The sequence below is a fragment of the Candidatus Pantoea multigeneris genome, from assembly GCF_011752615.1.
In the GTDB taxonomy this organism is placed as follows: Bacteria; Pseudomonadota; Gammaproteobacteria; order Enterobacterales; family Enterobacteriaceae; genus Pantoea; species Pantoea multigeneris.
Genome location: NZ_VWXF01000002.1, coordinates 1 through 57,671 on the forward strand (window position 1 = coordinate 1; position 57,671 = coordinate 57,671).

Sequence of the window (57,671 nt, forward strand, 5' to 3'; positions counted from 1 at the left end):
TCTGTAAAACGTCATAATGAATTTCATTATGTGTTCACTCGTGAGACTTGATATTTTTTACGTCCGGAGACGTTGATATCAATCCTGCGAGTGCCCACACAGATTGTCTGATAAATTGTTAAAGAGCAGTGCAATCAGCGCGTTAGCTTGCTGTTGCGAGGTGGCGTATATTACGCTTTCCTCCTTCAGAGTCAAACACTTTTTTCAGTATTTTTCTCTGGCGGGATGAATCACTTCACTCCCTGCTGAGTCGTTTGCGTTTCCGCTTTGCCGTCTCAGTGGTGGCGCATTATAGGGAGTTTATTCAGTCTGACAAGGGCTAATTGCAACTTTTTTCTCGTTCGCTGCAATTTTGAGCTAACCCGCCTGTTTTAACCCTTTTTAATGCGCTCAGGCAGGTCTGCCAGGCTATTTAACACCCAATCCGCTGCTTTTTCGCCCTCTTCCGTCACGGGTTTGCCGCTGCGGACTAAAACTTTCATTCCTACACCCGCTGCCTGCGCAGCCAGCATATCTTCAACTTTATCGCCTACCATATAAGAAGCCGCCATATCGATGTTCAGATGCTGCTGTGCAGTAAGGAACATACCCGGCTGTGGCTTACGGCAGTCACAGACCTGGCGATACTCTTCTATTACTGCTTCAGGATGGTGTGGGCAAAAGTAGATGCCATCGAGATCAACATCACGGTCGGCCAGTGACCAGTCCATCCATTCTGTCAGGTACATGAACTGGTCTTCTGTAAACATGCCACGCGCAATACCGGACTGGTTAGTCACCAGCACCAGCGCATAGCCCATTTTTTTCAGTTCCTGTAGTGCTTCTATAGTACCGTCGATAAACTGGAAATCGTCGATCTGACTAACATAACCATGATCGACATTTAGCGTGCCATCACGATCAAGAAAAATAGCTTTGACGTTGTTCGCCACGTAGTAACTCCTGCTGCAAAATAGGCACGCATTATCGCATGATTGCGTAGGATGAGAGAATCACAGTTTAAGCAGCCAAGATTGATTTGGACGTCTGGATGCCTTAACATCCATCACATACTATCGCCGGAACCCGGCTTTAGCAGCACCATCCACGGCTAAAATCACACGAAAAAAAATAACGTAATGATAAAACTCGAAAATATCAGCAAAGTGTTCCAGCAAGGTTCACGCACTATTCAAGCGCTATCTAACGTTAGCCTGCATGTCCCCGCCGGACAGATATTCGGCGTCATCGGCGCTTCCGGTGCAGGTAAAAGTACCTTGATTCGCTGCGTGAATCTGCTTGAGCGCCCAACATCCGGACGCGTTCTGGTTGATGGCACAGACCTGACCGCCCTCAATGAACGTCAGTTAACACAGTCACGCCGCCAGATTGGCATGATTTTCCAGCACTTCAACCTGATGACGTCACGTACCGTATTCGGCAACGTCGCGCTGCCGCTGGAGCTGGGCAATAACTCCAAAGAGGCTATCAAGCGTCGTGTCACTGAGTTGCTGGAGCTGGTAGGTCTGGCAGATAAACATGATGCATGGCCAGCTAACCTCTCCGGTGGGCAGAAGCAGCGCGTAGCCATTGCGCGTGCATTGGCCAGCGATCCCAAAGTCCTGCTGTGTGATGAAGCCACCAGCGCACTGGACCCGGCAACCACCCGTTCTATCCTTGAACTACTGAAAGACATTAACCGTCGCCTTGGTCTGACAATCCTTCTTATTACTCACGAGATGGATGTAGTGAAGCGCATCTGCGATCAGGTTGCGGTGATCAGCAACGGTGAACTGATTGAGCAAGATAGCGTAAGTGAAGTGTTTTCCCATCCGAAAACCCCACTGGCCCAGCAATTCATTCAGGCAACCCTGCATCTGGATATCCCGGAGGATTACCAGCAGCGCATGAGCCAGGAAGCGAAGCCGGGCAGCGTTCCTTTATTACGTCTGGAATTCACGGGTAAATCCGTTGATGCCCCTTTGCTGTCTGAAGCTGCACGCCGCTTTAATGTGAACAACAACATTATCAGTGCGCAGATGGATTACGCTGGTGGCGTCAAGTTCGGCATCATGCTGGCTGAAATGGGCGGGTCAGATAGCGATGCGCGAGCCGCTATTAGTTGGTTGCAGGAAAATCATGTGAAGGTTGAGGTGCTGGGTTATGTCTGAAGCGATGATGTGGTTAATGGGACGCGGCATCTGGGAAACCCTGATGATGACGTTTGTCTCCGGCTTTTTCGGTTTTGTCCTCGGTCTGCCCGTCGGCGTGATGTTATACGTCACCCGTCCAGGCCAGATTCTGGCTAACCAGGCGCTGTATCGTTTTACCTCAGCAGCGGTCAACATCTTCCGTTCGATTCCGTTCATCATCTTACTGGTGTGGATGATTCCATTTACACGCGCAATTGTCGGTACATCTATTGGCCTGCAGGCAGCGATTGTTCCTTTAACTGTCGGTGCTGCACCCTTTATTGCCCGTATGGTAGAAAACGCCCTGCTGGAACTGCCTACCGGTTTAATTGAGGCCTCCCGCGCAATGGGCGCAACGCCAATGCAGATCATCCGCAAAGTGCTGCTGCCAGAAGCGATGCCAGGGCTGATAAACGCCGCTACAATTACCTTGATTACCTTAGTGGGTTACTCCGCCATGGGCGGTGCCGTAGGTGCTGGTGGTCTGGGTCAGATTGGCTATCAGTACGGTTATATCGGTTATAACGCCACAGTCATGAATACGGTATTAGTGTTACTGGTGGTTCTGGTGTATTTAATTCAACTCGGTGGCGACCGCATTGTGCGTGCAGTGTCCCACAAATAAGCAACAGCCTTTATTTCCTTTAAGGATAAATTATGTCTTTCAATTTTAAAAAGTTTGCCGCTGTGGGTGCACTGATTGGCGTTGTGGCGCTGGCAGGTTGCGATCAAAAACAAAAAGATCAAAACCACATTAAAGTGGGTGTGATTGTGGGTGCGGAACAGCAGGTTGCTGAAGCAGCACAGAAAGTGGCTAAAGAGAAGTATGGTCTGGATGTAGAGCTGGTGACCTTCAGCGATTACGTCCTGCCAAACGAAGCGCTGAGCAAAGGCGATATCGATGTGAATGCTTTCCAGCACAAACCATACCTGGATCAGCAGATCAAAGATCGTGGCTATAAACTGGTGCCAGTCGGCAACACTTTCGTTTATCCAATTGCCGGTTACTCGAAAAAAATCAAATCACTGGATGAGCTGCAAGACGGCGCACAGATCGCTATCCCGAACGATCCAACTAACCTCGGTCGTTCACTGCTGCTGCTGGAAAAAGTGGGCCTGATCAAGCTGAAAGATGGCGTAGGCCTTCTGCCAACCTCACTGGACATCACTGATAACCCTAAACACCTGAAAATCGTTGAGCTGGAAGCGCCACAGCTGCCACGTTCACTGGACGATCAGCAAATTGCCCTGGCGGTTATCAACACCACCTACGCCAGCCAGATTGGTCTGACACCAGCGAAAGACGGTATCTTTGTCGAAGGTAAAGACTCACCTTACGTGAACCTGATCGTCGCGCGTGAAGATAACAAAGACGCAGAGAACGTGAAGAAATTCGTTGAGGCCTATCAGTCTGACGAAGTTGCCGAAGCCGCGAACAAAATCTTCAACGGCGGTGCAGTAAAAGGCTGGTAATCCCCCTGCTTTTGCTGGTTCTTCCCAGGGCGGTGTTTACCGCCCTTTCTTTTATATGCGTGTCCCCTTCACTTGTTATTTTTCCTACTCCTTGGTTCAATACCCGCACTTTTAAAAACTGAGGAAGTCGCCATGCGTTTTATCCCGCTCTGCTTGTTAGCGTTATTGCTGACAGGGTGTGTTCATGAATATCACCCCATAAGCAGCGCCACTCCTGCCACACAACACGGCAGTGAGCCTGCACGCAAACCCGCACCTCGCCCTGCCCCGGTGAAGATCTACACCGATGCCACCGATCTGGTCAGTAAGCCATTCCGCGATCTGGGTGAAGTCTCCGGTGACGATTGCCAGTCCAGCACCCAGGATTCCCCACCGAATATTGCGACAGCACGTAAACGTATGCAGATTAAAGCCTCTAATCTGAAAGCCAATGCGGTGCTGCTGCACAAGTGCGAAATTGTCACGACCACAGCGGGTTGTTATCGCGCTGCCGTATGTCAGGGTTCGGCGCTGCAAGTTACCGATCAATGAGTGAATTTAGCTTTGCCCCGATTGGCACCATTCACTCACCGTGGAAAGAAAAATTTGCCGTACCGCGTCAGCCGGGTCTGATTCAGGATGGAGGCGGCGAGTTGCACTTGCTGCCGCCTTATAACCAGCCGGAAGCGGTTCGCGGCCTGGAAGGCTTTAGTCATCTGTGGGTGCTGTTTGTCTTTCATCAAACCATGGAAGGCGGATGGCGACCCACGGTGCGCCCACCACGCCTTGGCGGTAATGCGCGCATGGGGGTATTTGCTACCCGTTCCACTTTCCGTCCCAATCCGATTGGTATGTCGCTGGTGGAACTTAAAGGCATTCGCTGTGATAAGCAGCAGGTGATTCTGGAGTTAGGCAGCCTCGATCTGGTCGATGGCACCCCAGTGGTGGATATCAAACCCTATCTGCCGTTTGCCGAATCCGTACCCAATGCGCAGGCAGGCTTCGCGCAACATGCACCAGAAGCCAGTATGGCGGTCAGGTTTAGCCCCGAAGCACAGCAGCAGTTGGCGCAACAGCAGCAGCGCTATCCCCATCTTGAACGCTTTATTGCTCAGGTTCTGGCACAGGACCCGCGCCCCGCTTATCGCAAAGCAGAGAGTGAAAGCCGGGAATATGCCGTCTGGCTACTGGATTTCAACGTCCGCTGGCGTGTCGATAGCTATGGCACTGAAGTGATTGCACTGGACCCACGTTAAAAACCCGCTTTTGGGTGCGTGAGGTCGCTGGTACACTAGCCGCCAGCAAAATTTTATCGTGCGGACTTTCCGTTTATCTGGAATCTTAATCAATGCGTACTACTCAATATCTGCTCTCTACCTTAAAAGAGACGCCGTCCGATGCCGAAGTGACCAGCCATCAGCTGATGCTGCGCGCCGGGATGATCCGTAAACTTGCCTCAGGTCTTTATACCTGGCTGCCAACCGGCTTGCGCGTACTGAAAAAAGTCGAAAACATTGTGCGCGAAGAGATGGACAATGCCGGCGCGATTGAGATCTCCATGCCTGTGGTGCAACCCGCCGATCTGTGGCAGGAAAGTGGCCGCTGGGAGCAGTATGGCCCTGAGCTGCTGCGTATTACCGACCGTCACGATCGCCCGTTTGTTCTCGGCCCAACTCATGAAGAAGTGGTCACCGACCTGATTCGTAATGAGCTGAGCTCATACAAACAGCTGCCGTTGAACGTCTATCAGATTCAGACCAAGTTCCGTGACGAAATCCGCCCGCGTTTCGGCGTGATGCGTTCACGTGAATTCATCATGAAAGATGCTTACTCGTTCCATACCTCGCAGGAATCACTGCAGGAAACCTATGATGCGATGTACCGCGCCTACAGCCAGGCCTTTACCCGTATGGGCCTCGATTTCCGTGCCGTACAGGCGGATACCGGTTCAATTGGCGGTAGCGGCTCACATGAATTCCAGGTGCTGGCACAGAGCGGTGAAGATGATGTGATCTTCTCCAGCGAATCGGATTACGCGGCCAACATCGAAAAAGCAGAAGCGCTGGCACCTGCTGGTGAACGTCCGGCAGCGACACAGCCGATGACCCAGTTCGCCACGCCAAACGCAAAAACCATCGCTGAGCTGGTTGAACAGCATCAGGTACCGATCGAGAAAACGGTAAAAACCCTGATTGTGAAAGGTGCCGCAGAGAGCGGTCATGCGCTGGTGGCACTGCTGGTACGTGGCGATCACGAACTCAACGAAATCAAAGCTGAACATCTGGATCTGGTCGCGGCACCATTAGAGATGGGCGGCGAAGCGGAAATCCGTGCTGCTGTGGGCGCAGGCTTTGGCTCGATCGGCCCGGTTGGCTTGAACATGCCAGTGATTGCTGACCGTACCGTAGCAAAAATGAGCGACTTCTCTGCCGGTGCCAACATTGATGGTCAGCACTTCGCTGGCATCAACTGGGCACGTGATTTACCAGAAGCCCGCGTTGAAGATATTCGTAACGTGGTGGAAGGTGATCCAAGCCCAGATGGCAAAGGCACGCTGCAAATCAAACGTGGCATCGAAGTGGGCCACATTTTCCAGCTTGGCACCAAATACTCCGAAGCGATGAAAGCCGCCGTTCAGGGTGAAGAAGGTCGTAATCAGATCATGACCATGGGCTGCTACGGTATCGGTATTACCCGTGTCGTTGCCGCAGCCATCGAGCAGAACAACGACGAGCGTGGCATCATCTGGCCTGCTGCATTAGCGCCATTTGAAGTTGCGATTCTGCCGATGAACATGCAGAAATCTTTCCGCGTGAAAGAAGTCGCGGAAGAGCTGTATAACGCGCTGCGTGCTCGTGGTATTGACGTCATTCTGGATGACCGCAAAGAGCGTCCAGGTGTGATGTTCGCTGATATGGAACTGATTGGCGTACCGCATACCATCGTGATTGGCGATCGTAACCTCGACAATGACGACATTGAGTACAAGTCTCGTCGCGCCAGCGAAAAAGAGATGATCAAACGCGATCAGGTGGTTGAGTTCCTCGCTACCGCACTGAACAAGTAATGATCTCGCCCCTGCCAACGCAGGGGCTTTTTTTATCGCACTTTGCCGCGTAGCGATTTGGTCTGGCTACGTTGCGCCTTCCCTTCTAACCGGCGTTCTTTTGACGCTCTGGTTGGCCGCGTGGCCCGCCGCACTTTCTCTACCACCGTCAATTCACGAATCAAATTCAGCAAGCGTTGCACCGCAGCTTCGCGGTTCATCTCCTGGCTGCGGTACTCCTGCGCTTTAATAATCACAATACCGTCTGGTGTGATTAAGTGATGGCTGGCTGCCAGCAACCTTTCTTTATAAAACTGCGGTAGCGATGACGCGGCAATATCGAAGCGCAAATGAATGGCGGTACTGGTTTTATTGACGTGTTGTCCACCGGCACCCTGTGCGCGAATGGCGGTCAGTTCTATTTCCTGGTCGGGCAGTGATACCTGACGTGATACTACTAACATATTGTCTCCACTTGGCCCTGGTTTCAGCACGCCTGACTTAACGTTGCGTGCGGGGCAGAAATTTCAGTAACTGCGTGAAATCTGTCACTTTCCCGGATTTTAGCCACCCGAATCCCTCCAGGACAGGCTGATTATTCGCATATCCCTGTGATATAGTCGCAAATCAACCAGAGTAATGACACTCTGCTGAGGAGGTGCATGTGCAAACACAGACTCATCATGACAGGTTTGGCAGCGATCAGAATCTGCCATGCCAAATCTCTGGGGCGCGTACAGCGAAACGGATGATCCAGCGGCAAATTCTGCGCTAAACTCATTTTTCAGGGAACCCGCACTGCAAACTTATAGGTGAGCGACTATGTTGACGAATGAAGCTTATAAACCCATCAACTGCGACGATTATGACAATCTGGAACTCGCCTGCACAAAACACTGGACGATAGCGCTGAAACTGAAAGATGGTGAAGCGTTAAGCGCGAAGGCTAAGGATATCCTCTCACGTAAAAACGTAGAGTATCTCGCTATCGAGCTTTCCGGTGAAATCCGCGAGTTACGCCTCGATCACATTGCCAGCTTCAGCCATCCTGAGTTAGGCACCGTTATTGTCAGCGAAGAATAATCCTCTCCCTACGGATGGTAGCCTGGCTGCCATCCGCCTCCTACGGCGTTAACCCTGCATAGTAAGCCGCCAGATCAGCCCTGTCGCTGTCGCTTAATCCCGCAACAAAGGCTTTCATCACCTCCGCTTGCCCGCCACTGCGTTCACCTTTCTGATAGGCCAATATCGCGCGATCAAGATATGCGGCATTCTGCCCCGCCAGGTTCGGGTAAAGGGGTTGTGCGCTTTTTCCCTTCGCACCATGGCAAGCCTGACAGGTTGCTGATTTTTGCGCGCCCGCGTCTGCGTCACCTGCTGCAAAAGCCGGTAACGTCACAGCCAGTAAACCGGCTGCTAACCACTGTTTCATCATTGCTCTCCAGCGAAAACATCCCCTGAGGGGAAAATAGTTATTATTTTTTCCAGATAGCCTGCCACCCCGAGGGCGCATTTGCCGCGCCTTCACGCGTGACAAACAACCCCGGCGCACAAATCAGCGTCTGGTTATAATAAATTAATGGCACTCTCTCACGTTGCCATGGCGGAATATTCATCTCCTGCCACAGCTTTTTCATTTCTCGCCCACCGGATCGCCCAAGCAGATGAAAATGCCCCTGAGCCTGAAACCGCACGCTCACCTCTTCATCTGACTCTGGCCGCCGAATTTCAGGCTGCTGGCCAGTGACTAAACAGCCCAGCCCGGATGGCAGAACCATAGCCGTGCGTTGATCCGGCCAGAACAGCACTTCATCACGTAAAGAAGGCTGTAATGGAAGCCACCACAGTTGCTGACGAAAACGGCGGATTTCATAACGTCCCAGCTGCAAACGCGGCTGCGCATCTTCACGGCTCAGCATCACTTCATGCGTAATGCGCGACAATGCCGCCCGCGAGGGCATTTCTCCGCCCTGGCTGGCCACCCAGCGGCGTAATAATGCGTTGCGCCGTGCCTCGCTCATCGTCAGCAACGAGGTAAACACCAGGCTGCCATCGGGCTGGATTAAAGCAGCCAGTTGCTCTGTGAGTAGCTCATCCAGCAGTTGTTCCTGTTCACCGCATAACGCGGCTGAACGAGAGACAGTTGCAGCAAACTGCGGCCAGCGCTGTTGTAGCTGTGGCAGGATGCACTGACGCAGGAAATTACGGTCATAGCGCGTGTCCTGGTTGCTTTCATCTTCAATCCAGCACAGTTGCCACTGTTCCGCATAGGCTTCCAGCTGTTGACGCGAGCAGTCCAGCAACGGTCGCACTAACGGGTGCCCTGCCAGCAGCATACGCTGTGGCATCGCCGCCAGCCCTGCCGGGCCGCTACCGCGTTTCAGCGCCAGCAGCAGGGTTTCACACTGGTCATCCTGATGCTGTGCCGTCAGCAAAATTTCATCGGGATTCAGTGCCGCAATCATGGCGGCATAACGCGCCTGACGAGCAGCAGCTTCAATGCCCTGCGCGCGACCATCCACCTCAACCTTTAGCACTTCACCTGTAATCTGCCACTGCTGGCACAGTGATAAGCAGTGTTGCGCCCAACTGTCCGCATTAGCGCTCAAACCATGATGAACATGTAACGCACGGAGTGAAGCCTGTGGATGCTGCTGTCGCCACTGCACCATCAGGTGCAGTAGCACGGTGGAATCCAGCCCACCACTCAACGCCACCACTAATTTGGCATCAGGGGTAAACAGGTCTTGAGGCACAGCTTGCAACATAATGGATTCCACGGCGACAGGATAATGCGGCGCTATTTTACGCCTGATACAGCTCCAGCGGCAAACCGTCCGGATCGGCAAAGAAGGTACAGGCTTTACCCGTTAGCGCATCAATTCGGATCGGCTCACAGACCACCCCTTTCTCTGCCAACTGCTGCATGGCTTGCTCAACGTCGGGCACACTAAACGCCAGATGGCGTAAGCCACAGGCTTCAGGTTGGCTCACGCGAGCGGGAGGATTGGGAAAAGAGAACAATTCAATAATGTACTCGCCTTGCAAACCTAAATCGCCCTTCCATGAGTTGCGCTCAGCGCGGAAATGCTCATTCAGTAACGTGAAGCCAAGCACATCGCAATAGAAGGCTTTGCTCCGGGCATAGTCAGAAGCGATGATGGCAATGTGATGCACATGGGTTAACTGCAGCATAAATTCTCCCTGACAGGTTATTGTGTGCCTTACCCTACGAGGTAAGGCACAGTGCCGCAACCGGCGAAAATCCGGAAATTAAAGCTTCAACACTCGCACCTGATACTCTCCCTCTTCGGTCAGGGTCGCACCGTGAATATCGGTTTCAAACCCTGGATAGTGGCGACCAATGGTGCAGAGCATCAGCAGGAAATCGAGCACCGGTCGGCTCTGCTCGGTGAGCATTTCCCCCGGCATCACCAAAGGAACACCTGGCGGATACGGCAGAATCATATTGGCTGAAATGCGCCCCACCAGTTGCGAAATATCCACGGTTTCCACATTGCCACGCACCTGGTGCTGGAACGCCTTGTGCGGCGTCATTTTCATTTCCGGCAAGACATCAAACGCCTGCAACATCAACCGAGGCAGATCGTGTTTGCGGATCAGCTGATGTATCCCCTGCGCCAGCGACTGAATGCGCATATTGCGGTAAAAATCGGGATCTTCCGCATAGAGATCCGGCAGCATATTCTTTACGCGCAGGTTGAGATCATAACCGCGTTTGAACTCCGTCAGCCCACGCAGCACGCTCATCGCACGGGTTTTATCAATGCCAATACTGAACAGGAATAGCAAATTATACGGGCCGGTTTTCTCCACCACGATGCCACGCTGATCGAGGTACTTGGCGACCAGCGCCGCCGGAATCCCCTCATCCGCCATAACCCCCAATTCACTCATGCCTGGCGTCAGAATCGTCACCTTAATCGGATCCAGGTACATATGGTCACGATCGGCATGGGTAAAGCCGTGCCACGTTTCTTCACCCGGCTGAATTGGCCAGCACTCCGCTTGATCAACCTTTTCCGGCTGCCAGATATCAAAGAACCAACTGTCAGACTCCTCACGCAGACGTTGAATCTCACGACGGAAATGCAGCGCACGTTCCACCGAACGGTTAATCAGCCGCTTACCCGGATTCCCGCGCAACATCGCCGCCGCCGTTTCAATGGAGGCCACAATCGCATAGTTAGGCGATGTGGTGGTGTGCATCATGTAGGCTTCGTTAAAGGTCTGCTCATCGTAGTCCCCTTTAATGTGGATCATCGAAGCCTGCGACAGTGCGGCCAACAGCTTGTGAGTGGATTGTGTTTCGTAGATCACCTTGCCAGGAACGCGATCGCCACTCATGCCGCTTTTGCCTTCATAGATCGGGTGGAAGCGGGTGTAAGGCACCCATGCGGAGTCGAAATGGATCGACGGGACATCCAGCGTCTCTTTGATGTACTGCGTGTTGTAGAGCAGGCCATCGTAAGTGGAGTTAGTAATCACGGCGTGTACAGGCCAGCCAGCACCGGCCGTCGTCGCGATTTTTTGCGCGATGCTGTCACGGGTAAATTCGTATTTTGGAATGCCGCCTAAAATGCCCAGCGCATTACGTGTCGGCTTAAGCCACAGCGGCGTGATGTCACTCATCATCAGTAAATGCGTCAGTGACTTATGGCAGTTCCGGTCAATCAGGACTGTGCTGCCCGCCGCTGCGGCATACATCCCGACGATCTTATTTGCCGTTGAAGTGCCGTTGGTCACCATATAGCTCTGCTCAGCACCAAAGGTACGAGCAACATACTCTTCTGCCTCCAGATGTGGGCCGGTGTGGTCCAGCAGTGAACCCAGTTCAGTCACTGAGATTGAGATATCTGCTTTCAGCGTATTCGCGCCAAAGAAGTCGTAGAACAGGCAGCCGACCGGGCTTTTTTGGAATGCCGTGCCGCCCATATGGCCTGGCGTGCAGAAGGTATATTTCCCCTCTTTCACATAGGTAAACAACGCTTTGGTCAAAGGAGGGGTAATGTGGTCGAGGTAATCGTCCGTGTACTGACGGATATGCAGCGCAATATCGTCGGCTGCGTTCAGCGCATACTCAAAGAAATGCAGCGCCATGCGCATTTCATTCAGGCTGACATCCATTTGTGAATGGGTGTTGATAAAGGCATACAGTGGCAGGTGTTCGTTGAGTTCGTTGACGGCACTGCATAAAAGCAGGCTGTCGTGCGCATCCCAGTCAAATATCACGCCGCAAATACGCGGGTTATGCTCAATCAGTTTGAGTAAGTCGTCGCTGTTTTTCGGGTAGATCAGCTGAAAGCCTTGCACTTCCAGCGCTGCGCCCAGTTCACGCAGCGGCTCGTCTTTGTAAAACACGCCATGCGCGCCCATGATCGCCAGAATATTCAATGCCTGCTTCCTCCGTTTATGGCTTACCGGACAAGCATAGCGAATCTGATACAGAAATGCGGACATAAAAAAAGCGGGCATCAGCCCGCTCTTTCACTGTCTGAAAAAGGAATCAGGCGTAACCGTAGCTCATCAGACGCTGATAACGACGATCCAGCAGCTCTTCTGTGCTCAGTTTATCCAACTCAGCCAGATCGGCCAGCAGCTGCTGTTTCAGATTCACAGCCATATCCACAGGATGGCGATGTGCGCCGCCCAGGGGTTCTGGAATAACGGAATCGATCAGCTTCAGCTCTTTCAGACGGTTGGCCGTGATGCCCATCGCCTCTGCGGCCAGCGGAGCTTTATCCGCGCTTTTCCACAGAATTGAGGCACAGCCTTCCGGTGAAATCACCGAGTAGGTGCTGAACTGCAGCATGTTAACTTTATCGCCAACGCCAATGGCCAGTGCACCACCAGAACCACCTTCACCGATAACGGTACAGATGACGGGTACAGTCAGACCTGACATTTCACGCAGATTGCGGGCAATAGCTTCAGACTGCCCACGCTCTTCTGCACCTACGCCAGGATATGCACCCGGTGTATCGATGAAGGTGATAATTGGCATTTTGAAGCGTTCTGCCATCTCCATCAGGCGCAGCGCTTTACGATAGCCTTCAGGTGCTGGCATACCGAAATTGCGGCGAATTTTCTCTTTGGTTTCACGACCCTTCTGGTGACCAATGATCATCACTGGACGGCCATCAAGGCGTGCAATACCACCTACGATCGCTTTGTCGTCGGCGAACGCACGGTCACCCGCCAGTTCGTCAAAATCGTCAAACGCGTTGCGGACATAATCCAGCGTGTAAGGACGCAGAGGATGACGCGCCAGTTGGGCTATCTGCCATGCGCCCAAATCGGCGAAGATTTTACGTGTCAGCTCCAGGCTTTTCTCACGCAGGCGCTGAACTTCATCATCCAGGTTTACGTGCTGATCATCCTGACGACCAATCGAGGTCAGCGAATCAATTTTCGCTTCCAGCTCGGCGATCGGCTGTTCAAAATCCAGGTAATTAAGACTCATAATGTTCCTGTTTTAGTCAAACTCCAGTTCCACCTGCTCCAACCCTACCAACGACCTTAAATCGTTAAGTAGACGATCGCTAGGCGAAATACGCCACGCCGCACCGAAGCGTAGTTTCGCCCGCGCATCTGCTCTCTGGTAATAGAGATGCACCGGGATAGTCCCTGAACGGTGAGGCTCAAGAGACTGACGGAGACGGTTTAAAAGCTGGTCATCAATTTGCCTGTCCGTCAGCGAGATAGCAAGTCCGCGCGCATATTTTTCACGCGCTTCGTCGATGTCCATAACTTCACGAGCGGTCATTTTAAGCCCGCCGCTGAAATCATCAAAGCTGACCTGTCCGCTAACGATCAGGATTCGGTCCTGTTCCAGCAACTGCTGGTATTTATCCAACGCATCGGTAAACAGCATCACTTCCAGACGACCAGAGCGATCGTCAAGGGTGCAGATGCCAATTCGGTTGCCGCGTTTGGTGACCATCACACGTGCGGCAACCACCAGGCCCGCCGCTACGGTAATTTTACCACGTTCAGTCGGATGCATGTCCTTGAGGCGCATACCTCCAACATAACGTTCAATTTCTTTCAGGTACTGGGTGATGGGATGCCCCGTCAGGTATAACCCGAGGGTTTCACGCTCACCATCCAACTGTACCTGTTCCGGCCACGGTGCCACACTGGCATAGGATTGCTCCACCTGCTCCGGTGCCTCAGCCAACACGCCAAACATATCCGCCTGGCCGATAGCCTCGGCTTTGGCGTGCTGATCCGCTGCCTTGAGTGCCTCATTGAGGGAACTCATTAACGCCGCCCGATGTGGTCCAAGGCGATCGAAGGCCCCGGACATAATCAGTTTTTCCATCACGCGGCGGTTAATTTTTTTGGTATCCGTACGGGCGCAAAGGTCGAAGAGCTCGCGGAAATAACCGCCCTGATTACGCGCTTCAATAATGGCTTCGATCGGCCCCTCACCAACGCCTTTAATGGCGCCGATACCGTAAACAATTTCGCCGTCATCATTGACGTGGAACTGATATTGCCCGGAGTTGATATCCGGTGGCAATAACTTCAGCCCCATACGCCAGCACTCATCCACCAGCCCGACAACTTTTTCCGTGTTGTCCATATCCGCCGTCATAACCGCAGCCATGAACTCCGCCGGGTAGTGCGCTTTCAACCATAACGTCTGATAGGAGACTAACGCATACGCCGCTGAGTGCGACTTGTTAAAGCCGTATCCGGCAAATTTCTCTACCAGATCGAAGATTTTCATCGCCAGCTCACCACTGACGCCCATCTTCACTGCACCCTCTTCAAACACCGAGCGCTGCTTCGCCATCTCCTCGGGTTTCTTTTTACCCATTGCACGGCGCAGCATATCCGCGCCGCCCAGCGTGTAACCAGAAAGCTCCTGAGCGATCTGCATGACCTGTTCCTGGTAGAGGATGATGCCGTAAGTCGGTTCCAGAACCGGCTTCAGCACTTCATGCTGCCACTGGATATCAGGATAAGAGATCGCTTCACGGCCGTGCTTACGGTCAATAAAGTTATCTACCATGCCGGATTGCAATGGACCCGGACGGAACAGCGCTACCAGTGCGATCATATCTTCGAAGCAGTCAGGCTTCAGACGTTTGATCAGATCTTTCATGCCGCGCGATTCAAGCTGGAACACCGCAGTGGTTTCCGCGCGCTGCAGCATATCGAAACTTTTCTTATCTTCCAGCGGAATGGCTGCAATATCGATGGGTGCTTCACCGTTCTTTTCACGGCGAGCATTAATCATTTTCAGTGCCCAGTCGATAATGGTCAGCGTGCGCAGGCCGAGGAAGTCAAACTTCACCAACCCGGCATATTCAACGTCATTTTTATCGAACTGCGTGACCGGATGATTACCCAACTCATCGCAATACAATGGCGCAAAATCGGTAATTTTGGTGGGAGAGATCACTACCCCACCCGCGTGCTTACCGGCATTACGCGTGACACCTTCCAGCTTACGCGCCATATCAATCAGCGCTTTAACCTCTTCATCCGCCTCATAAATTTCTGGCAGTTGAGGTTCAGCGGCAAAGGCTTTTTCCAGCGTCATGCCCGGATCGGGCGGTACCAGCTTAGAAATACGATCGACAAATCCGTACGGATGGCCGAGGACACGGCCCACATCACGAATAACCGCTTTCGCCGCCATGGTACCAAAAGTGATGATCTGCGATACCGCATCGCGACCATACATTTCTGCGACGTGATCGATCACCAGATCGCGTTTTTCCATGCAGAAGTCGACGTCAAAGTCGGGCATCGAGACACGTTCCGGGTTAAGGAAGCGTTCGAACAGCAGGTCAAACTCCAGCGGATCGAGGTCGGTAATTTTTAGCGCATACGCCACCAGAGAACCGGCACCGGAACCACGGCCAGGGCCAACCGGAATCCCGTTATCCTTCGACCACTGGATGAACTCCATCACGATCAGGAAGTAGCCTGGGAAGCCCATGTTGTTGATAACCGTCAGCTCAACGTCAAGGCGCTCATCATATTCCGGGCGACGTTCCGCACGTACGGCGTCATCCGGGAACAGGAACTCCAGTCGCTCTTCCAGGCCTTCGCGCGATTTCATGACAAGGAAATCTTCCGTGGTCATTTCACCGGTCGGGAATTGTGGCAGAAAATATTCGCCCAGGCGGACGGTGACGTTACAGCGTTTAGCAATTTCTACGCTGTTCTCCAGGGCTTCCGGGATGTCTGAGAACAGCTCACACATCTCATCGACACTGCGCAGATATTGCTGAGCACTGTAGTTACGCGGGCGCTTAGGATCATCCAGCGTATAACCATCGTGAATGGCGACGCGAATTTCGTGGGCGTCGAAATCCTCTTCATTCAGGAAGCAGACTTCATTGGTGGCAACAACCGGCAGTGATTCTGCCATAGCCAGTTCGACAGCCGCATGGAGATACGCTTCTTCATCGGCACGGCCCGTACGTACCAGCTCCAGATAATAGCGATCGGCAAAGTGCTGTTGGTAAAACTCGACGCACTGCGCCACCAGACTGCTGTTGCCACGGAGCAAACTGCGGCCAACATCACCACTGCGGCCGCCAGACAGCAGCAGCAAGCCCGGATTTAACTCAGCCAGCCAGTCACGGTCAATCACGGGTCCAGCTACGCCGTAACCACGCTGATAAGCACGAGAAATCAGTAACGTCAGGTTTTGGTAGCCAATGTTATCCATGGCTAACACCGTGATCTGCGTCAGCTCATCGCCCATCAGTTCACTGGCAACGAGGAAATCAGCCCCGACAATCGGCTTTACACCCGCATCATGCGCGCTGCCATAGAAACGCACCAGCCCGCACAGGTTCATGAAATCGGTGATTGCCAGCGCGGGCATGCCCAGCGAGGCCGCTTTTTTTACCAGCGGCCCGGTCTTCGCCAGCCCATCGACCATCGAATAATCACTGTGAACACGCAGATGTATGAAACGGGGTTCGGCCATATCGGTTTCCGGTTAAACAAACGCAGGCTATTAAAGCGCAGTCGTCTGGCTGGTTGCCAATACTTCGGCATCAATCAGGGCATTACGTACCGGCGCAAAGCTGCGGCGATGATGAGGAGTGGCACCATGTTGCGACAGACGCTCCATGTGCAGTGCAGTCGGATAGCCCTTGTGCTGGGCAAAGCCGTACTGCGGGAACAGCAAATCCAGCTCGGCCATTTCACGATCGCGTGTGACTTTCGCCAGAATCGATGCGGCACTGATTTCTGCTACCAGGCTGTCGCCTTTTACCACCGCCTGCGAAGGCATCGGAAGTGCCGGACAACGATTTCCGTCAATCAGGACATACTCTGGCACCAGCGACAAACCTGCCACTGCGCGCTGCATCGCCAACATGGTGGCCTGCAGAATATTAATCTGATCGATCTCTTCCGGTTCCGCGCGGCCAAGGCTCCAGGCCAGCGCTTTTTCTTTGATCTCATCAAACAGCGCCAGACGGCGTTTTTCCGACAGCTTTTTCGAGTCCGCCAGGCCTTTAATCGGGTTAGCCGGATCGAGGATCACCGCTGCGGTAACTACCGCGCCCACTAATGGCCCGCGTCCGACTTCGTCCACGCCGGCAATCAGACGTGCCTGTGGGTAGATAAACTCAGACATTTGCTATCTCCAGCACCGCATCCGCAGCCTGCTCATCGGCATTCCAACGGATCTGTTGATGTAATTCATTAAATGTTGCGAGCAGTGCATCGCGATCGGGGCCGCTGTGCAACAACGGCTCAAGCGCCGCCGCCAGTAGATCCGGCTGACACTCGTCCTGGAGCAGCTCTTTGACCAGCTCACGCTTCGCCAGCAGATTAGGCAGCGAGACATACGGCGTTTTTACCAAACGCTTTGCCAGCCAGAAGGTGAATGGCTTCATACGATAGCCAACCACCATCGGACACTTCGCCAACATGCACTCCAGCGCAGCAGTGCCAGATGCCAGAATAGCGGCATCGCTGGCAATCATCGCGTCACGCCCCTGTCCATCCAGCAGATGCATGGGCAGTTCAGGAGCCACTTCCGCTTTGATGCGCTCAAACTGCTCACGGCGCTTCGCATTCACCAGCGGGACCACAATCTCTAACTGGGGATAGCGCACGCGTAGAATTTGTGCGGCTTTCAGGAAGTCCGCGCTGAGCATTTCTACTTCGGCATTACGGCTACCCGGCAGCAAGGCAAGACAGAGAGCATCTGGCGCAATCGACAGACGCTGGCGTGCAGCCTGCTTATCCGGTTGCAACGGCATGGCATCTGCCATGGTGTGGCCGATAAAACGGCACGGCACGTTATAGCGATCGTAAAAGGCTTTTTCAAACGGCAGGAATGCCAACACCATGTGCGTGTTGCGGCCAATTTTGAAAACACGCTTTTGTCGCCACGCCCACACCGAAGGACTGACGTAATGCACGGTACGGATACCGGCACGTTTCAAACGCCCTTCCAGCGTCAGATTAAAATCGGGTGCATCAATGCCGACAAAGACATCGGGTTGCAGCGCAGTGAAGCGCTGCGTCAGGTCACGGCCGATTTTCATCAACCGCGGCAAGCGACCGAGCACTTCAACAATGCCCATCACCGCTAGCTCTTCCATCTCATACCAGGCTTCACAGCCCTCGGCCTGCATACGCGGGCCCGCAACACCGACAAAGCGTGCTTCAGGATGGCGTGCTTTGATAGCACGAATGAGACCTGCACCAAGAATATCGCCGGAGGTTTCTCCGGCGACCAGGGCTATCGTAAGGGGACGCACTGACATGGATTAGCGAATTAATCCACGGGTGGAACGGTCAAAGAAGTCGTAGAACGGCTGAACTTCGCTGTGCTGTTTTGCCAGTTCTTCGATTTCAGGTTTGACTTCATCCAGTGTTCTGCCGCTGCGGTACAACAGTTTGTAGGCGTTACGAATCGCGTGCAGCGCTTCTTTGCTGAAACCACGACGCTTCAAACCTTCAATGTTGATACCAAATGGCGTCGCGTGGTTGCCTTGAGCAATCACATACGGCGGTACGTCCTGGGCAACGCCAGAACAACCACCCACCATTACGTGAGCACCAATGGTGCACCACTGGTGAACTGCCGTCATACCACCGATGATGGCGAAATCATCCACGGTAACGTGGCCGCCCAGTGTAGCGTTATTCGCGAAAATACAGCGGTTACCCACAATACAGTCATGTGCAATGTGCGCATTAACCATCAGCAGGTTATCGCTGCCAATCCGGGTGACGTTGCCGCCCTGCACCGTACCACGGTGAATAGTCACGCTTTCACGGATACGGTTACGGTCGCCGATTTCGACACGGGTCGGTTCGCCGACGTATTTCAGATCCTGATTCACCTCGCCGATAGAAGCGAACTGGAAGATCTGATTATCTTTCCCAATACGCGTATGGCCATTGACCACCACATGGGATTTCAGAAATGTCCCTTCACCAATCTCCACATTTGCCCCGATGAAACAGAAGGGACCGATGTGCACGTTGGGCCCGATAATGGCCCCATCCTCAATGACAGAACTTGGATGAATGCTGGCGGTTGAATCAATCACAGATTACGCCTCCCGGCTGCGGGCACACATCATGGTGGCTTCACAGACAATTTTACCATCAACGGTAGCAACGCCTTTAAAGCGCGTAACGCCACGACGGGTTTTCTCGAATGTGACTTCCATAATCATCTGGTCGCCTGGTACTACAGGGCGTTTGAAGCGAGCATCATCGATACCTGCGAACAGGTACAGTTCACCAGGTTCCAGTTTGCCGACGCTCTTAAACGCCAGAATGCCTGTGGCCTGAGCCATAGCTTCAAGAATCAGTACACCCGGGAAAATCGGTTTACCAGGGAAGTGGCCCTGGAAAAACGGCTCGTTCACGGAAACATTCTTAACAGCTTTTAAGTACTCGTGGTCTCGCCACTCCAGAACGCGATCTACCAACAAAAACGGGTAGCGGTGTGGCAATAGCTCAACAATCTCTTCAATGTTCAGAGTATGAGTTTCAGTTGTCAAAATACTCTTCCTGTCCTAAAAAATGCGGATGACATCAATAACACGGCCTGCACAGATCAAAACGATCGTTCGCAGGCCGCAAATCAGCTCAATATTCCTGGCTTCCGCGCTTAGCATCATTATTATGAAAAGCCGGTCAGTCGTGGGATGGCGCTTAGTCGTCTTTGCCGACTTTACGCTCGATGGCTTTTAAGCGTTTGCTTATCTCATCGATATTCATCACCAGCGCAGCAGTTTTGCGCCAGGTTTTGTTGGGTTGCAACGGAATGCCCGAAGAGTATACCCCAGGTTCCGTGATTGGCCGCATTACCATTCCCATACCGGTTACGGTAACTTTGTCGCAGATCTCCATATGGCCGTTAATGACGCTGGCACCGCCAATCATGCAATAACGTCCAATTTTGAGACTGCCGGCCATAATCACACCGCCAGCAACCGCAGTGTTATCACCGATCACCACGTTGTGGGCGATCTGACACTGGTTGTCTATGATAACACCATTGCCGATCAGAGTGTTATCCAGAGCACCGCGATCAATGGTGGTACAAGCGCCAATTTCGACGCGATCGCCGATAATAACGGCACCTAGCTGAGGAATTTTAATCCAGTTGCCACGGTCGTTGGCGTAACCAAAGCCATCGGCACCAATGACTGTGCCTGACTGGATCAGGCAATCTTGCCCAATCTGAATCTCATGGTAAACCGTCACGTTGGCCCACAGGCGAGAACCGCGACCAATCCGAGTTTTCTTACCGACAAAACAACCCGCACCAATGACGACGTTATCACCCAGTTCCACGTCGGATTCGATCACCGCGTTGGCGCCAATCGAGACGTTGTTGCCCAATTTGGCAGTGGGATCGATAACCGCACTCGGTGCAATGTTCTGGGCCGGCTGTGGCGTTGTATCCAGCAGCTGCGCCATACGAGCATAGGTAAGATAAGGATTTTTAACGACCAGGGCAGCCGTGTGGCACCACGCCAGATCTGCTTCCGTCAGCACCACAGCCGAGGCATGGCACTCAGCGAGCTGCTCGCGGTAGCGACTGTTAGAGAGAAAAGTAATTTGGCCAGTTACTGCGGATGCCATAGAAGCAATGCCGGAGATGGCGATATCGCCATCTCCGTGCAATTCTGCATCCAACTGCTGGGCTAATTCAGCGAGTCGAATCGAAGACATTAATTATTTAACCTGTTTTACAACGTCAGCAGTAATGTCTTTTGCATCAGCAGAGGAGTACAGCACTGCCTGAGAATCCAGAACCAGATCGTATCCACCGCTCTTCGCTACAGACTGAACTGCGGTCTGAATTTTTTGCAGCAGCTTGGTACGCTCTTCGCCCTGACGCTTCTGGTTGTCTTGTTCGAAAGCCTGCGCTTTCTGTTCAAAAGCAGCGCGCTCAGAAGCAATCTGCTTCTCTTTTTTGGTGCGGTCGCTGGCTTTCATGGTTGAAGCATTACGCTGCAGATCCTGGATTTCACCCTGGATTTTATTCTGCTGAGCCTGAAGGTCAGAAGCACGGCCTTTGAACTCATTTTCCAGCTGCTGAGCAACAGTAGCACGCTGTGGAGACTGCTGGAAAACCTGACCCAGGTTAACAACAGCGATTTTTTCAGCAGCTTGTACGCCAGCAGATGCTGCGAATGCAAGACCCAGAGCAGCGGCACAGAACAACTTTTTCACTATAAACTCCTTACCCTCAACGTGTGTGTTTGCAGCGGCAGCATAGTATAGCTGCACGCATGCAAGACGGTATTTACACTTCCCTGCTCAGAGCTTTACCAGGTTTTACCAATGTTAAACTGGAACTGCTCTGATTTATCTCCCTCGACTTTCTTAATGGGCTGCGCATAGGAGAAGACCAACGGTCCTAGCGGAGACATCCATTGCAATGCAACACCCGAGGATACGCGAATATTGTTTGGATCGCTGTAGTCAGGAATACCTGCAGCACGGGTTTCTGCCGTGTTCTGCCATTTGGTATCCCAAACCGTACCTGCATCAAGGAATACAGAAGTACGCAACGAGTTAGCATATTTTTCGCTGACGAACGGCGTTGGCGTAATCAGCTCAAGGCTGGCCGTCGCCATCGCGTTACCGCCCACGGCATCATCGGATTTACAGATCGCATTCGAGCCGGAGCAGGTATACGAACTGTCATTATAGTAGGCAGCTTTAGGACCAATGGTATTGGACTGGAAGCCGCGCACAGAGCTGGAGCCGCCCGCATAGAAGTTCTCGTAGAACGGCATCTCTTTGCCGCCGAGACCGCCGCCATAACCAATACGGCCACGACCCAGAATAACCCAGGTGTGATCGCGGTTAAGCGGAACATACTGCTGCGTATCCAGCGTTGCTTTATAGAAGCTGTTATCTGAACCCGGGATCGTGATTTTTCCGTTCAGGTTGGTACGGTTACCTGCCGTCGGGAAGAAACCACGGTCCAGCGTGTTATAGGTCCAACCGTAGTTGAACGTGAAGTCATCGGTCGTGTAAGTACCACGACTATTGATGCCCTGCGCATGACCTACAGAGTCGAGATAACGCCACATCGCAATTTGCGGCTGCATGTTCGACAGGCTGTTGTGCGTCCAGCCAAGGCCCGCACGCAATGAGTTGTTCTCATTGATTGGGAAGCCCAGCGTACCGTCTAAACCATAACTCTTGTTGGTATAGTCGGAGAGATCCGCATCATCAGCTTTAAAGTCGTTGTAGAACAGGCGTCCGCCCAGACTTACACCATCCACGGTGAAGTACGGGTTGGTCATCGACAGTTCAGCATAGGTCTGGTAGTCGTTCTTGGTTCCGCTAATACCCACGGTATTACCGGTGCCAAGCCAGTTATCCTGCGTCACGCCAACCTGGAAGCTCACACCACTTTCGGTGCCGTAGCCCACGCCGAAGTTGAACGTACCGGTGTTGCGCTCTTTAACTTTGTAGACAACATCAACCTGATCCGTCGTACCTGGTACGCGCTGCGTATCAGTATCAACGGTTTCAAAGTAACCGGTACGGTTGAGGCGCTCTTTACCCTGATCAACCAGGTCGCTCCCCAGCCATGCCCCTTCCATCTGGCGCATTTCACGGCGCAGCACTGCATCTTTTGAGGTGTCGTTACCTTCGAAACGTACTTTACGCACGTAGTAACGATTACCTGCATCAACGCTGATATGCAGTTTTACTGTTTTATCTGCGTCATTGATTTCAGGCTGCGTCTGCACGCGTGGATAGGCGTAACCATAACGGCCAAGCAGTTTTTTGATGTCATCTTCCATCTGCGTCACTTTGGTGCCGTTGTACAGCTCACCGTTTGGAATGTGCGTCAGATGTTCGATTTCAGCGGAGTGACCCGCCATATCACCGTTCACAATCACACCGGCAATCTTGTACTGATCGCCTTCGGTGATGTTTACCGTGATATAAATGCCTTTTTTATCCGGCGTCAGGCTGACCTGCGTCGAATCGATATTGAAGCGGGCATAACCGCGATCGAGGTAGAAGCTGCGCAGGGTTTCGAGATCCCCAGCCAGTTTCTGCTTCTGATATTTGCGATCGCCAACCAGGTTCCACCATGGCACTTCATCGCGCAGCTGGAAGCGTGAAATCAGCTCATCAGAGTTGAACGCTTTGTTGCCCACAATGTTGATCTGCTGAATCTTGGCAGACACACCTTCCTGGAAGACGAATTTCAGATCTACACGGTTACGCGGCAGCGGTGTCACAATCGCTTTGACGCTTGCGGTATATTTACCGACGCTGTAGTAGAAATCCTCCAGCCCTTTCTCAATGGAAGAGAGCGTGGTGCGATCCAGAGCTTCACCTACACGGACACCAGAAGCTTCGAGGTTCTGCTTAAGCTGATCCTCTTTAATGGCTTTGTTACCGCTAAAGGTAATGCTGGCAATGGTGGGGCGTTCCTTGACCTCGACGATCAGGGTAGTTCCGTCGCGTAAGACCTGTACATCTTCAAAGTTGCCGGTCGCAAACAGAGAACGGATGGTGTTGCGGATGTCATCATCGCTCACCGTGTCCCCTACGCGAACTGGCATACTCAGCAGAGCCGCGCCGACGGCGACTCGCTGCAAGCCTTCGAAATGAATGTCTTTCACCACGAAATTGTCTGCACCGTAAACGGTGGCGCTGCTAAACAGCAGCGACGCTATGAGCAACTTTTTCATCGCCATCGTTATTATGCGTTTTCCTAACACATCCCGCGTCTGTCCGCTTTCCCGCTGTTACAGACGTGAGAAATCATTGAAAAGTGCAAGCCCCATTAACAGCACCAGTAAAACCGAACCAATGCGATAACTGAAGTCCTGAACTCGTTCGGACACCGGTCCGCCTTTGATCTTTTCGATCGCCAGGAACAGTAAGTGCCCACCATCTAATACCGGCAATGGGAACAGGTTGATGATGCCCAGATTGACGCTAATCAACGCCAGGAACATCAGGTAATAAATCAACCCATACTCTGCTGACATCCCGGCACCTTGCGCAATCGAAATTGGCCCACTCAGGTTGTTCAGCTTTACATCGCCTGTGATTAACTTGCCCAGCATGGTGACTGTCAACTTCATCAGTTGCCAGGTTTTCGCCGTTGCTTCGCCAATAGCGGAGAACGCGCCATACTGCCTGACCGTTTTGTACTCTTCTGGCAGAGGAATCACCCGAGGGATTACCCCAGCAAAACCTGTGTTATGTGCTTTGGCGTTCGCTTCTGGCGTCATCGTTAGCTGCAACGACTCCCCTTTACGATCCACCTCCAGCGCCATGTTCTTACCGGCGCTGTCACGCACCTGAGTAACAAAATCCTGCCACTGCGTTAAAGACTGACCATCGACTTTAACGATCCTGTCGCCCGCTTGCAAACCGGCTTTACTGGCAGGTGAGTTAGCTTGCACTTCCGCCAGTGTAGTTTCAATTTGCGGGCCACGAGGACGCATGCCCATTGACGTTACGGGGTCCTGCTTATCTGGCTCAAACTGCCAGTGACGGAGATCCAGTGTCTTTTGCTGGGTTGCGCTTTCACCAAACTGCGCCACCGTAACTGTGGTCGAAGTGTCACCGATTTTACCAATCAGCGCCATTCGCACTGCATCCCAATCAGGCGTTTCGATACCATCTACGGCTTTAAGTTCCATCCCGGACGTAATTTGCGCTTCCGCCGCGATAGATCCGCCGCTAATTTCAGCAATAACCGGGCGAACACCCGGCACACCGTGGATGAACACCACCCAATAGGCAAAAATAGCAAAAATGAAATTAGCGATGGGGCCCGCCGCAATCACAGAAGCGCGCTGCCAGACAGGTTTATTGTTGAAGGCTTGATGACGCAGCTCTGCCGGAACGCTTTCGACGCGTTCATCAAGCATTTTGACGTAGCCGCCAAGAGGAATCAGGGCAATAACATACTCGGTGCCTTGCTTGTCACGGCGCTGCCATAACGCTTTGCCGAACCCAATCGAAAAGCGTTCAACACGAATCCCACAGCGACGTGCCACCCAAAAATGACCAAACTCATGCACGGTGATCAACACGCCCAGTGCAATGATAAAGGCCGCAAAACTCCAGAGTATGTTCAACATATTCGCCTGTCCTTAGAGAGTATGGAAGACCAGCAACAGCAGGCAGGCAAACACCGGCACAGCAGCCGTCAGGCTATCAATACGATCGAGAATGCCACCGTGACCAGGAATTAAATGACCACTGTCCTTAATACCCGCTTCACGCTTGAACATGCTTTCTGTCAAATCGCCCAGTACAGAGGCCAGAGCAGCAATTACAGCGCAAATCACCAGCGTCGTCGCGGCAATCGTCAACGGCGCAAACAGGGCGAATAGCCAGGCAATCAGTGCGGAAGAGAGTAACCCGCCAAGGAAGCCTTCCCAGGTTTTACCCGGTGAGACTTTCGGTGCCAGCTTGTGTTTGCCAAACAGCTTGCCAAACATATAGGCACCAGAATCTGCACCCCAGACCAGGAACATAACGAACAGCAGCCACCATGCACCTGCAAAGTGGTCGATGTCATAGTGATACTGACGCAGGGCAATCATGCCCCAGAAAAACGGCACCAACGTAAGAATGCCGAACAGCAGACGCAACGGACGGGAATGCCGCCACAGCGCCGCAGATGAAGGGTAAGTAAGTACTAACAGCAGAGCTGCAATCCACCAGGCCAGTGAAGCCCACAGCGACATAGCGACCTGAGGCAAATGCACATCACGCTGATACGGTGGGAGCATAAACAGCATCCCAGCCAAGAGCAGACCACACAACAGTGCCAGCCAGATACGCTGCTGACGTGTTGCTAATCCGGCCAGTTGCCCCCATTCCCAGGCGGCAAGCATACAGATGATAATGGTTGTAATCGCAAAGCCAACAATGGGTAACCAAAACAGCGCGGCGATCACCAGCGGAATAAGAATCAACGCGGTAATCAAACGAGACTTCAGCAAAGGTTACCCCCAGTGTGCTCAGGCACCGCCAGGCGCTGCGCCACCATAACGGCGCTCCCGCAGAGAGAATGCATTTATTGCACCTTCAAAAACATGTTCATCAAAATCAGGCCAGAGAACATCGCTAAAGTAAAACTCCGCATAGGCGATTTGCCACAGCAGGAAATTACTGATCCGATGCTCTCCCCCGGTCCTTATTACTAAATCCACTGGCGCCAGCTCCTGCATGCAGAGATGCGGAGCCAGATGTTCTTCCGTGATCTGGTCAGGACGCAGTAACCCTTCCTGTACCTGCTCCGCCAGTTTTTTGGCACCCTGGATAATATCCCAACGACCACCGTAGTTAGCAGCGATGTTGAGTGTCAGTCCATTGTTTTGCTGAGTTAACTCTTCAGAGCGACGAATCCGCTCCTGGATACGCGTATTGAAACGGCTGGTATCCCCGATAACTCGCAAACGAACGTTATGTTTATGCAGGTTCTTTACTTCGCTGTCGAGCGCCCAGACAAACAGCTCCATCAGCGCTGAGACTTCCTGAGACGGGCGGCTCCAGTTTTCACTGCTGAACGCATAGAGCGTGAGCGCCTCAAGATTATTGCTTACCGCGAAGCTGACCGCGCGACGCACAGCTTTAACGCCTGCGCGATGCCCAGAAATACGCAGTTTGCCCCGGTTTTTTGCCCAGCGGCCGTTGCCATCCATAATGATGGCCACATGACGCGGTCCACTTCCGTGCAGGTCATCAGTTTTGTTGTGATTGTTGGACGACATAACGCGTTATCAATTCCTTTCATCAGAAATACTGTGGTTTCTGAATACATTGCGCCTGGTAAACATCCCGACAACAACCCCACGGCACCCACCCTATCCGGTGCTACGCCATCAAATGAGAGCCAGCGACTATACCATTATCACCCGAATCGAACAAATAGCAGGGGCGTGCGCCTACCCTGCCAGCGAAAATCGCGGCAGCAACGCCTCTGCCGCCATTCGAGCCTGACGGTCAATTTCAATCACGGCTTCCACCGACTCCGGCTCCGCAGACACCACTTTCGCCAGCACCTCACTGTTCAGGGCGGCAATATCCGTGAACCGGATCTGATGGTTGAGGAAGGCAGCCACAGCAATTTCATTGGCTGCATTCAGGGTGGTTGTCGCCACCTGCCCTGTGTCACAGGCATCAATTGCCAGCTTCAGGCAGGGATAACGTGAAAAATCCGGCTCCGCGAAGGTCAGAGAGGCCATTCGCGTGAAGTCCAGTGGTGTCACGCCAGCCTGAATGCGCTGAGGCCATGCCATGCTGTGGGCTATCGGCGTTCGCATATCGGGTGAGCCGAGCTGCGCCAGTACACTGCCATCGCAGTAGCGCACCATCGAGTGGATGACCGATTGCGGATGCAATATGACTTCCATCTGTGCTGCACTGGCGTTAAACAGCCAGCGGGCTTCAATGTATTCGAGACCTTTATTCATCATGGTGGCCGAATCAACGGAGATTTTACGCCCCATTGACCAGTTCGGATGCGCACAAGCTTGATCCGGTGACATCGCCGCTAAATCCTGCAGTGGCGTGTCACGAAAAGGGCCACCCGATCCCGTAAGGATAACCGACTCAATGCCGTTATCTCGCAGGTCAGCGTATCCTAACTGATGCTGGATGGAAGCCGGTAAACTCTGAAAAATCGCGTTATGTTCGCTATCAACCGGTAACAACTGGGCCTGGTGCTGTTGCACGGCCTCCATAAATAAACGGCCGCAAGTGACCAGTGATTCTTTATTCGCCAATAGCACGGTTTTACCCGCGCGGATCGCCGCCAGAGTAGGCAGCAGGCCCGAAGCACCGACAATCGCCGCCATCACCTGATCGACGTCATCCAGGGCTGCCAACTCGCAAGCGGCCTGAACGCCGGAGAGCACTTCAGTATCAAGATTGAGTGCTCTCAGTCGTTCACGCAGAGCCACAGCAGAGGCTTCATCCGCCATTGATGCGTAGCGTGGCTTAAAGGCCAGACACTGTTCAGCCATCACCGCGACGTTTTGTCCGGCGACCAAAGCGACAACCTGGTAAAGATGGGGATTCTGGCTGACTACCGAAAGCGTGCTGACACCGATAGAACCGGTTGAGCCGAGGATTGTGAGTCGCTTCATGTGGCTATCCATGTAGGGGGAAAAACAGGCCTTTTTTGCAATCAGGCACAATGTAAAACGCCGCAAGAGAGCACATTCTTATGAACAGCTTTCTGTACGGCGTTTTGGGCAGAACCTGACGGGATTAGAAATCCATCAGTTCCTTCTCTTTTTCAGCCAATGCAGCATCAATCAGTTTGATGTAGGCATCGGTTTTTTTCTGGATATCATCTTGCGCACGACGTTCGTCGTCTTCGCTGATCTCTTTATCTTTCAGCAGCGCTTTGATCTTGTCGTTAGCATCACGACGAACGTTACGCACAGAGACACGACCCTGCTCGGCATCTGCACGAACAATTTTGGTCAGGTCTTTACGACGTTCTTCGGTCAGTGCTGGCAGCGGAACACGAATGTCAGTACCGGCTGAGCTTGGGTTCAGACCGAGGTCAGAAGCCATGATAGCTTTCTCAACGGCGGCGCTCAGAGAGCGATCAAACACGTTGATTTTCAGTGTACGTGAATCTTCAACCGTCACTGACGCCAACTGACGCAGTGGGGTTGGCGTGCCGTAGTAAGAAACCACAATGCCGTCGAGTAAAGCAGGCGAAGCACGACCAGTGCGCACTTTGCTGATGGTATTTTTGAACGCTTCTACGCATTTTTCCATGCGTACGTAAGCATCTTTTGTAATATCGTTAATCACGTTGAAACCCTTGGATTCGGTTTGACCTGGCCATTTCCGGCCGTGCCGGAAGCGGTATCGATAGCTATCGATCATCCTGAACGGTGCGTTGTGCCTGTGCCCAACGCACCCAGAATATACCCTATTTTATGCTGTGGCGGGTATTAATGCGTAATCAGAGTGCCTTCTTTTTCACCCATCACTACGCGGCGCAGTGCGCCAGGCTTGTTCATGTTGAAGACGCGAATCGGCAGTTGATGGTCACGAGCCAGCGTAAACGCCGCCAGATCCATCACTTTCAGCTCACGTTCGAGTACTTCAGCATAAGTCAGTTGATCGTACAGGGTTGCATCCGGATTTTTTACTGGATCGGCAGAATAGACGCCGTCAACTTTAGTGGCTTTCAGCACCACATCCGCTTCGATTTCAATGCCGCGCAAACATGCAGCAGAATCAGTAGTAAAGAACGGGTTACCCGTACCTGCTGAGAAAATCACGACGCGGTTATTACGCAGCAAGCTGATCGCTTCAGCCCAGCTGTAGTTGTCACAAACGCCGTTTAATGGGATTGCGGACATCAGGCGTGCATTCACATAGGCGCGGTGCAGTGCATCACGCATTGCCAGGCCGTTCATCACGGTTGCCAGCATTCCCATGTGGTCGCCTACTACGCGGTTCATACCAGCTTGTGCCAGGCCTGCGCCACGGAACAGGTTGCCTCCACCGATCACTACGCCAACCTGAATACCCAATTCAACCAGCTCTTTGACCTCCTGCGCCATACGGTCTAATACGCTTGCGTCAATGCCAAAACCTTCAGCGCCTTGAAGGGCTTCGCCACTCAGTTTTAACAGGATACGTTGATAAACAGGTTTCGCGTTGGTCGCCATGGTCGATTCTTCCTGGAAGATATGATGAATAGGAGCAATAAATCTGGTCAATCATCCACTTAGTGCAACGGAATTGCTAGTGGGAGGAGACTGAAAAAAATCTGATAATTGGCTGGAGCCAACCACAGACAAAAAAGAACCGCCTTCTGGCGGTTCTTTCAGAGCATTAAGACTGCTTAGACATTGCAGCAACTTCTGCTGCGAAGTCAGCTTCAACTTTCTCAATGCCTTCACCCACTTCGAAGCGGATGAAGTTAATCACGTCTGCGCCCTGCTCTTTCAGAGCCTGACCAACGGTTTTAGCAGGATCGATAACGAAAGCCTGACCAGTCAGAGAAACTTCGCCGGTGAATTTCTTCATACGGCCTTCAACCATTTTCTCAGCGATTTCTTTAGGCTTGCCTGACTCGATCGCGATGTCCAGCTGAATCTGGTACTCTTTCGCTACCACGTCTGCAGAAACGTCTTCTGGCTTAACGAATTCTGGCTTGCTTGCAGCAACGTGCATTGCAACTTGCTTGCTCAGTTCTTCGTTAGCACCAGTGGTAGAAACCAGAACGCCGATACGTGCGCCGTGCTGGTAAGAGTTCAGCTCTGCACCTTCCAGGAGAGCAACACGACGGATGTTGATGTTCTCACCGATTTTAGCAACCAGTGCAACGCGCTCTTCTTCGAACTGCGCTTTCAGAACTTCAACGTCGGTGATTTTGCCAGCAGTTGCTGCATCCAGAACTTTGTCAGCAAACGCCTGGAAACCGCCATCTTTTGCTACGAAGTCAGTCTGGCAGTTTACTTCCAGAATCACGCCATAACCGTCAACGATTTTGGTTTTGATCACGCCATCAGCAGCAACGTTGCCTGCTTTCTTAGCGGCTTTGATTGCGCCAGATTTACGCATGTTCTCAATTGCCAGCTCGATGTCGCCGCTCGCTTCAGTCAGCGCTTTTTTGCAGTCCATCATGCCTGCGCCAGTACGCTCACGCAGTTCTTTTACCAGTGCTGCGGTAATTTCAGCCATTCCATAATCCTCGATTCGTCTCTGGGTGTATTCACACTGTCAGAAACTTGTTGCGGAAAATTTACTCTGCCCCGCGAACCACAGCCCGCGTGACAGGGTGAGATAAAATAAAGGGGCCTTCGCGGCCCCTTAGCAGATCACATCTGAAGTCTAAGGGCTCTCAGAAAGAGCAAACCTTATTAACCTTCTAAGGCAGCTTCTTCAGCCTGCTCAGCCAGGTCCTGTGAACGGCCTTCGCGCACGGTGGTCGCAACGGCAGTCAGGTACAGGCTTACAGCACGGATTGCATCGTCGTTACCAGGGATAACGAAATCAACACCGTCTGGATCAGAGTTGGTATCAACGATAGCAAATACTGGGATACCCAGGTTGTTTGCTTCTTTGATCGCGATGTGTTCGTGATCAGCGTCAACTACGAACAGTGCATCCGGCAGACCGCCCATGTCTTTGATACCGCCCAGGCTGTTTTCCAGCTTGGCCAGTTCACGAGCACGCATCAGTGCTTCTTTCTTGGTCAGTTTGTCGAAAGTACCGTCCTGAGACTGAGTTTCCAGATCTTTCAGACGTTTGATTGACTGACGAACGGTTTTCCAGTTGGTCAGCATACCACCCAACCAGCGGTGGTTAACGAAGTACTGGTCACAGCTCAGAGCTGACTCTTTGATAGCTTCGGCAGCAGCGCGCTTAGTACCAACGAAAAGGATTTTGCCTTTACGTGAAGAAATCTTCTGCAACTCAGCCAGAGCTTCGTTGAACATTGGTACAGTCTGCTCGAGGTTGATGATGTGAACCTTGTTACGAGCGCCGAAGATGAATGGCTTCATTTTCGGGTTCCAGTAACGGGTCTGGTGACCGAAGTGTACACCAGCCTTGAGCATGTCGCGCATTGAAACAGTTGCCATGATTACCTCTAAAGTAAGATTGGGGTTGGGCCTCCATGTATCCCATACAACCGACCTCTTTCAAGGCACCCCGGCGTATGTGTCGATACATGTGTGTTTTAAGACACAATTGAGATTTTTGGTAATGGCTACCCACCAGTGGTGTGCAGCACACATTACTCAGATTGCGTTTCCTGCGAAGTCTTACGACCGCACAGAGAATCGTCGGCGCGCTTTATACCATAATGAGCAGTAATACGCCAATCATTGTTCACCCGACGTCCGCAGGCTGTGAACTGTTTGGCAGCCCTTTTTCAGACTGCTAACATAACAGCACAGCATTAATTATTGCCCAAAAAAGCGGCACTGCGGATGAATTTAATGGCAATCTCACTCAAGACCCCTGAAGAAATCGAAAAAATGCGCGTGGCTGGCCGCCTGGCGGCGGAAGTGCTGGAGATGATCGCTCCCCACGTTAAGCCTGGCATTTCCACCGCCGAGCTGGATCGCCTGTGCCATGAGCACATTACTCAGCAGCAGCAAGCCATCTCTGCTTGCCTGGGCTATCACGGCTTCCCGAAATCCGTCTGTATCTCAATCAATGAAGTGGTCTGTCACGGCATCCCAAGTGATGACCGTCTGTTAAAAGATGGCGATATCGTCAACATTGATGTCACCGTGATCAAAGATGAATACCACGGCGACACGTCAAAAATGTTCATCGTGGGTAAACCGACCATTTTGGGTGAGCGCCTGTGCCGCATTACTCAAGAGAGTCTTTATCTGTCACTGCGTCTGGTGAAGCCAGGCATCCGCCTGCGTGAACTGGGTCGCGCCATTCAGCAATTCGTTGAAGCACAGAACTTTTCTGTGGTGCGCGAATACTGTGGCCACGGCATTGGTAAAGGTTTCCACGAAGAGCCACAGGTTCTGCACTACGACACCGATGATGGCGGCGTCGTGCTGCAGGCGGGCATGACATTTACCGTAGAGCCAATGGTCAATGCTGGTGATTACCGCATCCGTACCATGAAGGATGGCTGGACGGTGAAAACCAAGGATCGCAGCTTGTCGGCGCAATACGAGCATACTATTGTGGTGACTGATAACGGCTGTGAGATCCTCACCCTGCGCAGCGACGACACCATCGAAAGAGTGTTAGTCAACGAGGGGTGATCTTCTCCTGATTTGCTAAAAGCCGGCCCCGAGCCGGCTTTTTTATGTCATTTGACCAGGAATACTGAATGAGCGCGATCCTCACTGATGAAGTAAGAAAAGGGTTAAAAGACTCTGCGGCCCACTGGGATGATGACAGCCTGACACGGGATCAGCTCAAACAGCGGCTGGAACACTTTAATCATCTGCTGGCCACCGCGTTTGATGCGGGTGAGCCCGTGGAAAATCTTATCGCTGCTCGTACCCGCTATATTGACCGTCTGTTACGCCGCCTGTGGCGCTTTTTTGGCTTCGATGCCCTCCCTGCGATAACGCTGGTCGCGGTAGGCGGTTATGGCCGTGGCGAACTACACCCGCTGTCTGATATCGATATTCTGATCCTCAGCCGCACACCGCTGGATGAGGAAGCCGCAGCGCAGACCAGCGCCCTGTTAACCCTGATGTGGGATCTCAAGCTGGAAGTGGGTCACAGCGTACGCACGCTTGAAGAGTGCCTACTGGAAGGCCTCTCTGACCTCACTATCGCCACCAACCTGGTGGAGTCCCGCATGTTGAGCGGGGATGTTGCACTGTTCCTTGAGATGCAGAAAAACGTCTTCAGTGATGGCTTCTGGCCTTCAGCCCAGTTCTTTGCCGCAAAAATTGATGAGCAAAATGAACGCCATCAGCGCTATCACGGCACCAGCTACAATCTGGAACCGGATATCAAAAGCAGCCCCGGTGGGCTGCGCGATATTCATATGTTGCAGTGGGTCGCGCGGCGGCACTTTGGTGCCACCACCTTAAGTGAGATGGTGGGTTTTGGCTTTCTGACCGAAGCAGAGCGTAATGAACTGAACGAGTGTCAGCTCTTTCTCTGGCGTATCCGTTTTGCGCTGCATCTCACCCTCACTCGCTATGACAACCGCCTGCTGTTTGATCGCCAGCTGACCGTGGCACAACGCCTGAAATACCAGGGCGAAGGCAACGAGCCGGTTGAACGTATGATGAAGGATTTCTACCGCGTCACGCACCGCATTGGCGAGCTGAATCACATGCTGCTCCAGCTGTTTGATGAAGCCATTCTGGCGCTCTCTACCACGGAAAAGCCGCGTCCACTGGACGATGAGTTTCAGCTACGTGGCAGCCTGATTGACCTGCGCGATGAAACGCTGTTTGTCCGCGAGCCAGAGTCAATTTTGCGCATGTTCTACGTGATGGTGCGTAACGAAAATATCAGTGGGATCTACTCCACAACGCTACGGCACCTTCGCTTCGCGCGTCGCCACCTGGCGCAGCCGCTGTGTCAGATCCCGGAAGCGCGCCAGCTGTTTATGGCGATTTTGCGCCATCCGGGTGCGGTGCGCCGTGCGCTGGTGCCGATGCACCGTCACAGCGTGCTATGGGCTTATACCCCACTGTGGGGGCATATCGTGGGTCAGATGCAGTTTGATCTGTTCCATGCCTACACCGTGGATGAACACACCATCCGCGTGCTGCAAAAGCTGGAAAGCTTCGCAGATGAAGCCACCCGCCCGATGCACCCGCTGTGTGTTGAACTATGGCCACGCTTGCCCCAGCAAGAGTTACTGCTCATGGCTGCTCTGCTGCACGATATTGCGAAGGGCCGCCACGGCGATCACTCCATTCTCGGTGCGCAAGATGCCATTGAATTCGCAGAGCTGCATGGGCTGAACTCACGCGAGATGCAACTGGTTGCCTGGCTGGTACGTCATCACCTGTTAATGTCTGTCACCGCGCAACGTCGCGACATTCAGGACCCGACCGAAATTCAGCAGTTTGCTGAAGTGATGCAAAACGAAAACCGCCTGCGCTATCTGGTGTGTTTAACCGTGGCCGACATCTGCGCCACCAATGAGAGCTTGTGGAACAGCTGGAAACAGAGCCTGTTGCGCGAGCTGTTCTTCGCCACCGAAAAACAGCTGCGTCGCGGTATGGAAAACAGCCCAGACCTGCGCGATCGCGTCCGCCATCACCGCCTACAGGCACTGGCCCTGTTACGCATGGATAACATCAACGAAGAGCGCCTGAATGAAATCTGGCGACGCTGCCGGGCCGAATATTTCCTGCGTCACACGCCGAACCAGTTAGCGTGGCATGCACGCCATCTGATGGATCATGACCTGAATAAACCGCTGGTGTTGGTTAGCCCGCAAGCCACGCGCGGCGGCACGGAAATCTTCATCTGGAGTCCAGACCGTCCTTATCTGTTTGCCGCCGTGGCGGGTGAGCTCGATCGGCGTAATCTCAGCGTGCACGATGCGCAAATCTTTACCAGCCGGGATGGAATGGCAATGGACACGTTTATTGTGCTGGAGCCGGATGGCAGCCCCCTGGCGGCGGATCGCCATCTGATGATTATTCAGGCGCTGGAACAATCTATTGCCCATACCGAGTGGGTGCCTCCGCGCACGCGCCGCGCCTCTTCGCGTCTGAAACACTTCAGCGTAGACACCGAAGTTAACTTCTTGCCTGGCCACACAGACAGACGGAGCTACCTTGAACTGGTGGCGTTAGACCAGCCTGGTTTGCTGGCACGCGTGGGTGAAGTGTTCGCTGATTTGGGCGTCTCGCTCCATGGCGCGCGGATCAGCACCATCGGTGAACGCGTAGAGGATTTGTTTATTCTGGCAAATAGCGAACGCCGCGCACTTGACGCTAAAATGCAGGCGGTATTGCAACAACGGTTGACAGAAGCCCTTAATCCAAACGATAAAGTGTGATCCAGATTCACGTCCGGTACAGGCCGGACATTCGCTAAGACAGACTCAGGAAATAATTATGCAACAGTTACAGAGCGTTATTGAAACTGCCTTCGAGCGCCGTGCCGATATCACGCCAACCAGCGTTGATACCGTTACTCGTGAAGCCATTAACCAGGTTATTGCCCTGCTGGACAGTGGTGCACTGCGCGTCTCTGAAAAGATCGACGGCCAGTGGGTAACGCATCAGTGGCTGAAGAAAGCCGTGCTGCTCTCTTTCCGCATCAATGACAATCAGGTCATGGAAGGCGCAGAAACGCGTTTCTACGACAAAGTGCCAATGAAATTCGCTGGCTGGGATGATGCTCGCTTCAAAGAAGCTGGCTTCCGCGTAGTACCACCGGCAGCGGTTCGTCAGGGTGCATTCATTGCACGTAACACCGTACTGATGCCTTCTTACGTCAACATTGGCGCCTACGTTGATGAAGGCACCATGGTTGATACCTGGGCGACTGTGGGTTCATGTGCTCAGATCGGTAAAAACGTTCACCTGTCTGGCGGCGTTGGCATCGGCGGCGTACTGGAGCCACTGCAGGCTAACCCAACCATCATCGAAGATAACTGCTTCATCGGTGCACGTTCAGAGATCGTTGAAGGTGTCATCGTTGAAGAAGGTTCTGTGATCTCAATGGGCGTTTACATCGGCCAGAGCACCAAAATCTTTGACCGTGAAACTGGCGAAGTTCACTACGGCCGCGTACCTGCTGGCTCCGTGGTGGTTTCAGGTAACCTGCCTTCTAAAGATGGCAGCTACAGCCTGTACTGTGCCGTGATCGTGAAGAAAGTTGACGCGAAAACCCTCGCGAAAACCGGTATCAACGAACTGCTGCGCACCATCGACTAAGCCTCTCCGACGGGTTGTTTACAGCCCGTCATCTTTTCTTTACGTGAATATCCCGCCAACCTGCTTCGCTGCGCAAATTAACTGCTGCGTTTGTTTTTTATCCAGGTCATAATCCGCGCCAGCTAACTCCCCGCGCGCTGTCATTGTGAAATTTAGAGCTACAGTTATTGGGTAGCAGAGTGCAATTGCGCGCCTCTCAATGATGATGGAATGAAATTATGTATGACAATCTGAAGAGTCTCGGCATCACCAATCCGGATGATATCGACCGCTATAGCCTGCGTCAGGAAGCCAATAACGACATCCTGAAAATCTACTTCCGCAAAGACAAAGGCGAGTTTTTTGCCAAAAGCGTAAAATTCAAATACCCACGCCAGCGCAAAACGGTGGTGTCCGATCACGCCAACCAGGGTTACAAAGAAGTTCAGGAGATCAGCCCGAATCTGCGTTACATCATCGATGAGCTGGATCAGCTGTGCCAGCGCGATCAGGTTGAAGTGGATCTGAAACGTAAGATCCTCGCCGATCTGCATCACCTCGAAAGCGTTGTCGCGAACAAGATCGCCGAAATCGAATCCGATCTGGAACAGCTGACGCGTAACGGGCGTTAATCTTGCCAGGGATGCGCGCCCCGCCATCCCCGCTTATTGCTGTGCGGTTGTTTGATCGCCTTCTATCAAACAACCGCACGGGATATTACTCATCCAGTTGCAACGCCACATACAGCAACAGACGATCATCAAAATCGGTCAGATCCAGACCGGTCAGCTCCGATACCCGATTAAGCCGGTACTCCAGCGTATTACGATGAATAGATAACGCGCGCGCGGTCGCGCTAGGCTGTACGTTAAAGCGAAACCAGGTAATCAGCGTGCGGCGTAACAGCCCGTTGCTGTCGAGTTCTTTCAGGCGCGAGAGTGGCCGTGCCAGCTCGTTGGCCTGCCAGCCACCCCGCAAGTTATCCAGCAACACGGGTAAGACTAAATCCTGATAGAAGAAACCATGTGCCTCGGGCTGACGCTGCTTACCGACTCGCAAAGTGGTACGCGCGGTGCGCCAGGAGCGCGCAACGCTACCAGCACCCGTGAAATAGTTCCCCAACGCGAAACGCACACGCAGCGGAGATTGATCCTGCAACAGGCTTTGCCAGTGCTCAATCCGCTGGCGATGGCTATCCGCATCAAACTCGCCCGCACTGTTGAGTGCAGGCCGCAACACCACTAGCTCAGTCAACGAGACCAGCGTGCTCAAATCCCCAGCTTCGAGTGAATGCGGGAGGTGCTGTAACTGTTGCAATGCCGATAACACCGCATCGGCATCCTGCACATCACTCTCCACTTCAATCACAATTGCCACGCGCGGCAGACAGGGGTCAATACCGAGTAAATCGGCCCAGACCAGTAAAGAAGGCGCTAACTGATCGTGATGAATCAGGCTCAGCACTAACTCTTCACGCTGTCGACTCTCTTGCTGTTGTGCATTCAGGCGATGTGCCTGCACCAGCATCATTTCGGCCGTCATGGCCACTAGCTCAGCGTACTGGCGTAAAGAACCGGACTCACCGCGTAAGACAATCACGCCAGCCAGTTCGCTGTCGAGATGCAGAGGCAGACAAACTTCGGGCTGTTGAGTAAAAAAAGCCGCATCGGACTCATGGGAAGGGAGATGACTCCGCGCCAGCAAACGTAGCGCGCCTTCATGTAATTCCCCAATCTGCTCGCGGTCGCTACTGCCAATAATCCGGCCTCTGACATCCACAACCAGTACTTCACAATCAATAACCCTGACGGTACGGGCAATAATATCCTGAGCCAGACGAGCATCCAGGTGATAGCGAGCCATTTCTCACTCCCGAAAAAACAGCAAACACAAAGCATACGCGCCCGCAAAAACACTGGCATAACGCGGCTGCGTTTAACCTCAAAGTTTATGCGGGATATGTGGCAAAGGTCACACTATTTACGGGGTTAAGTATGACAGAAAAAAGGCGAACCGGAGTTCGCCTTGAGTACGCTAAAGGGAAATTACTGCATTAGCAGGTAAAGATTGCTATCGGCGCGCTTAATGTTCAGCGCCAGTACCGATGGCTTAGCGTCGAGGATTTTACGCAGCTCGCCGAGGTTAGCGATGGACTGCTGGTTAACGCCGACAATCACATCACCTTTCTTCAGACCGATGCGTGCAGCGGCAGTGCCCGGTTTAACGCTGTCGACCTGAACGCCTTTCTGGCCACCAGTGCTGATGTTGCTCAGCTCTGCGCCTTCAATGCCGGTATAGATATTGGCAGATTGCACTTTGTCTGCGGTGCTCTGTTGCAGCTCAACGGTCACTTGCACCGGTTTACCATCACGCAGCAGACCCAGCTCCAGCTTGGTGCCCACTGGCAATGAACCCACTTCAGCACGCAGGGCAGCAAAGCTGCTCAGAGGACGATTATTGAGTGAAACCACCACGTCCCCGGCTTTGATACCGGCTTTCGCCGCCGCAGAGTTCGGCAGCACCTGGCTGACAAACGCACCGCGCTGCGCGTCAACGTTCATCGCTTTTGCCAGCTCAGAGTTCAACTCAGTGCCCATAATGCCCAGTTCACCGCGTTTCACCTGGCCGTATTCGACCATCTGCGCTGACAGGTTTTTCACCATGTTACTCGGGATCGCAAAGCCGATACCGATATTGCCGCCGTCTGGTGCCAGAATCGCGGTGTTAATACCAATCAGCTCACCGTTGAGGTTGACCAGCGCGCCCCCTGAGTTACCCCGGTTGATCGCGGCATCGGTCTGGATAAAGTTCTCGTAATTTTCAACATTCAAACCACTACGACCCAGTGCCGATACGATACCGGAAGTCACGGTTTCACCCAGGCCATAAGGGTTACCGATCGCGACGGTGTAATCACCCACGCGCAGATTATCGGAGTCGGCCACTTTAATGGCTGTCAGGTTTTTCGCATCTTTCAGTTGGATCAGCGCAATGTCAGACAGCGGATCTTTACCGATCACTTTGGCATCGTAACGACGGCCATCGCTCAGCTGTACCTGAATTTTGGTGGCATTTTCTACCACGTGGTTATTGGTAACCACATAGCCCTTGTCGGCGTTAATCACCACGCCAGAGCCCAGCGCGCGGAATTTTTCCTGCTGGGTGTTGGAACCGCCGTCACCGCCACCGGCACCGCCCTGCTGGCAGACCGGAGAGCTCTGGAACGGAGAACCGTCCTGGCACAGCGGCGAGTTATCGCCAAAGAATTGCTGGAACTGCTGTGGCAAGCGCGGCGTTTTCACCGTGGTGCTGCCTTCAACACTGATACTCACCACCGAAGGCATCACTTTTTCCAGCATCGGGGCCAGGCTTGGCAGCTGTTGGCTGGAGGAAGAGGCACTCTCAGCGGCAAAAACCGTAACCGGAGTCAGCGCCATGCCAAGACTCAGCGCCAGCGCACTCAACATTAATGTGCTTTTTTTCATTTGTCTTTGTCTCTTCTGAATATAACGTCCAGACCATTGCTGCGGTCTCAGGTTGAGATTTACGTTTTACCGTGAAGTTCCTGAGAAAGTTTTGGTCAAAGGTAAAAATTTATGCCGCATCTTTACAAAACTCGGACTATTCCACTGCCATTAAACGCCGGTACTCATCCCATGCATACAAATCGGTCATCCCGCTAATGTAATCCTGAATCAACCTGAAGCGATAATAGCGCTCCCACAGCAGATACTGATAAACCGGAAGGGCGGCCAGTGTTTCCATTTTAGCCTGATAAGCCCGCCGATGCTTACCCGAGAGCTTATGAAACAGACGCGTCTCTATGGGATGCTTAGCGAGATAATCCTCTGCCATTAACCGCTGAAACTGTTGGCTGCTGAGTTTCATCAGCGGCTGGTAAATCTCCAACAGCCCCCGAATCACGCGATAGCCCTGTAGCTCCAACTGCTCCACTTCCGAATGGTTAAATACGTGCCGACGCGCCACCGTTTTAAATAATTGCAGTAAACGCCCTTCTTCGCCTTCATCTTCTAATAACGCATGATTAAAGTCGCCGTTGAAAATAGCAGGTAGATTGTCGATAAAACGCTTAACGGCATAAGTCACTAATAACGATTGCACGTTGACGCGCAGCGACATAAAAAACTGATCGTTTGTGCTACGGCGTTTTTTTGTTTTAGCTTCCTGCCATGCTTGCCCAATCGTCCGGCTGAAAACATCGCCGGGTTTTATCTCCCCCCAGTTTTCCGTGAGGTAACGATAAAGCGTCTCGACATCAAAAATCTCTTTCTCAATCGCGTCATCCAGATCGGCAATGCAATATGAAATGTCGTCAGCGGCTTCCATAATATAGGTCAGAGGAAAACGATGATGCTCCTCCAGCTGGGTTGCCGCGCGTAATTCAGCAATATATTCACGTTCTGACAAATAAAAGCCGGGCTTCTTCATCAATACGCTAAACGCTTCTGGCTTCTCCCCCTGCCACCAGGCCGGCGCGGTATATTTCAACACACAGGCAACCTGCGAATAGCTGAGATTCAGCTGAAGGAGCGAATGCACGATGCGAATCGCCTGCGCGTTGCCTTCGAAGTTACACAAATCTTGACGAATCATTGCATTTAGCCGATCAAAATCGGCCTGCTGCTGCGCGTTCTTGACCTCTGCCTGCTGCGGCGTGAGGAGTTGTTGCGGCAGATGCTCCTCGAACCAGTCATTAATGGCCGCCTCACCAAAATGCCCAAAAGGCGGATTGCCGACGTCGTGCATTAAACAGGCCATCTCAACCAGGCTCTCAAACGCCCCGGCCATCTCTTCCAGACCGTACTGGGCTAAACCTTCGCCGCTGCGCAAAGCCTGCAATATTTCCCGCGCGATGTAGCGCCCGGTTTGCTGTACTTCCAGTGAATGCGTCAGGCGCGAGCGCACCGCCGCGTTGCGCTCCAGTGGAAAGACCTGAGTTTTCTGTTGCAGGCGGCGAATGGCCGCTGAGTTGATGATCCGCCCTCGATCGCTTTCGAAATGGCGGCTAATGGCATATTCCCCCGCAGGGACATCTTCACCATTATTATAAGGACGGGTAAAACAGATTCTCTCCCTGAAATTAATCGTTCCCATTGTTCCCTCCGGTATTTTGCTGAATTCATCCCGCTGGAGCCATGCTAGACTATGCCTCACTTTTTATCTTCACATCCACCACATTAGCGAGACTCTCTATGAAAGTAGGCATCATTGGCGCGATGGAGCAGGAAGTTACTCTGCTGCGTGACAAAATCGACAACCGTGAAACCCATAAGCTGGCTGGCGCTGAAATCTACACCGGTACACTGAACGGCGTTGAGGTTGCACTGCTGAAATCAGGTATTGGCAAGACCTCTGCGGCGCTAGGCACCACCCTGCTGCTGCAACTGTGCAAGCCAGATGTGATTATCAATACCGGTTCGGCGGGTGGTCTGGCGAGCAGTCTGAAAGTCGGCGATATCGTCGTTTCTGATGAAGTGCGTTATCACGATGCCGATGTCACCGCTTTCGGGTATGAACCCGGCCAGATGGCTGGTTGCCCGGCAGCGTTTGTGGCTGACAATACGTTGATTGAAGCGGCTGAAGAGGTGATTCAACAGCTGAACCTGAATGCCGTACGGGGTCTGGTAGTCAGTGGTGATGCGTTTATCAACGGTGCTGAGCCGCTGGCCCGTATCCGTAAGACCTTCCCACAGGCCGTTGCCGTGGAAATGGAAGCCACTGCGATTGGTCACGTGTGCCATCAGTTTGGTGTGCCATTTGTGGTGGTACGCGCCATCTCTGACGTTGCCGATCAGGAATCGCACCTCAGCTTTGATGAGTTCCTCAGCGTGGCAGCCGCTCAGTCTTCACTGATGGTGGAAAACCTGCTGACTCACCTCACGCGTGGCTAAATCCCTTTGGCTTTGCTGGCTGCTGCTCCTGAGCGGCAGCCTGTTTGCCGCACCAAGGGTGATTACCCTTGCCCCTCACCTCACCGAACTCGCTTTCAGTGCAGGTATCACGCCGGTTGCGGTCAGCGCCTGGTCAGACTATCCGCCAGCGGCGAAAAATATCGAGCAGGTGGCGAACTGGCAAGGTATTAACCTTGAACGTATTCTGCAACTCAAACCCGATGTGGTGCTGGCATGGCGCGGCGGGAATCCCACCCGACAGCTAGATCTGCTACAGCGTACGGGCATTGATGTTGAATGGATCGATCCTGACAGTATTAGCGATATGATCGCCGCATTGACGAAGCTCGCCAGGTGGAGTCCCCATCCTGAACAAGCAAACGAGCAGGCACAACAGCTACGCCAGCAGGAAATTCAGCTGCGCCAGCGCTACAGTCATCTCCCCGCAGTACCGGTGTTTTTGCAGTTTGGAATGCAGCCCCTGTTTACCGCCGCCAAAGACACGCTGCAAAACAACATCATTCAGCTGTGTGCCGGTAAAAACGTGTTTGCCGACAGCCGCGTAAGCTGGCCGCAAGTGAGCCGCGAGCAGGTACTGATGCGTCATCCGCAGGCGATTATCATTGGCGGCAGCGAACAACAGGCCAAAAACGTGGCGCAATTCTGGCAGCCGCAGCTTACGGTTCCCGTGATTGCAATCAATGACGACTGGCTCAGCCGCCCAGGTCCGCGTATGCTGATGGCTGCGGCTCAGCTCTGTGCCGCACTGCATCCTGAAGCCACAAAATAATGATTAAAGTTTGATCAGAACTTGTCGATAAAGACTGTGAAGCGATTACGCACGTACGTAGTCGCTCAGCTTTCGCCCGAATGGGCCATTTTGACTACACCAGGTACCTATCATGATCAGAACATTAGTCCTGATCACCGGGCTGCTGACGGCCTTCACGCTGCCAGCCGCAACCACCACCGGCACAATTGCGGTGCAACTGGTGATCTATTCCCGTTGTAATGTGCAAGCCGTTAGCTCGCTTGAGAGACCGGTGATTGATTGCGGGCAGCACTTCAGTGCGCAGCCCCGCGTGACCAGCGAAGCCTATCCGGGCGATGCAAATAGCCGGATAACAGAAAGATTAGTCACGGTAGAGTGGTAAACAGGCCGCCCAGGCGGCCTGAATCATCAGATACTGAACGAGGAACCACAGCCACAGGTGGTTTTGGCGTTGGGGTTGGTGACAACAAAGCGTGAACCTTCCAGCCCTTCGGTATAATCCACTGAACCACCAACCAGATATTGCAGGCTCATTGGGTCCACCACCAGAGAAACGCCCTGCTTCTCGATGGTCATGTCGCCGTCGTTCATTTGATCGTCGAAAGTAAAGCCATACTGGAACCCGCTGCAACCGCCGCCGGTAATGTAAACGCGCAGTTTCAGTGCCGGGTTCTCTTCATCAGCAATCAGGTTTTTGACCTTTTTGGCTGCGGCATCGGTAAATTGCAACGGCAGTGCTGCTACATCATCACTCATGTTTTACTCCGGTAAACGCCCAGGTCAGAAAACGACCTTAATGCCCTTATTATCTGTCAGCCCTGTGTTGCAATCAAGTTTCACCTTTCGCACTCTGTGCCAGTGGGCTGATTGCAGAGAGGTTTGGCTCGCCCTGCCACTTCCCGTAGAATAGCGCGAAATTTCTCAGGACAGCAGGAGTCCAGGATGAGTAAGTCAGAAAATTTATTTACCGCAGCCCAACGTCTGATCCCCGGCGGCGTAAACTCGCCAGTGCGTGCTTTCAACGGCGTAGGCGGCGTTCCCCTGTTTATTGAACGTGCCAACGGTGCCTATCTGTATGATGCCGACGGCAAAGCCTATATCGATTATGTTGGCTCCTGGGGCCCAATGGTGCTGGGTCACAACAACGCGGAAATTCGCAACGCGGTGATTGAGGCCGCTGAGCGTGGCCTGAGTTTCGGTGCCCCTACCGAAATGGAAGTCAAAATGGCCGAGCTGGTCTGCGAGTTAGTGCCAAGTATGGATATGGTGCGCATGGTGAACTCCGGTACTGAAGCCACCATGAGCGCCATTCGTCTGGCGCGTGGCTTCACCGGCCGTGACAAGATCATCAAGTTCGAAGGTTGCTATCACGGCCACGCGGACTGCCTGCTGGTAAAAGCCGGTTCAGGCGCGCTGACGCTGGGTCAGCCCAACTCACCTGGCGTTCCGGCGGACTTCGCGCGTCATACCCTGACCTGCACCTACAACGATCTGGACAGCGTGCGCGCGGCGTTTACTCAGTATCCAGGCGAAGTCGCCTGTATCATCGTTGAACCCGTTGCGGGCAATATGAACTGCATCCCGCCACAGCCGGGCTTCCTCCAGGGTCTGCGTGCGCTGTGTGACGAGTTTGGTGCCCTGCTGATTATCGACGAAGTGATGACCGGTTTCCGTGTCGCCCTAGGCGGCGCACAGGCACACTATGGCGTCACGCCGGACCTGACCTGCCTCGGCAAAATCATTGGTGGCGGTATGCCAGTGGGGGCTTTCGGTGGTCGCCGTGAAGTGATGGAAGCGCTGGCACCTACCGGCCCGGTTTACCAGGCTGGTACGCTCTCCGGTAACCCCATCGCGATGGCCGCAGGCTTTGCCTGTCTGTCACAGATTGCCCAGCCGGGCACGCATCAGACGCTGACCGAGCTGACTAACCAGTTGGCCGCAGGCTTGCTGGCGGCAGCAAAAGAAGAGAACATCCCGTTGGTGATCAACCATGTCGGCGGGATGTTTGGCATCTTCTTTACCGCCGCCGCGGAAGTGACCTGCTACCAGGACGTGACCCAGTGTGACGTAGAGCGCTTCAAGAAGTTCTTCCATCTGATGCTGCAAGAAGGCGTTTATCTTGCGCCTTCTGCCTTCGAAGCAGGCTTTATGTCTCTGGCCCACAGCGCAGAAGACATTCAACGCACCGTGGATGCAGCACGTCGCTGCTTCGCGCAGCTGTAAGCGCCCAGCCTGCCTTCACGGTTGTTCTGCGTGAAGGCGGGCACGACAAGGAACCGCCCGTCAGCGCGAGCCGTACCGTTCTCTTTTTTCTGGATAAAAGGATTTTATCGTGACATCTGTTAGCTGCTACAAGTGTCGTAAAGAAGTTGAAGAACCTCGCCAGCCCTGCAAAAACTGTGGCTCGTCCCCGGAGAAACCGGCTGAACGTAAAGTCAGTATTAAGCTGGGTTTTGGCATCGCCTTTATGCCGGTTATTTTTTACTGGTTTCTGTTACGTAAAGGCTATTCGAAACGCGCCAGAATTATTGGGTTTATTTTTCTGGTGATATTCGTCTGGTCGATGTGTAATAAAATCGATCGTGCGCTGGAGATCATCAATGCTCCCAGCCCCTATCACGTGCAAAGTGCTGACCAGCTCTACCGCAATTAAAGCCCGCAGCGCGGGCTTTGTTATTCACGGGTAACTCAGCGCGCCCGGCGCATCAGCCAGATAAAGTAAGGCGCGCCAATAAAGGTCGCCATCAACCCAGCCGGGATCTGCTGCGGGAATGCCAACATGCGGCCACACCAGTCAGCAGCCATCATCAATGCCGCGCCTAATAGTGCTGAAACCAGCAATTGCGGCAGCGCGCGGCGGAAGCCAAGCATACGCACAATGTGAGGAGCCATCAGGCCGATAAAGCTCAACGGTCCAATCGTCAGCGTTGAGGCAGCGGTCAATGCCGCAGCCAGCAGCAGCAACATAGCACGCGAGGTGCCCAACGCCATCCCCGTTGAACGCGCAGTCGCCCCGCCTAACGGCAGGATCGTCAACCAGCGGCTGGCCAGCGGAGCCAGCGCAACCAGCACCACTGCGCACAGTGAGCTGACACCCGCCTGGTGCAAAGTAATGTTATAGGTCGAACCTGATATCCAGCTCAACAGCCCCGCCATACGCGGATCGCCACTTGCCAGCAGCAACATCAGCACCGTGACAAACGCGCTATTCAGGGCCATGCCCGCCAGCAGCATCCGTTCTGGTGAGAAGCCGCCACGGCTGGCAACCAGCATAATCACCAGTAGAGTCAGCGCTGCGCCAAGAATACCCGCAGGCAGCAGCCACAGCGTGGCATTGCCGGGAACAAAGAACATCATCACGACAACACCAAACGCCGAACCCGAGCTGATCCCCAGCACTTCAGGGCTGGCCATCGGGTTACCGGTCAGGCGCTGAATCAAGCATCCCGCCACTCCCAGCATCATGCCCACGGCCAGCGCCGCCAGCACACGCGGCAAGCGCCACGGCAGCAGTTGTTGCCACATTTCACCGCTGGCCCAGTGCCAGTTCCCGGCCCCTCGCCCAAAGCTGAGTGCCAGCCAGAAGAGCAGCGCCAGCAGCAGCAGGCCCATCAGGCACCACAGCATCACCGACTGACGCTCAGCAGGCACTTTATCGCCCTGATTCAGCGCCGGTGGTACGGAACCGGTGCGCAGGCGAGGCAACAGCCATAACAACACCGGTGCGCCCAGTAAGGCAGTTAACGTCCCGGTGGAGACTTCACGCCAGTGACCCGCCAGCCACAGCACGCACTGGTCTGCCAGCCACAGCATTAATGCCCCAATCAGCGGGGCCAGCAGCATACGGCTCAGCAACCGTCTTCCGCCCAGCAGCCGCGCCATAAGCGGCGCAAACAGGCCAATAAAACCAATAATCCCGGCGACGTTCACCAACTGCGCACTCAACACAATCGCGAGAGCCAGTCCGCCAATACGCGCCAGATTGAGTGCCAGGCCCAGATTTTGCGCCACGCCATCATCCAGGCCCATCAGGGTTAATGGCCGCAGCAGCGCCAGCGCCAGTAATAGGGCGAGCAGCAAACGCGGCCACAGTTGGCTGACATTACTCCAGTCCACCTGGTTCAACGAACCACTGCTCCAGAGGAACATGTTTTGCAGTTGGTCGTGATTAAAAATGGCGAAAATCTGGTTCACTGCCCCGCTGTACAGGCTGAGAACCAGCCCCGCGAGGATCAAGGTGACGGGAGACAGGCGCTTGCCCCAGGCGACGCCAAACACCAGTAAGCCCACCAACACCGCCCCCGCCAGGGCCGCAAACTGATGCAATCCCCACGGCAACTGCCACAGCGTGGCTACCGTCAAGCCCAGTTGCGCCCCGGATGAGACCCCCAGCGTGGTCGGTTCCGCCAGTGGGTTGCGTAATAGCTGCTGGAACAGCAACCCGGCTAGCCCGAGGCCCGCGCCAACCAGCAAGGACAGCACCAGCCGCGATAACAGGCTGTAGTGAAACACCATCTGCTGGATATTGTTGATATTCGGCATCCACAGCGCTTCACCCCATTGCGCATAAGGCAGGGCTTCATGCAGATTGAGCAGGGTTAAACCGAGTGCAGCGGCCAGTAATCCCAGCGGCAGCAACCCTGAAACGGGTGTCCGGCTCATCATTTCCCCTCCAGCGCACGCAGTAACACGCGGACAAATTGCAGCGCCGAGAGCGTTGCGCCGTAGTACCACACCGCAGGCACCGAGATAAAACGCTGCTGCTGAATAAACGGCAGTGATTGCCACAGCGGGCTGCTCTGCACTTGTTGCAGCATCTCCGCATTATCATGATCAAAGCAGATCGCCTGTGCATGTTCGATGGTTGCCAGACGTTCAATACCAATCACCGCACTTCCCCAAAAATTGGTCTCACCTTGCCAGGCGTTTTGTAAGCCCAGCAGTTGCATGACATCAAGAAACAGGCTGCTTTTGCCAAAGACAATCGCGTGGCGACTGTCCATCAGCGACATCAGCAGCAGTGGACGCTGGGCAAAAGGTGCCAGCCGCTGGCGTGCCGCGGCCACTTCGGCATCAAATGCCTGCAAGTGCTGTTCCGCCTGCGCTTCGCGACCGAGCAGACTTGCCAGCCGACGGAGCGATTGACGGGCGGTAGCCAATGGATGGCCCGAACCATCATTGAGATCAAAACCTTCTACCGGGGCGATACGCTGCAACTGCGCGGGATTGGGTCCATAGCCGTTCGAGTGCAGGATCAGCGAAGGCTGCATCTGGCTCATCAATTCCAGATTGGGTTCGGTGCGGAGCCCCACATCAATCACGCCTGCGGGTAAAGCCGGTTTTCCCACCCAAACGTTGTAGTTGTGCAGATCGGCCACGCCATAAGGGCGTATCCCCAGCGCCAGCAGTAGTTCCACTGGCAGCCACTCAAGGGCGATAATGCGCTGAAGATCAGGAGAGGCTGCACGAGACGCGAATGTCGTGAGTAGCGGCGAGAGCGCAAAAGCCGTCAGTAAACGGCGACGGAGATAATCAGGCATCGGCTGACCTCAGTAGACAAAACTGACAGGCGATCCGCCCTGTGGATGTGGCAATATTCCCATCGGAATACCATAAATCTCCTGCAATACCGCGGGCTGCATAATCGCCTCTTCACTGCCTGCGGCAATCATTTTTCCGCCGCGCAGCGCCACCAGGTGGTCGCAATAGCGTGCCGCCATATTGATATCATGCAGAACCGCAATCACGGTTAGCCCGCGCTCACGGCTCAAGCGTTGAATCAGTGCCAATACCTCAACCTGATGCGCAATATCCAGCGCCGAGGTCGGCTCATCCAGCAGCAGGCAGCGGCTGTTTTGCGCCACCAGCATGGCCAGCCAGGCGCGTTGTCGTTCACCCCCGGAAAGGCTATCCACCAGTCGGGCCGCAAACGGTTTAAGCCCCACCAGGGTTATCGCCTCTTCGACCCGGTCACGATCTTCCTGACCGTAGCGGCCCAGCGCGCCGTGCCACGGATAACGGCCAATCGCCACCAGTTCACGTACCGTCATACCTTCTGCGGCGGGCAGTTGCTGCGGCAGATACGCCACCTGACGCGCAAACGCTTTACTGGCCCACTGTTCCACCGGCAGATCATTTAACAGCACTTCACCCGCCGTGGCCGCATGATGGCGGCCCAGCATTTTCAGCAGGGTCGATTTTCCTGAGCCGTTATGGCCGATCAAGGCCGTGACTTTGCCTGGCGGGAACGTCAGTGAGAGGGGGGATAGCAGCATTCGGCCCGGCACTTCAAAGCTGACGTTATTCAGGGTGAATGTGGATTCGCTGGCGTGCTGCTGCATGATGATTCCTGCTGGCTGTTCGGAGTAGAAGGCGACATGATAACGAGAATGATTCGTATAGTCGGCGCGATAATATGCGAAAGCAAGGATAGCCTGCAACAAAAAGGGCGCCAGAGCGCCCAGTGGGAATCATGAAGCTGAAGCGGGTGCGAAGCCAGTGCCTCGCACCACTATCAGTTATTACCGAACATATCTTTGATCCAGCCAGCAACACCGTTGCTGTCTTTCTGTTCGTTTTGCTGCTGTTGCTGCAACTGCTGCTGTTGTTGCAACTGCTGTTCCTGCTGCTGTTGTTGCTGCTGAATCATCTGTTGCTGCTGTTGGCACAACGCGTTCTGATCCACCGCCCACACTGGCAGGCTGCGCCATGTCGGCGCATCGCTGCCGCCGCACAGGAAATTACCGTTACCGTCGATATTCATGGTGGAGATATCTTCCGGCGGCGTCAGCACCAGCGGTGTCGGTGCCTGGTTATCCAGATAGCGACGATAAATCTGCATTGCACCGTTTGCACCCCACAGCTTGGTGGTCTGGTTGTTATCACGTCCAACCCACGTCACCGTGACCTCTTTGCCATCGATACCGGTAAACCAGCTGTCGATCTGGTCGTTGGTGGTACCGGTTTTACCAGCCAGATGCGCATTTGGATAGCGCGCGCCCAGGGCATGAGCCGTACCACGCTGTGCAACCTGCTGCATCGCATACAAGGTCAGATAAGCGGCCTGAGCAGGCTCAACACGCTGTGCCTGTGGGAAGCTTTGATACAGCACCGTACCGTCTTCAGCAATCACTGAACGCACCGCAGAGAGTGGTGCGCGGTTACCGCCACTGGCAATGGACTGGAACGCCTGCGCGACTTCAATTGGCGTCAGGTTAAGCGCACCTAACAGCATTGCCGGAACCGGATGCAGCTGATCTTTCGGCACACCCAGTTTGGTCCAGGTATCCACAATCGAATCCAGCCCCAGCGTCATACCCAGGTTAACCGTTGGTACGTTCATGGAGTTGGTCAAGGCGTCAACCAGCAGGACTTTCCCGCTAAAGCGATGATCGTCATTCTGTGGACGCCAGACGGTGCCGTTAGACTGCTTCAGCGCTATCGGCTCATCCGCCAGCCAGGTATTGAGGCGATAGCTGTTCGGCTGTGCCAGCGCCGTCAGGTAGGTTGCCGGTTTTGCCAGTGAGCCGATGGAACGGCGCGCCTGAATAGCACGGTTATAACCCGCAAACTGCGGATCAGACCCGCCGACCATCGCACGGATTTCACCGGTAAAGCGGTCAACCACCACCATCGCCGTTTCAAGATCTTTCAGGTTCTTCTGCTTTTTCAGCGCCGGAATCCCGTCGATCACCGCTTTTTCTGCCGCATCCTGCGAGATCGCATCCAGCGTGGTGAAGATCTTCACGCCCGAGAGATCCTGGACTTTATCGCCCAGCTTCGCCTGCAACTCACTGCGTACCACCTGCATGAAAGCAGGCTGCGGTGAAATCACCCCGCCCTTCGGCTGAACGCCAAGCGGACGCGCTGAGAGCATGTCATACAGCGGTTGGTCGATAATTTTCTGCTCTTGCAACAGACGCAGCACCAGGTTACGCCGCTGCAACGCCAGCTGCGGATTACGCCACGGGTTATACAGCGAAGCCCCTTTCACCATCCCGACCAGCAGTGCCTGCTGATCAAGGCTCAGCTCATCCACCGGGCGACCAAAGTAATACAGGCTCGCCAGCGGGAAGCCGCGAATCTGATCGTTACCCGCCTGGCCGAGATACACTTCGTTGAGATACAGCTCCAGAATGCGATCTTTGCTGTAGCGCGCATCCATGATCACCGCCATATAGGCTTCACGCGCTTTACGCCATAGCGAACGCTCGTTGGTGAGGAACAGGTTTTTCACCAGCTGCTGTGTCAGGGTACTTCCGCCCTGCACCGCTTTACCGGCGGTGATATTCGCCAGGAAAGCACGGCCAATGGAATAAGGGCTGATCCCGTCATGCTCATAGAAGTGGCGGTCTTCGGTCGCCACCAGGGTATCGACCAGCAGATCCGGGAAGCCAGCACGCGGCACAAACAGACGCTGCTCGCCATTTGGCGATTGCAGCATCGTGATAAGACGCGGGTCGAGGCGGAAGAAACCAAAATCGCGGCCGGTATCGAGGTTTTTAATCTCCTCCAGCCCGTCATTGGTGAAGGTCATCCGTGCATTGATCTGGCCTTCTTTACCATCCGGGAAATCAAACGGACGACGCAGCAGATCGATGCTGTTCCCTTTGACGGTAAACTCACCAGGACGGGTAATACGCGTTACTTCGCGATATTGCGTCCCTTCCAGCAGAGCAACCATCTCTTTGCGGTTCATCGGCATGCCTGGTTCGAGGCTCACCACACGGCCATAGACGGCCGCAGGCAACTGCCACACTTTACCGTCGATGCGACTGCGGATCTCAGAATCGAGATAGATGCCCCAAACGGCCATCACAACCACAAACACCAGGAAAAGCTTGATAAACCAGCCTAACCAGCGGCGTTTTTTTCCGCCCGCTGGGCGCTTCGCTTTACTTTTACGTGGCACTGATGCCCTCTCCTCGTTATCTTCGCCGCTGGCGAAATCATCTTCATCATCCCTGCGGCGACCCCGCCCGGCAGAAGTGCGGGGCGGTTTGGGCTGTTTTCCTTTGCGCCCAATGGGTTCGCGATCGTTCCCAGACATTTATTTTTTCTCCAGGCATAGCTTCGGCTGCGCCGCTACTCTAACTGCTTTCGGACATTTCGCCTCGCAGAACCCTCTGAATTTCAGATCCTGCACGTGCTTAAGGTGAAAACTTTTTGGTGCGCCGGGTCGGCAGTGCATTGGCCGGATCGTCTGGCCATGCATGTTTGGGATAGCGCCCTTTCATCTCTTTCTGCACTTCGCGCCAGGAACCGCGCCAGAAGGCAGCCAGATCCCGGGTGATCTGCAAGGGACGATGGGCCGGAGATAGCAGCTCCAGCACCAGCGGTACACGCCCTTCCGCAATCACCGGATTAGAGGCTTCACCAAACATCTCCTGAATCCTGACCGCCAGCGCAGGTGGCTTATCACTGGCATAACAAATTGGCAGCCGGCTTCCGGTCGGCACAGTGTAATGAGTTGGCAGTACACTATCCAGACGCTGACGTTGTGACCATGTGAGTAAATGTAAGAGTGCACTGACAAGATTGACGCTTTGCAGCCCTTTCACATCGCGCACCTGACTCATCTGCGGCAGCAGCCAGTGAGACAGAGAGTGTAGCAGTGATTCATCGTCTACTGCGGGCCACGCCTCTTCCGGTAGCCACTCGGCAGCGCATTGCATCCGCAGGCGCAGTTGCTGAGATTCATCGCTCCAGCCCAACACTTGCAGCCCTTTTTCTGCCACCCAGCGCAGCATTGCCGCATGTAAAATTTCCGGTTCGGGCCGCGCCATCGGCTGGCTGCGCAGCACCAGTGCGCCAATCTGATCGCGCTTCAACGTGCGCAATGTGCCTTTCTCTTCATCCCACTCGACCTCAATGCGGCTCTCTACCAGCTGCGGTAACGTCAGCAGCAGCGCGTCGAGATCCACCGGCAGCGCCAGTAAAATACGCGCATCCGGCGTGTTTGCACTTTGTAGCAGCTGCGGCGCAATCAGCCACGGCTGGCGGGTTAATCCTTCCTGCTGATCCAGCATCGCACCTTGCCCATTGGCGAGTTGGTAGCGCCCACTGTCATCACGGCGGCGTGCCAGGCGATCGGCAAATCCAGCGGCTAACAGGCGCGGTAACAGGGATTCATCATACTGACCGCGTGGCGCACCCAGCCGTTTTTGCCAGTGCGCGGCACGTCTCTGCCAGTGGGGTTGTGGCCGATGCAACGCATCACGCAGATCCGGTGAACCGCTGCGGGGCGGCTCCTCCAGAATGGCCACCAGCAAGGCGGCACTGGCGATGGCATCTGCATCACGGCCAGCGGCACACAGGATTGCCGCATGGCGGGGATCGCCACCCAGTTGCGCCATACGGCTCCCCAAAGGCGTTAAGCGGCCCTGATTATCCAGTGCGCCCAGTTGGGTCAGGGTTTGTTGTGCGGCAGAGAGCGCACGCTGTGGAGGGGCATCCATCCAGGTTAGCTGAGCCGGATCGCTGCATCCCCAACTCAGGAGATCGAGCCACAGTGGGCTGAGATCGCTGTGTAAAATCTCGGGTTCGCTCTGCGCTGCCGCCCGCTCGGCCTGCTCCATAGGTATCAGATGGAGACAGATCCCCGCCTCCAGTCGGCCTGCACGGCCTGCGCGCTGCACCATAGAAGCCTGGCTAATCCGCTGCGTTTGCAGGCGCGTCACCCCGGTGCGCACATCAAACTGCGCGGCCCGTTCCAGCGCACTGTCAACCACCAGACGAATACCTTCAATGGTCAGACTGGTCTCTGCAATATTGGTTGCCAATACCACTTTGCGTCGACCTGTGGCCGCAGGCTGAATAGCACGCTGCTGAGCAGCCAGCGGCAAAGCGCCATACAGTGGCGTGAGGTCAACATCCTGCGCGATCCGGCTCTCCAGCTCCCGCTTTACGCGTTCAATTTCCGCCACGCCGGGTAAAAACAGCAGCAGTGAACCCGTTTCATCGCGCAGCAGCTGTGCCACTTCGCGCGCAACCGCTTCTTCAAAGCGAGTTTGAGAATGAAGTGAAGCATAACGGCGCTCTACCGGGAAACTGCGTCCAGCAGAAATCACCCATGGCGCATCAGGCAACAGGGCGGAAAGTCGGGCGTTATCGAGCGTGGCGGACATCAGCAGAATTTTGAGATCGTCGCGCAGCCCCTGCTGCACATCCAGCAGCAGTGCCAGTGCCAAATCCGCCTGTAAACTGCGTTCATGGAACTCATCGAGGATCACCAGGCTCACCCCTTGCAGCTCAGGATCTTGCTGCAACATGAGGGTCAGAATACCTTCAGTAACCACTTCCAGCCGGGTATCAGGCCCACAGCAGCTTTCGCCCCGCATGCGGAAGCCCACCGTACCGCCAGGCTGCTCCCCCAACTGTTGCGCCAGGCGCTGAGCAACATTACGCGCGGCTAACCGGCGCGGCTCCAGCATAATGATCCGCCCTGGCAGGTTCGCCTGCTGCAACAACTGGAGCGGTAGCCAGGTGGATTTCCCCGCCCCGGTGGGCGCGGCTAATAGCACCTGCCGCGACTGTTCCAGCGCCGTCAGTAATTCAGGTAGCACTGCGCTCACTGGTAAATCATTCACCGCCAACTCCACTTATCACCTGTGTTAATATGCCGCGCATTGTATCACTGCCTTAACGAGAAGCCGCTATGGCGACACAACGCCTGTTTTTTGCGCTTAGCCTGCCTAAACCCCTGCCGCAGCAGCTCGTTAACTGGCGGGCAGAACAGTTCGCCGCGGAAGACGGTAAACCGGTAGAAGCGGCCAACCTGCACCTGACGCTGGCGTTTTTAGGTGACGTCAGTGACACCACATCCGCGCGTTTACAGCAAGCCGCCGCACGTATTCAGCAGCCCGGTTTTCAGATTGAGTTAAATGATGCAGGCCACTGGCCGCGACCGGGCGTGGTGTGGTTGGGCTGCCAGCGTGCGCCGCGTGGGCTGCTGCAACTGGCCAGCCTGTTGCGTTCTCAGGCCGCGCGCCACGGCTGCCCGCAGAGCACTCAGCCGTTTCATCCGCATATCACGCTGTTGCGTCACGCTACCCAGCGCGTGGCACTGCCAGCACCCGGTTTCCACTGGCAATTTGCGGTAGAGCACTTTGGCCTTTATTCCTCCAGTTTTAGCCGTGGCCGCACCCGCTATAAACAGCTGGCCCGCTGGCCGCTGCTGCCTCTCGCATAAGGAGATGTATGCTGTTCGATCCCCCACTGCAACCGGCGCGTTTAATTGCCCGCTATAAGCGCTTCCTGGCGGATGTCGTCACGCCTGCTGGCGAGACTTTTACGCTGCACTGCGCCAATACCGGCGCCATGACCGGCTGTGCCACGCCAGGTGATACCGTCTGGTATTCCACCTCGACTAGCCTGACGCGCAAATATCCGCACAGCTGGGAATTAACCGAGACTCAAACCGGTGACTGGATCTGCGTAAATACCCTGCGCGCCAACCAGTTGGTGCGGGAAGCACTCGCGTTACAGCTCATCCCGGAATTATCCGGTTATGATCGCTGCCAGGCGGAGATCAAATATGGCAGTGAAAAAAGCCGAATCGATTTTCTGCTGCAAGCAGAGGGTCGGCGCAACTGCTATATTGAAGTCAAGTCCGTAACCCTTTTACAGCAGGGAAAAGGCTATTTTCCGGATGCGGTGACGCTGCGAGGCCAAAAGCACCTGCGCGAACTGAGCACGGTTGCGCAGGCGGGCCATCGGGCAGTCTTGTTGTTTACTGTTTTGCACTCGGGGATTGAGGACGTCTCTCCGGCACGGCATATCGATGCCGCGTATGCAGAACAACTGGTCCAGGCGCATAAAAGCGGTGTGGAACTTCTGGCGTATCAGGCTTCGCTTTCGACTTCGGGCATGTTAATAAATAAGTCGTTGCCCATCGCATTGTAATATTCCAGACAATTTGCTGTGATAAGAATGCGTTGAGCCGTGCGCCGATTACGCTGTTCCTCACAGGCTTGTCAAGGTGTTGACAGGAATAATTGCCAACCCTGACTGCTTCTGCTATTTATAGCGGCCTGTTTTTCCCCGTTGGGGGATCGATGTACCAAAGAATCTTCAGAAAGCCGTTGGATGGTCGCTATATGCTGAGCTGAAGCAGCAATCTGAAGATGATAGGTATAGTGCGTGTTATCCAGGAGAAACAACATGCAAGAAGGGCAAAACCGTAAAACATCGTCCCTGAGTATTCTCGCTATCGCTGGGGTAGAGCCATATCAGGTTCAACCAGGCGAAGAGTATATGAATGACGCTCAGTTGGGTCATTTCAAGAAAATACTGGAAGCGTGGCGTAATCAACTGCGGGATGAAGTGGACCGCACTGTTTCACATATGCAGGACGAAGCAGCAAACTTCCCGGATCCGGTCGACCGTGCCGCACAGGAAGAAGAGTTCAGTCTTGAACTGCGTAACCGTGACCGCGAGCGTAAGCTGATCAAGAAGATCGAGAAAACGCTGAAAAAAGTGGAAGATGACGATTTCGGCTACTGCGATTCATGCGGTGTAGAAATTGGCATTCGCCGCCTGGAAGCGCGTCCAACTGCTGACCTTTGCATTGATTGCAAAACGCTGGCAGAAATCCGCGAGAAGCAGATGGCTGGCTGATGTGCCGCCTCTGTGAATCACCAAACGGCGGGGAAACCTCTGTTTTCCCGCTGTGCGGTCACCTCTGAGATGAACAGTTCTTCCCCCTGTGTTGGGCGCTTCGCACCCTCTCCTTCTGGTGAACTCCATTTTGGTTCTTTGATTGCTGCGCTGGGTAGCTATCTCAACGCGCGTGCGCAACAGGGCCGCTGGCTGGTTCGCATCGAAGATATCGATCCGCCACGAGAAGTGGCCGGTGCCGCACAGCAAATCCTGCATCAACTGGAACATTATGGCCTGCACTGGGATGGCGACGTGCTGTGGCAGTCCCAGCGCCATGAAGCCTACCGCGAAGTGCTGAACTGGCTGTGCCAGGAACGGCAAAGTTACTGGTGTACCTGCCCACGCAGCCGCATTCAACAGTTAGGCGGTTTCTACGACGGCCACTGCCGCACGCTGCAACACGGGCCAGAACACGCGGCTTTGCGCTTGCGCCAGCATCAGCCGGTGTATCAGTTTCATGATGGTTTGCAGGGCCTGTTAAGCGTAGATGCACGGATGGCAGAAGAAGACTTTATTATCCATCGCCGTGATGGGCTGTTTGCTTACAATCTGGCGGTGGTGGTGGACGATCACTATCAAGGCGTCACGGAAATCGTGCGCGGCGCGGATTTAATTGAGCCCACCGTGCGACAAATCACCCTGTATCAACAGCTCGGTTGGTCAGTGCCCGATTACCTGCATCTGCCGCTGGCGTTAAACCCAGATGGCAATAAATTATCCAAGCAGAATCACGCGCCAGCCTTGCCAGCAGGCGATCCGCGCCCGCTACTGGTGGCCGCATTACGCTTTCTGGGTCAGCCCGTCAGTGACGGCTGG

Annotated in this window: 52 protein-coding genes (1 of these 52 running past the window's edge); 20 read left to right on the forward strand and 32 right to left on the reverse strand. The window is 54.0% G+C overall.

Annotated elements, in window-relative coordinates:
- Nucleotides 1-371: 371 nt before the first annotated feature.
- Nucleotides 372-932: a D-glycero-beta-D-manno-heptose 1,7-bisphosphate 7-phosphatase gene (gmhB, locus tag F3J40_RS05680; protein WP_167012943.1), complete on the reverse strand. Its 561-nt coding sequence runs from the start codon at nt 930-932 to the stop codon at nt 372-374.
- A 186-nt stretch (nt 933-1,118) separates the two neighbouring features.
- Here gmhB and metN point away from each other — a divergent pair, with 186 nt between their 5' ends.
- The 6 genes from metN to proS all read left to right on the forward strand — a co-directional run bounded on the left by metN (nt 1,119) and on the right by proS (nt 6,690).
- Nucleotides 1,119-2,150: a methionine ABC transporter ATP-binding protein MetN gene (metN, locus tag F3J40_RS05685; RefSeq protein ID WP_017348548.1), complete on the forward strand. Its 1,032-nt coding sequence runs from the start codon at nt 1,119-1,121 to the stop codon at nt 2,148-2,150.
- Nucleotides 2,143-2,796, forward strand: coding sequence for a methionine ABC transporter permease MetI (locus F3J40_RS05690; RefSeq protein WP_167012944.1), 654 nt, complete (start codon nt 2,143-2,145; stop codon nt 2,794-2,796). Before metN ends, F3J40_RS05690 begins: the two co-directional genes overlap by 8 nt.
- 32 nt (nt 2,797-2,828) lie before the next feature.
- The gene (locus F3J40_RS05695) at nt 2,829-3,644 is read left to right on the forward strand and encodes a MetQ/NlpA family lipoprotein (RefSeq protein ID WP_167012945.1); all 816 of its coding nucleotides are present in this window, start codon (nt 2,829-2,831) and stop codon (nt 3,642-3,644) included.
- A gap of 132 nt (nt 3,645-3,776) precedes the next feature.
- Nucleotides 3,777-4,175: an envelope stress sensor lipoprotein RcsF gene (gene rcsF / locus F3J40_RS05700; protein ID WP_167012946.1), complete on the forward strand. Its 399-nt coding sequence runs from the start codon at nt 3,777-3,779 to the stop codon at nt 4,173-4,175.
- Nucleotides 4,172-4,879: a tRNA (N6-threonylcarbamoyladenosine(37)-N6)-methyltransferase TrmO gene (tsaA, locus tag F3J40_RS05705; RefSeq protein WP_167012947.1), complete on the forward strand. Its 708-nt coding sequence runs from the start codon at nt 4,172-4,174 to the stop codon at nt 4,877-4,879. The genes rcsF and tsaA overlap by 4 nt, the downstream gene beginning before the upstream one ends.
- A 92-nt stretch (nt 4,880-4,971) precedes the next feature.
- Nucleotides 4,972-6,690: a proline--tRNA ligase gene (proS, locus tag F3J40_RS05710; protein ID WP_167012948.1), complete on the forward strand. Its 1,719-nt coding sequence runs from the start codon at nt 4,972-4,974 to the stop codon at nt 6,688-6,690.
- Nucleotides 6,691-6,722: 32 nt separating this feature from the next.
- Here the strand turns inward: proS and arfB are convergent, their stop codons facing one another.
- Nucleotides 6,723-7,133: an alternative ribosome rescue aminoacyl-tRNA hydrolase ArfB gene (gene arfB, locus F3J40_RS05715; protein ID WP_017348542.1), complete on the reverse strand. Its 411-nt coding sequence runs from the start codon at nt 7,131-7,133 to the stop codon at nt 6,723-6,725.
- Between the two features lie 358 nt (nt 7,134-7,491).
- On the opposite strand from arfB, the gene rof reads away from it, so the two are divergent.
- The gene (rof, locus tag F3J40_RS05720) at nt 7,492-7,752 is read left to right on the forward strand and encodes a Rho-binding antiterminator (RefSeq protein ID WP_167012949.1); all 261 of its coding nucleotides are present in this window, start codon (nt 7,492-7,494) and stop codon (nt 7,750-7,752) included.
- Between the two features lie 40 nt (nt 7,753-7,792).
- Here rof and F3J40_RS05725 read toward each other — a convergent pair whose 3' ends face one another.
- The 21 genes from F3J40_RS05725 to rpsB all read right to left on the reverse strand — a co-directional run bounded on the left by F3J40_RS05725 (nt 7,793) and on the right by rpsB (nt 31,772).
- A complete protein-coding gene (locus tag F3J40_RS05725) occupies nt 7,793-8,101 on the reverse strand; it encodes a c-type cytochrome (RefSeq protein WP_167013789.1) in 309 nt (102 codons plus the stop codon).
- A gap of 43 nt (nt 8,102-8,144) precedes the next feature.
- Nucleotides 8,145-9,437 (reverse strand): tRNA lysidine(34) synthetase TilS, encoded by a 1,293-nt coding sequence (tilS, locus tag F3J40_RS05730; RefSeq protein ID WP_167012950.1) that lies wholly within the window; start codon nt 9,435-9,437, stop codon nt 8,145-8,147.
- Nucleotides 9,438-9,474: 37 nt separating this feature from the next.
- A complete protein-coding gene (locus tag F3J40_RS05735; RefSeq protein ID WP_017348538.1) occupies nt 9,475-9,864 on the reverse strand; it encodes a VOC family protein in 390 nt (129 codons plus the stop codon).
- Between the two features lie 78 nt (nt 9,865-9,942).
- Nucleotides 9,943-12,084 carry a lysine decarboxylase LdcC gene (locus F3J40_RS05740; RefSeq protein ID WP_167013791.1) on the reverse strand — a complete coding sequence of 714 codons (2,142 nt, stop codon included), beginning with the start codon at nt 12,082-12,084 and terminating at the stop codon, nt 9,943-9,945.
- A gap of 112 nt (nt 12,085-12,196) precedes the next feature.
- Complete coding sequence (gene accA, locus F3J40_RS05745; protein ID WP_017348536.1) at nt 12,197-13,153, reverse strand: acetyl-CoA carboxylase carboxyl transferase subunit alpha; 957 nt, start codon at nt 13,151-13,153, stop codon at nt 12,197-12,199.
- 12 nt (nt 13,154-13,165) lie between these two features.
- Nucleotides 13,166-16,648, reverse strand: coding sequence for a DNA polymerase III subunit alpha (dnaE, locus tag F3J40_RS05750; RefSeq protein WP_167012951.1), 3,483 nt, complete (start codon nt 16,646-16,648; stop codon nt 13,166-13,168).
- Nucleotides 16,649-16,678: 30 nt separating this feature from the next.
- Nucleotides 16,679-17,305 (reverse strand): ribonuclease HII, encoded by a 627-nt coding sequence (gene rnhB / locus F3J40_RS05755; protein ID WP_017348534.1) that lies wholly within the window; start codon nt 17,303-17,305, stop codon nt 16,679-16,681.
- Complete coding sequence (gene lpxB, locus F3J40_RS05760; protein ID WP_167012952.1) at nt 17,298-18,446, reverse strand: lipid-A-disaccharide synthase; 1,149 nt, start codon at nt 18,444-18,446, stop codon at nt 17,298-17,300. The genes rnhB and lpxB overlap by 8 nt, the downstream gene beginning before the upstream one ends.
- Nucleotides 18,447-18,449: 3 nt before the next feature.
- Nucleotides 18,450-19,238 carry an acyl-ACP--UDP-N-acetylglucosamine O-acyltransferase gene (gene lpxA / locus F3J40_RS05765; protein ID WP_017348532.1) on the reverse strand — a complete coding sequence of 263 codons (789 nt, stop codon included), beginning with the start codon at nt 19,236-19,238 and terminating at the stop codon, nt 18,450-18,452.
- A 3-nt stretch (nt 19,239-19,241) separates the two neighbouring features.
- Complete coding sequence (gene fabZ / locus F3J40_RS05770) at nt 19,242-19,697, reverse strand: 3-hydroxyacyl-ACP dehydratase FabZ (RefSeq protein ID WP_017348531.1); 456 nt, start codon at nt 19,695-19,697, stop codon at nt 19,242-19,244.
- A 154-nt stretch (nt 19,698-19,851) separates the two neighbouring features.
- The gene (gene lpxD / locus F3J40_RS05775) at nt 19,852-20,877 is read right to left on the reverse strand and encodes a UDP-3-O-(3-hydroxymyristoyl)glucosamine N-acyltransferase (RefSeq protein WP_167012953.1); all 1,026 of its coding nucleotides are present in this window, start codon (nt 20,875-20,877) and stop codon (nt 19,852-19,854) included.
- A gap of 3 nt (nt 20,878-20,880) precedes the next feature.
- Nucleotides 20,881-21,381: an OmpH family outer membrane protein gene (locus tag F3J40_RS05780; protein ID WP_167012954.1), complete on the reverse strand. Its 501-nt coding sequence runs from the start codon at nt 21,379-21,381 to the stop codon at nt 20,881-20,883.
- A gap of 95 nt (nt 21,382-21,476) precedes the next feature.
- A complete protein-coding gene (bamA, locus tag F3J40_RS05785) occupies nt 21,477-23,882 on the reverse strand; it encodes an outer membrane protein assembly factor BamA (protein WP_167012955.1) in 2,406 nt (801 codons plus the stop codon).
- 51 nt (nt 23,883-23,933) lie between these two features.
- The gene (gene rseP, locus F3J40_RS05790; protein ID WP_167012956.1) at nt 23,934-25,283 is read right to left on the reverse strand and encodes a sigma E protease regulator RseP; all 1,350 of its coding nucleotides are present in this window, start codon (nt 25,281-25,283) and stop codon (nt 23,934-23,936) included.
- A gap of 12 nt (nt 25,284-25,295) precedes the next feature.
- The gene (cdsA, locus tag F3J40_RS05795; protein WP_017348526.1) at nt 25,296-26,153 is read right to left on the reverse strand and encodes a phosphatidate cytidylyltransferase; all 858 of its coding nucleotides are present in this window, start codon (nt 26,151-26,153) and stop codon (nt 25,296-25,298) included.
- 18 nt (nt 26,154-26,171) lie between these two features.
- Nucleotides 26,172-26,924, reverse strand: coding sequence for a (2E,6E)-farnesyl-diphosphate-specific ditrans,polycis-undecaprenyl-diphosphate synthase (gene ispU / locus F3J40_RS05800; RefSeq protein WP_017348525.1), 753 nt, complete (start codon nt 26,922-26,924; stop codon nt 26,172-26,174).
- Between the two features lie 174 nt (nt 26,925-27,098).
- The gene (ispC, locus tag F3J40_RS05805) at nt 27,099-28,301 is read right to left on the reverse strand and encodes a 1-deoxy-D-xylulose-5-phosphate reductoisomerase (RefSeq protein ID WP_167012957.1); all 1,203 of its coding nucleotides are present in this window, start codon (nt 28,299-28,301) and stop codon (nt 27,099-27,101) included.
- A gap of 124 nt (nt 28,302-28,425) precedes the next feature.
- Nucleotides 28,426-28,983 carry a ribosome recycling factor gene (gene frr, locus F3J40_RS05810; protein ID WP_026042713.1) on the reverse strand — a complete coding sequence of 186 codons (558 nt, stop codon included), beginning with the start codon at nt 28,981-28,983 and terminating at the stop codon, nt 28,426-28,428.
- A 143-nt stretch (nt 28,984-29,126) separates the two neighbouring features.
- Nucleotides 29,127-29,852: a UMP kinase gene (gene pyrH, locus F3J40_RS05815; RefSeq protein WP_017348522.1), complete on the reverse strand. Its 726-nt coding sequence runs from the start codon at nt 29,850-29,852 to the stop codon at nt 29,127-29,129.
- Between the two features lie 166 nt (nt 29,853-30,018).
- Nucleotides 30,019-30,870 carry a translation elongation factor Ts gene (tsf, locus tag F3J40_RS05820; RefSeq protein WP_017348521.1) on the reverse strand — a complete coding sequence of 284 codons (852 nt, stop codon included), beginning with the start codon at nt 30,868-30,870 and terminating at the stop codon, nt 30,019-30,021.
- Between the two features lie 179 nt (nt 30,871-31,049).
- The gene (gene rpsB, locus F3J40_RS05825) at nt 31,050-31,772 is read right to left on the reverse strand and encodes a 30S ribosomal protein S2 (RefSeq protein ID WP_036646198.1); all 723 of its coding nucleotides are present in this window, start codon (nt 31,770-31,772) and stop codon (nt 31,050-31,052) included.
- A gap of 360 nt (nt 31,773-32,132) precedes the next feature.
- Between rpsB and map the strand changes: the two genes are divergently transcribed.
- The 4 genes from map (at nt 32,133) to F3J40_RS05845 (ending at nt 37,144) form a co-directional block, all read left to right on the forward strand.
- Nucleotides 32,133-32,927: a type I methionyl aminopeptidase gene (map, locus tag F3J40_RS05830; protein ID WP_017348519.1), complete on the forward strand. Its 795-nt coding sequence runs from the start codon at nt 32,133-32,135 to the stop codon at nt 32,925-32,927.
- A gap of 68 nt (nt 32,928-32,995) precedes the next feature.
- Nucleotides 32,996-35,650, forward strand: a complete 2,655-nt coding sequence (gene glnD / locus F3J40_RS05835) for a bifunctional uridylyltransferase/uridylyl-removing protein GlnD (protein WP_167012958.1) — start codon at nt 32,996-32,998, stop codon at nt 35,648-35,650.
- A 58-nt stretch (nt 35,651-35,708) separates the two neighbouring features.
- A complete protein-coding gene (dapD, locus tag F3J40_RS05840; RefSeq protein ID WP_017348517.1) occupies nt 35,709-36,533 on the forward strand; it encodes a 2,3,4,5-tetrahydropyridine-2,6-dicarboxylate N-succinyltransferase in 825 nt (274 codons plus the stop codon).
- Between the two features lie 218 nt (nt 36,534-36,751).
- On the forward strand, nt 36,752-37,144 hold the full coding sequence (locus F3J40_RS05845) for a DUF3461 family protein (RefSeq protein WP_017348516.1): 393 nt from the start codon (nt 36,752-36,754) through the stop codon (nt 37,142-37,144).
- 85 nt (nt 37,145-37,229) lie between these two features.
- On the opposite strand, the gene F3J40_RS05850 is transcribed toward F3J40_RS05845, so the two are convergent.
- The 3 genes from F3J40_RS05850 to dgt all read right to left on the reverse strand — a co-directional run bounded on the left by F3J40_RS05850 (nt 37,230) and on the right by dgt (nt 41,627).
- Nucleotides 37,230-38,375 carry a sugar diacid recognition domain-containing protein gene (locus F3J40_RS05850; RefSeq protein ID WP_167012959.1) on the reverse strand — a complete coding sequence of 382 codons (1,146 nt, stop codon included), beginning with the start codon at nt 38,373-38,375 and terminating at the stop codon, nt 37,230-37,232.
- Nucleotides 38,376-38,557: 182 nt separating this feature from the next.
- Nucleotides 38,558-39,997: a serine endoprotease DegP gene (degP, locus tag F3J40_RS05855; RefSeq protein ID WP_167012960.1), complete on the reverse strand. Its 1,440-nt coding sequence runs from the start codon at nt 39,995-39,997 to the stop codon at nt 38,558-38,560.
- 136 nt (nt 39,998-40,133) lie between these two features.
- Nucleotides 40,134-41,627 carry a dGTPase gene (gene dgt / locus F3J40_RS05860; protein ID WP_167012961.1) on the reverse strand — a complete coding sequence of 498 codons (1,494 nt, stop codon included), beginning with the start codon at nt 41,625-41,627 and terminating at the stop codon, nt 40,134-40,136.
- A gap of 98 nt (nt 41,628-41,725) precedes the next feature.
- Between dgt and mtnN the strand changes: the two genes are divergently transcribed.
- The 3 genes from mtnN (at nt 41,726) to F3J40_RS05875 (ending at nt 43,578) form a co-directional block, all read left to right on the forward strand.
- Nucleotides 41,726-42,424 carry a 5'-methylthioadenosine/S-adenosylhomocysteine nucleosidase gene (mtnN, locus tag F3J40_RS05865; protein ID WP_167012962.1) on the forward strand — a complete coding sequence of 233 codons (699 nt, stop codon included), beginning with the start codon at nt 41,726-41,728 and terminating at the stop codon, nt 42,422-42,424.
- Nucleotides 42,417-43,214 carry a vitamin B12 ABC transporter substrate-binding protein BtuF gene (gene btuF / locus F3J40_RS05870; protein WP_167012963.1) on the forward strand — a complete coding sequence of 266 codons (798 nt, stop codon included), beginning with the start codon at nt 42,417-42,419 and terminating at the stop codon, nt 43,212-43,214. Before mtnN ends, btuF begins: the two co-directional genes overlap by 8 nt.
- Before the next feature lie 112 nt (nt 43,215-43,326).
- A complete protein-coding gene (locus F3J40_RS05875) occupies nt 43,327-43,578 on the forward strand; it encodes a hypothetical protein (RefSeq protein ID WP_167012964.1) in 252 nt (83 codons plus the stop codon).
- 26 nt (nt 43,579-43,604) lie between these two features.
- On the opposite strand, the gene erpA is transcribed toward F3J40_RS05875, so the two are convergent.
- On the reverse strand, nt 43,605-43,952 hold the full coding sequence (erpA, locus tag F3J40_RS05880; protein ID WP_017348509.1) for an iron-sulfur cluster insertion protein ErpA: 348 nt from the start codon (nt 43,950-43,952) through the stop codon (nt 43,605-43,607).
- A 186-nt stretch (nt 43,953-44,138) separates the two neighbouring features.
- On the opposite strand from erpA, the gene hemL reads away from it, so the two are divergent.
- Nucleotides 44,139-45,419: a glutamate-1-semialdehyde 2,1-aminomutase gene (gene hemL / locus F3J40_RS05885; RefSeq protein ID WP_167012965.1), complete on the forward strand. Its 1,281-nt coding sequence runs from the start codon at nt 44,139-44,141 to the stop codon at nt 45,417-45,419.
- A 109-nt stretch (nt 45,420-45,528) separates the two neighbouring features.
- Complete coding sequence (locus F3J40_RS05890; RefSeq protein WP_167012966.1) at nt 45,529-45,849, forward strand: hypothetical protein; 321 nt, start codon at nt 45,529-45,531, stop codon at nt 45,847-45,849.
- A 35-nt stretch (nt 45,850-45,884) separates the two neighbouring features.
- On the opposite strand, the gene fhuB is transcribed toward F3J40_RS05890, so the two are convergent.
- The 5 genes from fhuB to hrpB all read right to left on the reverse strand — a co-directional run bounded on the left by fhuB (nt 45,885) and on the right by hrpB (nt 54,784).
- Nucleotides 45,885-47,861 (reverse strand): Fe(3+)-hydroxamate ABC transporter permease FhuB, encoded by a 1,977-nt coding sequence (gene fhuB, locus F3J40_RS05895; protein ID WP_240155328.1) that lies wholly within the window; start codon nt 47,859-47,861, stop codon nt 45,885-45,887.
- The gene (gene fhuD / locus F3J40_RS05900; RefSeq protein ID WP_167012967.1) at nt 47,858-48,736 is read right to left on the reverse strand and encodes a Fe(3+)-hydroxamate ABC transporter substrate-binding protein FhuD; all 879 of its coding nucleotides are present in this window, start codon (nt 48,734-48,736) and stop codon (nt 47,858-47,860) included. The genes fhuB and fhuD overlap by 4 nt, the downstream gene beginning before the upstream one ends.
- A gap of 9 nt (nt 48,737-48,745) precedes the next feature.
- Nucleotides 48,746-49,537: a Fe3+-hydroxamate ABC transporter ATP-binding protein FhuC gene (gene fhuC, locus F3J40_RS05905; protein WP_167012968.1), complete on the reverse strand. Its 792-nt coding sequence runs from the start codon at nt 49,535-49,537 to the stop codon at nt 48,746-48,748.
- A 173-nt stretch (nt 49,538-49,710) separates the two neighbouring features.
- Complete coding sequence (gene mrcB, locus F3J40_RS05910; RefSeq protein ID WP_167012969.1) at nt 49,711-52,245, reverse strand: bifunctional glycosyl transferase/transpeptidase; 2,535 nt, start codon at nt 52,243-52,245, stop codon at nt 49,711-49,713.
- Nucleotides 52,246-52,345: 100 nt separating this feature from the next.
- Nucleotides 52,346-54,784: an ATP-dependent helicase HrpB gene (gene hrpB, locus F3J40_RS05915; protein ID WP_167012970.1), complete on the reverse strand. Its 2,439-nt coding sequence runs from the start codon at nt 54,782-54,784 to the stop codon at nt 52,346-52,348.
- Between the two features lie 68 nt (nt 54,785-54,852).
- Here hrpB and thpR point away from each other — a divergent pair, with 68 nt between their 5' ends.
- The 4 genes from thpR to gluQRS all read left to right on the forward strand — a co-directional run.
- Complete coding sequence (gene thpR, locus F3J40_RS05920) at nt 54,853-55,386, forward strand: RNA 2',3'-cyclic phosphodiesterase (RefSeq protein WP_167012971.1); 534 nt, start codon at nt 54,853-54,855, stop codon at nt 55,384-55,386.
- Nucleotides 55,387-55,394: 8 nt separating this feature from the next.
- Nucleotides 55,395-56,099, forward strand: a complete 705-nt coding sequence (sfsA, locus tag F3J40_RS05925) for a DNA/RNA nuclease SfsA (protein ID WP_167012972.1) — start codon at nt 55,395-55,397, stop codon at nt 56,097-56,099.
- A gap of 258 nt (nt 56,100-56,357) precedes the next feature.
- Nucleotides 56,358-56,813 carry an RNA polymerase-binding protein DksA gene (dksA, locus tag F3J40_RS05930; protein WP_167012973.1) on the forward strand — a complete coding sequence of 152 codons (456 nt, stop codon included), beginning with the start codon at nt 56,358-56,360 and terminating at the stop codon, nt 56,811-56,813.
- Between the two features lie 69 nt (nt 56,814-56,882).
- Nucleotides 56,883-57,671, forward strand: partial view of a tRNA glutamyl-Q(34) synthetase GluQRS gene (gluQRS, locus tag F3J40_RS05935; protein ID WP_167012974.1) — the 5' portion only. It continues 129 nt past the right edge of the window; 789 of the gene's 918 nt are visible here — the first part of the coding sequence; the start codon lies at nt 56,883-56,885; its stop codon lies beyond the right edge, outside the window.

Coding starts and splice junctions, on each gene's coding strand:
- metN (WP_017348548.1), top strand. CDS start 1,119: ATGATAAAACTCGAAAATATCAGCAAAGTGTTCCAGCAAGGTTCACGC.
- F3J40_RS05690 (WP_167012944.1), top strand. CDS start 2,143: ATGTCTGAAGCGATGATGTGGTTAATGGGACGCGGCATCTGGGAAACC.
- F3J40_RS05695 (WP_167012945.1), top strand. CDS start 2,829: ATGTCTTTCAATTTTAAAAAGTTTGCCGCTGTGGGTGCACTGATTGGC.
- rcsF (WP_167012946.1), top strand. CDS start 3,777: ATGCGTTTTATCCCGCTCTGCTTGTTAGCGTTATTGCTGACAGGGTGT.
- tsaA (WP_167012947.1), top strand. CDS start 4,172: ATGAGTGAATTTAGCTTTGCCCCGATTGGCACCATTCACTCACCGTGG.
- proS (WP_167012948.1), top strand. CDS start 4,972: ATGCGTACTACTCAATATCTGCTCTCTACCTTAAAAGAGACGCCGTCC.
- arfB (WP_017348542.1), bottom strand. CDS start 7,133: ATGTTAGTAGTATCACGTCAGGTATCACTGCCCGACCAGGAAATAGAA.
- rof (WP_167012949.1), top strand. CDS start 7,492: ATGTTGACGAATGAAGCTTATAAACCCATCAACTGCGACGATTATGAC.
- F3J40_RS05725 (WP_167013789.1), bottom strand. CDS start 8,101: ATGAAACAGTGGTTAGCAGCCGGTTTACTGGCTGTGACGTTACCGGCT.
- tilS (WP_167012950.1), bottom strand. CDS start 9,437: ATGTTGCAAGCTGTGCCTCAAGACCTGTTTACCCCTGATGCCAAATTA.
- F3J40_RS05735 (WP_017348538.1), bottom strand. CDS start 9,864: ATGCTGCAGTTAACCCATGTGCATCACATTGCCATCATCGCTTCTGAC.
- accA (WP_017348536.1), bottom strand. CDS start 13,153: ATGAGTCTTAATTACCTGGATTTTGAACAGCCGATCGCCGAGCTGGAA.
- dnaE (WP_167012951.1), bottom strand. CDS start 16,648: ATGGCCGAACCCCGTTTCATACATCTGCGTGTTCACAGTGATTATTCG.
- rnhB (WP_017348534.1), bottom strand. CDS start 17,305: ATGTCTGAGTTTATCTACCCACAGGCACGTCTGATTGCCGGCGTGGAC.
- lpxB (WP_167012952.1), bottom strand. CDS start 18,446: ATGTCAGTGCGTCCCCTTACGATAGCCCTGGTCGCCGGAGAAACCTCC.
- lpxD (WP_167012953.1), bottom strand. CDS start 20,877: ATGTCTTCGATTCGACTCGCTGAATTAGCCCAGCAGTTGGATGCAGAA.
- bamA (WP_167012955.1), bottom strand. CDS start 23,882: ATGGCGATGAAAAAGTTGCTCATAGCGTCGCTGCTGTTTAGCAGCGCC.
- rseP (WP_167012956.1), bottom strand. CDS start 25,283: ATGTTGAACATACTCTGGAGTTTTGCGGCCTTTATCATTGCACTGGGC.
- ispU (WP_017348525.1), bottom strand. CDS start 26,924: ATGTCGTCCAACAATCACAACAAAACTGATGACCTGCACGGAAGTGGA.
- ispC (WP_167012957.1), bottom strand. CDS start 28,301: ATGAAGCGACTCACAATCCTCGGCTCAACCGGTTCTATCGGTGTCAGC.
- pyrH (WP_017348522.1), bottom strand. CDS start 29,852: ATGGCGACCAACGCGAAACCTGTTTATCAACGTATCCTGTTAAAACTG.
- tsf (WP_017348521.1), bottom strand. CDS start 30,870: ATGGCTGAAATTACCGCAGCACTGGTAAAAGAACTGCGTGAGCGTACT.
- rpsB (WP_036646198.1), bottom strand. CDS start 31,772: ATGGCAACTGTTTCAATGCGCGACATGCTCAAGGCTGGTGTACACTTC.
- map (WP_017348519.1), top strand. CDS start 32,133: ATGGCAATCTCACTCAAGACCCCTGAAGAAATCGAAAAAATGCGCGTG.
- glnD (WP_167012958.1), top strand. CDS start 32,996: ATGAGCGCGATCCTCACTGATGAAGTAAGAAAAGGGTTAAAAGACTCT.
- dapD (WP_017348517.1), top strand. CDS start 35,709: ATGCAACAGTTACAGAGCGTTATTGAAACTGCCTTCGAGCGCCGTGCC.
- F3J40_RS05845 (WP_017348516.1), top strand. CDS start 36,752: ATGTATGACAATCTGAAGAGTCTCGGCATCACCAATCCGGATGATATC.
- F3J40_RS05850 (WP_167012959.1), bottom strand. CDS start 38,375: ATGGCTCGCTATCACCTGGATGCTCGTCTGGCTCAGGATATTATTGCC.
- degP (WP_167012960.1), bottom strand. CDS start 39,997: ATGAAAAAAAGCACATTAATGTTGAGTGCGCTGGCGCTGAGTCTTGGC.
- dgt (WP_167012961.1), bottom strand. CDS start 41,627: ATGGGAACGATTAATTTCAGGGAGAGAATCTGTTTTACCCGTCCTTAT.
- mtnN (WP_167012962.1), top strand. CDS start 41,726: ATGAAAGTAGGCATCATTGGCGCGATGGAGCAGGAAGTTACTCTGCTG.
- F3J40_RS05875 (WP_167012964.1), top strand. CDS start 43,327: ATGATCAGAACATTAGTCCTGATCACCGGGCTGCTGACGGCCTTCACG.
- erpA (WP_017348509.1), bottom strand. CDS start 43,952: ATGAGTGATGATGTAGCAGCACTGCCGTTGCAATTTACCGATGCCGCA.
- hemL (WP_167012965.1), top strand. CDS start 44,139: ATGAGTAAGTCAGAAAATTTATTTACCGCAGCCCAACGTCTGATCCCC.
- fhuB (WP_240155328.1), bottom strand. CDS start 47,861: ATGATGAGCCGGACACCCGTTTCAGGGTTGCTGCCGCTGGGATTACTG.
- fhuD (WP_167012967.1), bottom strand. CDS start 48,736: ATGCCTGATTATCTCCGTCGCCGTTTACTGACGGCTTTTGCGCTCTCG.
- fhuC (WP_167012968.1), bottom strand. CDS start 49,537: ATGCAGCAGCACGCCAGCGAATCCACATTCACCCTGAATAACGTCAGC.
- mrcB (WP_167012969.1), bottom strand. CDS start 52,245: ATGTCTGGGAACGATCGCGAACCCATTGGGCGCAAAGGAAAACAGCCC.
- thpR (WP_167012971.1), top strand. CDS start 54,853: ATGGCGACACAACGCCTGTTTTTTGCGCTTAGCCTGCCTAAACCCCTG.
- sfsA (WP_167012972.1), top strand. CDS start 55,395: ATGCTGTTCGATCCCCCACTGCAACCGGCGCGTTTAATTGCCCGCTAT.
- dksA (WP_167012973.1), top strand. CDS start 56,358: ATGCAAGAAGGGCAAAACCGTAAAACATCGTCCCTGAGTATTCTCGCT.